Origin of the sequence: Streptomyces alboflavus, from assembly GCF_000716675.1 — a bacterium.
GTDB classification, from domain to species: domain Bacteria; phylum Actinomycetota; class Actinomycetes; order Streptomycetales; family Streptomycetaceae; genus Streptomyces; species Streptomyces alboflavus.
Genome location: NZ_JNXT01000019.1, coordinates 1 through 57147 on the forward strand (window position 1 = coordinate 1; position 57147 = coordinate 57147).

Genomic DNA, 57147 nt, shown 5'->3' on the forward strand with positions numbered 1-57147 from the left:
CTTCGGGGGTGGGTTCTAGGTCTTCTTCGGTGGGTCGGCGCGGGGGTGCGGGGGCGGGCCTCGGCGGTGGGTCCGGCGTGGCGGCGCGGGCCTCTTCGGTGGGTCGGCGCGGTGGCGCGACGCCGACTCGTCGGACTTGCCTAGGCCGCCACCGCGTCCGTCGCGTCCGTCGCATCCTTCGCGCCCGCCGCGACGAGCAGTGCCGCCGTCTCGGGGTGGGGCCCCTGGCGCGCCCAGCGCAGCGGGGACCAGCCCGTGCCGTGGCCCTCGCGGAGGTTCGGGTCGGCGCCGTGTGCGAGCAGCGCCCGTACGGTCTCGGTGTGCCCCCAGCAGGCGGCCGCGCAGAGCGGCGTGCCGTCCGCGCCGAGGTGGGCGCCGAGGCTCTCGGTGTCGGGGGCGGCCCCGGCGGCCAGGAGCAGCCGGACGATCCCGGCCCGGCCGTTCACGGACGCCTCGTACAGCGGGGTGATCCCGTCGCTGTCGGGGCGCCGCGGATCGGCTCCGGCCCGCAGCAGGGTCCGTACGACGGTGGGGGTGTCCTGCCAGATGGCCTCGAAGAGCCGCCGGGAGAGCTTCTTCTGCTGTCGCTGTTTCATCGGGGCCGAGGCTAACGGCCGGGTACGTGGCACAACCACTCATTTCCGCCGTGGGCGGTGTCAGTGCCCGGGCCTACGGTGGGCCCATGTCGAAGCTGAGTCACGGCCGCCTCGGCCACCCCCGCACCTGCGACCAGATCACCGTGCAGGCCGACCAGTTGGCCACCCACCTCAAGGACGCCGACCTGTCGACACCCGTCCCCTCCTGCCCGGGCTGGACGGTGAACCAACTGGTCCGGCACCTGGGCCACGGCTACCGCTGGGCGGAGACGACGATCCGCACCCGCGCCGCGGGACCGCCCCCGGACACCGAGATGCGCGACCTCTCGGCGTACGCCGGCGAGGACCCCGCCGTCCTCGCCCCCTGGCTGCGCGAGAGCGCCGCGGGCCTCACCGACGCCCTGCGCGCCGCGGGCCCGGACGCCCCGGTGTGGACCCCGGTGCCGGGCGAGACGTCCGGCTTCTTCGCCCGCCGCTTCGCGCACGAGTCCCTGGTGCACCGGGCCGACGCGGCGCTCGCCCTCGGCATCGACTTCACCGTCCTGGACGAGGCCGTGGCCGTGGACGCCGTAGACGAGTGGATGGAGCTCGGCACGCATCCGCTGCAGCTCCAGTTCTTCCCGGAGAAGCGCGAGCTGCTCGGGCGGGGGAGCACCCTGCGCTTCCGGGCGACGGACGCCGCCCCCGCGGCCGGGGCGGACTGGCTGGTCGACCTCAGGGGCGACGCGCTCGCCTGGCGCCGCACGGACGACGAGCCCGGCGCGCCCGACGTCACCGTCAGCGGCCCCCTCACCGAACTGATCCTGACCCTCTACCGCCGCCGCCCGCCCGGCACCCCCGCGACCGAGGTCACGGGCGACGCCGCCCTCCTCGCCTTCTGGCTGGACCGCAACGGCTTCGGCTGACCGCGCGTTCACGACGTCGACGACCGGGACGCCCGAGCTGGCGGGCCCTTCCGGCTTGACGTGCGAACGATTGAACGAGACGATACGTATCGTCATGTGATGGTCGGCGCGACGGCCCCCTGCGCCCGCCGACCCCGCACCACCCTTCCGGGAGGCCCCGATGTACCACCCCGCCACCGAGCAGTACATCGACGCGGCCCCCGGAGTGCGCCTGTGGACCGAGCGCCGCGGCGCGCCCGACGCCCCGCCCCTGCTCCTGGTCATGGGCGCCGCGGCCGCCGGCGTCGGCTGGCCGGAGGAGATGGTGGACGCCCTGGCCGAGCACCACCACGTGATCCGCTACGACCACCGCGACACGGGCCGCTCGACGACGGCGTACGACGAACAGCCGTACCGGGTCGTGGACTTGGCGCGGGACGCGGTCGCCGTCCTGGACGCCCTGGAGATCCCCCGGGCGCACATGGCCGGGCTCTCCCTCGGTGGCATGCTGACCCAGCTGGTCCTCGCCGACCACCCCGACCGCGTCCTGAGCGCGACGCTCATGGGCACGTGCGCGCTGAGCACGCGTCCGTACGTCGCCCCGGACGGCACGTCCACGCCCGCGGCCGAGCTGCCGCCGATCTTCCCCGCGGTCCTGGAGATGTGGGCGCGCCCGGTCGAGGACGAGGGTCTCGAGGCCGAGCTGGACCGCCGCGTGGAGCACTGGCGGGTGCTCGGGGGCGATCAACTGCCGTTCGACGAGGGGTACTTCCGCGACCTGGAGCGGCGCGTCGTCGTGCACGCGGGCACGTACAAGGCGTCGACGGCGCACGGCCGCGCGGACGACTCGGGGATGCTACGCACGGCGCAGCTCGCGCGGAACGAGGTCCCGGTCCTGGTGACCGTGGCCCCCGCCGAGCCGGTCTTCCCGCCGCCGCACCCGCAGCACCTCGCGCAGGTCGTGGGAGGCGCCCGCCTGGTGGAGATCCCCGGCATGGGGCACGCGCTGCCCCCGGCCGTGCAGGGCCCGCTGGTGGCGGCGATCCTGGAGCACACGTCGGCCGCGGCGGCGCGCCGGGCCGGGTGAGGGCGGCGGGGGCGCGCCGAGGCGTGGGCGGGCTCAGGCGGTCGGCGGTCTGAGTCCGGGCAGTTCCCAGCGGCCGGAGTGGCCGGGCGGCAGCCCCAAGTCCTCCCGCACGGCGGCGTAGTAGCCCTCGCGGGCCGTGCGCTGGCGGGTGAGGAGGTCCTGCCAGGCCTCCGGGTCGTCGTGGGCGCCCGTGCGCAGGAACCGCTCCATCTCGATCACGACGATCACCCACACCCGGGCCCGCTCCACCACCCGCGGCGCGCCGAGCAGCAGCAGGGCCTCGCCCGCCGGGTCACGGGCGTCCGCGGCCTCGGCGAGCTGCGGCTCGGCCTCCTCGGCGGGCAGCGGGTGCGGATGCGGGTCGTTGCCCTGGTGGGCGGCGATCCGGTAGGTGAGCGTCACGGTCTGCTTCAGCACGCGCGCGTACTCGGTGTAGACCGCGAGGCGCCGCTCTTCCCAGCGGGCCTCGCGCTCGCGCCGGAAGCGGACGCGCTCACCGCGCATCACGGCGACGTACGACCCCATGGCACCGATGACCACGCCTATGAGGGCGGGCAGTTGGGACAGGAACTCGGACACCGCCGAACGGTACCGTGCCGTCCCGTCCGGCGGTCCGGTGTCACGCGGCGTTCTTGATCGCCGAGATGTCGAAGTTGAGCTTGATCTTGTCGGAGACGAGCACACCGCCGGTCTCCAGGGCCGCGTTCCAGGTCAGGCCCCACTCGGAGCGCAGGATCTCGGCCTTGCCCTCGAAGCCGACGCGCTCGTTGCCGAACGGGTCCTTCGCGGCGCCGTTGAACTCCAGGTCGATGCTCAGCGGCCTGGTGGTACCGAGGATCGTGAGGTCGCCGGTGATGCGGTAGTCGTCGCCGCCGAGGGCCTCGGCCTTGGTGGAGCGGAAGGTCATCTGCGGGAACTCGTCGGTCTTGAAGAAGTCGGCGCTCTTCAGATGGCCGTCGCGGTCCGCGTTGCCGGTGTCGATGCTCTCCATCGTGACGTCGAGGGACGCCGTCGACGCGGCCGGGTCGGCGCCGTCCAGGTGCAGCGCACCGCTGAACTCCTTGAAGGAGCCCTTGACGTTGGTGACCATCGCGTGCCGGGCGACGAAGCCGATCGACGAGTGCGCAGGGTCGAGCGTGTAGTCACCCGTCAGCGCGCCCAGATCCGGGGCGGCCCCGGCGGTCGCGGGGGTGGCGCTGTCGTCCTTGCGGCTGAAGATTCCCATGACGTGCTCCTCGGGGGACGGGCCGGGCCCCGGGCCTTCGGGGGGTGCTGAGCCACGGCCGTGAGTAGTTGAGTGTTCAACGAGATTGACTGTAACGCTACTCGGTTCAATATTCAACATCAAGCGGAGCGTGTCGAGACGATTACGCGTCGAGTGTGAAGAGGCGGGGCCGAATGGCGGAGCTCGGACATAAGGGACGTCGATGGCAGTCTGCGTGGCGCCATGGCGGGCCGGGGAAGATGGCAGTTCTGGGGCGTCAAGAACTTGTCATGGCGCCATTGTGGTGCCAGACTGATGCCATGAATCTCACGCCGTATGTCGACCAACTCCGGCAGGAGCTCGCGGTCGCCGCAGAGGCCGGTGGTGAGGACGCTCGCGCGATCGCCGAGCGTCTGATCGCGCCGCTGGAGTCGGCCACCCGGCTCACCATGCTGAATGTGCTGTCCGCGGCCATGGACGAGATTACCCGAGACCTGGCCCCGGGCTCGGTCGACGTGCGTCTGCGTGGCGGCGACCCGGACTTCGTGGTGACGCCCGCCCCGGCGGGCGAGGGCTTCGACGCGATGCCCATGGACCTGCGCGCGGCCCGGTCCGGCACCGCCCCCGCCCCCGTGCCCGAGCCGGAGGAGGGCGGCACGGCCCGCATCAACCTCCGGCTGCCGATGCACCTCAAGGCCCAGGCCGAGGAGGCCGCCACCGCCGAGAGCCTGTCGGTCAACGCCTGGCTGGTCCGCACCGTCGCCGACGCGCTCAAGCAGGGCGCCCCGGCCCAGCGGTCCACACCCCGCGACCACCTGGGCGCGGGCAACAGCTATACGGGATGGGCGCGTTAGCGGCTCCGCCCCGCCAGCCGTCCGGCCCGGCCGGGACCGCATCACGGGACCGAGCGCGGACCGGACGACCCGTCAGGATCAGGATGAGGACAGCCCCATGCCAACCTTCGACACCGCCAAGCCCGTCTACGCCTCGGTGATCCTGGAGGTCGGGGCGGTGCGGATCACCGCCTCGGACCGCGCCGACACCGTCGTCGACGTGCGGCCGAGCACCGAGTCGCGCCCGGCCGACGTGCGCGCCGCCGAGCGCACCCTGGTCGAGTACGCGAACGGACGGCTCCTGGTGAAGGGCCCCAAGGAGCGCTCGCTGTTCGGCCGGGGCTCGTCCGTCGACGTGGAGATCGCGCTCCCGGAGGGCTCGCACATCGACGTCACCACGTCCGTGGCCGACTTCGGCGCGGCCGGGCGCGTCGGGGAGTGCGAGGTGAAGACCTCGGCCGGGGACGTCCGGGTCGAGTGGGCGGGCTCGGCGCGGCTGCACACCGGGCACGGCCAGGTCGTGGTCGACCGCGCGGAGGGTCCCGTCGACGTCACCACCGCGTCCGGCGGGGTCCAGCTCGGCGAGATCGGCGGCGCCGCCGTCATCAAGAACTCCAATGGCCCGACCGAGGTCGGCGAGGCCGTCGGCGACCTGCGCGTGAAGGCCTCGAACGGCACCATCACCGTCGGCCGCGCGCTCTCCGACGTCAGCATCAGGACGGCCAACGGCGCCGTCGAGGTCGGCGAGGTCGTGCGCGGCGGCGTCGTCCTGGAGACCGGCATCGGCCGCATCGACATCGGCGTCCGCGAGGGCACCGCCGCCTGGCTCGATGTCCGCACCAAGGTGGGCACCGTGCGGCAGGCGCTCGGCACCTCCGAGGGCCCCGGCGACTCCGGCGAGACGGTCCAGGTGCGTGCGCGCACGGGGGCCGGCGACATCGTGATCCACCGGGTCTGAGCGGGGCGCGGCCGAGGGGTGCGGGGCCCTCCGGGGCGCCTCGCGCCGGGTGCCGGCGGTCGCCCGCCGGTTGTCGGGCCCCGCCAACTCGGCGAGCTGTCGGTCCGGGCCGTTGTCCTCTGTCGGCCGCGCGGGTGGCGCGCACCCGTGCGGGCCTTTCCGTCGGCGTCCTGCGGCGACCGTCACGGGTGGTGACCCGCGACTGCGCGGCGCGTCCGGAGCGGCCCGCCCCGGCCCTGGGTGTGACTTGAGTCTCACTGGCGTCGGTTGTGGAATCCCTACAGCCCAATGGGCCTCTGAGCAGTCACTTCGGCTGCACCCCCGGGCGCTTCTGTTCGGGGGTGCCAGGAAAACGGTCCGGAGACTGTGCAGAGTCGACGGTCCGTTTTCCCCCGTGTCCTTCGTAAGGTCGAGAGCATGACCGTTTTGGACGAAGCTGGATCTTCCGCGGGGGAGCCCACCGACGCGCGGGGCCGAGTGGCCGAGTTGGCCGAGATCCGTGCGCAGGCGCTGGCGGGGCCCAGTGAGAAGGCGACCGAGGCGCAGCACGCCAAGGGCAAGCTGACGGCGCGGGAGCGGATCGGGCTCCTCCTCGACGAGGGGTCGTTCCAGGAGGTCGAGCAGCTGCGGCGGCACCGGGCCCAGGGCTTCGGCCTGGAGGCCAAGAAGCCGTACACCGACGGTGTCATCACCGGCTGGGGCACGGTCGAGGGCCGCACGGTCTTCGTGTACGCCCACGACTTCCGGATCTTCGGCGGTGCCCTCGGCGAGGCGCACGCCACCAAGATCCACAAGATCATGGACATGGCCATCGCGGCCGGCGCGCCCCTGGTCTCCCTGAACGACGGCGCGGGCGCCCGCATCCAGGAGGGCGTCTCCGCCCTCGCCGGGTACGGCGGCATCTTCCAGCGCAACACCAAGGCCTCGGGTGTCATCCCGCAGATCTCGGTGATGCTCGGCCCGTGCGCGGGCGGCGCGGCCTACAGCCCCGCCCTGACCGACTTCGTGTTCATGGTCCGCGACACCTCGCAGATGTTCATCACCGGCCCGGACGTGGTCCGCGCGGTGACCGGCGAGGAGATCTCCCAGAACGGCCTGGGCGGCGCGGACGTGCACGCCGAGACCTCGGGCGTCTGCCACTTCGCGTACGACGACGAGGAGACCTGCCTCGCCGAGGTCCGCTACCTGCTCGCGATGCTCCCGCAGAACAACCGCGAGAACCCGCCGGTGGCGCCCTCCGACGACCCCGTCGAGCGCCGCAGCGACGTGCTGCTCGACCTGGTCCCCGCCGACGGCAACCGGCCGTACGACATGGCGAAGGTCATCGAGGAACTCGTCGACGACGGCGACTACTTGGAGGTCCACGAGCGCTGGGCCCGCAACATCATCTGTGCCCTGGCCCGTCTCGACGGCCAGGTCGTCGGCATCGTCGCCAACCAGCCGCAGTCCCTCGCGGGCGTCCTGGACATCGAGGCCTCCGAGAAGGCGGCCCGCTTCGTCCAGATGTGCGACGCCTTCAACATCCCGATCGTCACGCTCCTCGACGTCCCCGGCTTCCTGCCCGGCGTCGACCAGGAGCACGGCGGCATCATCCGCCACGGCGCCAAGCTGCTCTACGCCTACTGCAACGCGACCGTGCCCCGGATCTCCCTGATCCTTCGCAAGGCCTACGGCGGCGCGTACATCGTCATGGACAGCCAGTCCATCGGCGCCGACCTGACCTACGCCTGGCCCACCAACGAGATCGCCGTCATGGGCGCCGAGGGCGCGGCCAACGTCATCTTCCGCCGTCAGATCGCCGCCGCCGAGGACCCCGAGGCCATGCGCGCCCGCATGGTCAAGGAGTACAAGGCCGAGCTGATGCACCCGTACTACGCCGCCGAGCGCGGACTCGTCGACGACGTGATCGACCCGGCCGAGACCCGCGCCGTGCTGATCAACTCCCTCGCGATGCTCCGCAACAAGCACGCCGACCTGCCCTCGCGCAAGCACGGCAACCCGCCGCAGTAGCGGCGCACCCCAGACCTTTTCCGTCCGCCGCAGTTCCCACAAGGAGCACACTGCAATGAGCACTCCCGACATCCGCGTCGAGAAGGGCCACGCCGAGCCCGAGGAGGTCGCGGCCCTCACCGCGATCCTGATCGCCCGCGCCGCCGCGCAGCCCGACGTGGCCCCCGCCCACCGCGGCCGCGACAAGGCCGGCTGGCGCCGCCTGGAGCGCACGCCGGGCTTCCGCGCCCCGCACAGCTGGCAGGGCTGAGCGCCCCTGACGTGAGCGACGGGCCCCGTCCCCGCCCCGGAATCCCCGGGGCGGGGACGGGGCCCGTCCTTGTCTGCGGGCCGCGCCGTCTCCCTAGGGCTCGTTCAGGGGGTGCGGTCGCCCGGCCTGGGTCACGCACCGCCAGGCCTCCAGACCCGGGCGGGGTTCAAGACCGGGCGGAAGGACGCACTCCACGACGGTCAGGGAGAGGTCCGCGACGCCCGCCCGCAGGGGCGCCCAGTCGCGGAGGTCGTAGCCGGTGAGCTCCAGCTCCCGCAGCTGGGCGAGGAGGGCGCCGTCGTCCAGACCGCGCGGGCTTCCCCTGCCCGCGAGGGTGAGGCGCCGGAGCCGGTCGTAGCCGGAGAGCGGCCCCACGTCGTAGTCGGCGGGCAGCTCGCCGAGGCGCAGATGCCGGAGCTTCGACGGCAGCGGCACGGCGGCGAGCGGGGGCAGGTCCCGGAAGCGCAGCGTCAGGATGCTGAGCCGGGCGAACTCCCGCAGCACCTCGATGCGGTGCAGCCGGCCACGCCCCGACAGGGACAGGATCGCCAGGTCGGGGTGGATGCCGAGCAGGGACAGATCGGCCTCGCCGCGCACGGCCGCGAGCCACAGGGCACGCAGCGGGGGCAGCTCGGCCATCCGGGTCAGGTCCGCGATCGGATACTCCACGGCGACCCAGCGGATCTGGTCGAGCCCGGTCGCGTACGCCCACTGCCCGGGATGGCTGAGATGCATGATCAGCTCGCCGAGGGGCAGCTTCGGCAGCACCGTGCGCGCGTACGCGGCCACGTCGAAGTACTCCCAGGAGTCGAGCAGATGCTGCCCCACTCCGACCTCCGCGGCCCCCGCGTACCGCTCCAGATGGGCCAGCGCCCCGTCCCCGCCGATCTGCGCCACCGTCGCCACGGTCGCCGCCGCGGCCGTGGCGCTCAGGCCCGCAAGCGTCTCGGGCAGCAGCCGCAACAACGGCGGCCCCACCGCCGCCAGGGACGCCACCTCCGACTGCCGCCGCGGCGGCACCAGCCGCGCCACGGCCTCGTCGAGCCGCGCCGCGAGGGCGTCGGGGACCGACGGCATCGTCTCCTGACAGGAGGCCGCGACCAGCCGCAGCGCCCGCGAATGCCGGGGCTCGCGCTCGGCCCGCTCCAGGACACCGCCGAGCAACTCCTCCTGCTGGGTGCGGTTGGCGTGGCCCGCCGCCATCACCACCGTCTCCCGCCACAGGTCCAGGTGCGCCCGCCCCACCAGATTCCCGATCCGGTCCTCCACGGCCGCCTCGTACGCCGCCAGATACTCCTGGAACGTCCGGTGCACGAAGTCCAGACGGCCCTCGGCGGGGGAGCGGAGCACCCCGGAGCGGTGCAGCAGATGGTCCAGGACGGCCGGTCCTTCGAGGCCGTCCAGGTGCCGCATCGCGGCGAGCTTCGCGGTGACGTGGCCCGCGGCCCGCTCCACCGCGATCTCCGTGCGGCTGTTGTCGGACAGACGCCAGGCCAGGTCGCGCAGCAGGCACAGCTTGTCGGTCAGCGTCAGCGGCACCGGCAGCTCGCTGAGCACGCCCCGGTCGCTGTCCCGCTGCTGCACCAGGACTTCGAGGGTCATGCGGTACAGCTCCATGCGGTTGCGGGGGAGCTGGCCCCTGCGCGCCAGGTGCAGCGCGCACAGCAGCGCCGCGAGCAGCGGGTTCGTCGCCAGGGACTGCAGGTGGGGGCGGTCCTGGAGGTTGGTCACCAGAGAGCGTTCGTAGCGCGGCAGGTCCTCCTCCGCGCACGACAGGCCGGAGCCGTCCCGCACCGCCTGGTGCCACTGGCGGATGAAGGAGGTCAGGTCGGCCGGGGTCATCCGCGCCAGGTGCAGGGCGGTGAACTCCTCGGCGCGCAGCCAGTCGCTCCGGGCCGCTGCGGGCCGGGACGTCACGACGACCCGGGAGTCCGGGTACTGGTGCAGCAGCCCGCGCAGCCACTCCCGCACGCCCCGCCGCTCACCCGCGAGCAGTTCGTCGACGCCGTCCACCAGGAGCAGCACCCGCCCGTCCGCGAACGCCCGGTGCATCCACCCGGCGGGCATCAGCCCCGTCAGCGGCCCCGCCACCCGGTCCAGCATCGCCTCCGGCGCGGGCGGCCTGCTCCCCGCGTACTGCCGCAGCTTGACCAGGACCGGGATCAGGCCGTTCCACTCGGCGAGGTCCCCGGTGAAGGCGCCGCGCGCCGCCGTCACCGCGAGCCACTGCAGGAGCGTCGTCTTTCCGGAACCGGCCTCGCCGCGCAGGAGCACCCGGGGCGCGTCCCGCAGCGCCGCCTCCACCCGCATGCTGGAGGACCGCTCGGCCTCGCGCGGCTCCCAGTCCTGGGCGCCGGACCGCAGCGCGGGCCGCGGCCGGTCCCGGCGACGGGCCCCGCCGTCCTCCGATGTGCGCAGGCTGACGTACGCCACGGACAGCTTGGTGCGCGGCGCGCGGTCGGACGGGCCGAGGCCGAACAGCTCGATCTCGTCCAGGGACTTGCTCACCAGGCTCAGATACTGGTTGCGGAACGCCTCGTCCTCGCCGGTGCCCTGCGGCGCGTACAGGGAGCGGGCCGGGAGGCGTTCCAGGACCTTCTGGAGCTCGTCCGCGAGCGAGGTCGACCGGGCCAGGAGGTCGGTGACGGCGCGCTCGGTGAACACCGGCAGCCTGCGCAGGACCCGGACGTAGCAGTCGCAGCACTCGGCGAGGACGATCTCGTGGAAGCGTGCCTCCACCTCCGAGAAGCCCTCCGGCACCGGCACCGCCGCGCGCACCCGTCGGGTCAGCTCGGCCGGGTCCGCGTCCGAGCCGAGCACGGCCTCGTCGGAGAGATCAGCGCGTACGAAGGCGTCGGTGACCGCCGCGAGGACCGCCTCGCGGCCGTTCTCCGTCAGCCCGCGGAACTCGTGTTCCAGGAGGGGTTGTACACGTCCGGCGACGGCGTCCGCGATCTGCTCGAACTGCCGCTCCACGCCCCGCCGCGCCCGCAGCCCCGGCACCCGCACCCGGATCAGCTCGCTCATGGACGCGTGGGCCTGCTGTTCGCGCTCCTTGGGGGCGAGCCACAGTCGCACCGCCCTCGTCGCCACCGTGCCGCCCAGCCGTAACGCCGCCGCCTCCGCACTCATGCACAGAATTGTGGGCGAACGGACACACCGGCGGGGCCCGTTCCGGCGAGTTCCGGCAACCGGGCCCCGCCTGGCGAGGTTTCGGCGGTGCTACCGCAGGCGGGCCATCAGCGCGTGCTCGACCAGAGTGATCAGCGCGCTCTTCGCGTCCGCGCGGTGGCGGGCGTCGGTGGTGATGATCGGGGTGTCCGGGCCGATCTGCAGGGCCTCGCGGACCTCGTCGGGGGTGTACGGCTGGTGGCCGTCGAAGCCGTTGAGGGCGATGACGAAGGGCAGACCGGAGTTCTCGAAGTAGTCGACGGCGGGGAAGCAGTCGGCGAGCCGCCTCGTGTCGACCAGGACGACCGCGCCGATGGCGCCACGGACCAAGTCGTCCCACATGAACCAGAAACGGTCCTGTCCGGGCGTGCCGAACAGGTACAGGATCAGGTCCTGGTCCAGGGTGATGCGACCGAAGTCCATGGCGACGGTGGTCGTCGTCTTGTCCCCGGTGTGGGTGAGGTCGTCGATGCCCGCGGACGCGGACGTCATGACGGCCTCGGTGCGCAGCGGGTTGATCTCAGAGACCGCCCCGACGAACGTGGTCTTGCCCACGCCGAAGCCGCCCGCCACCACGATTTTCGCGCTGGTGGTGGAGCGGGCTGTTGCTCCGCCGCTAGAGCTTGCGAAGTCCACTGAGCACCCTTTCGAGCAGTGTCACGTCTGGCTGGCCGCCGGCGGTCTCGTCGCCGCCGGGCTGATGGATGGCGACAAGTCCGGCCTCCGCCAGGTCGGCGACGAGGATCCGGGCAACGCCGAGGGGGATGGAGAGCAGGGCCGAGATCTCGGCCACCGATTTGATCTCGCGGCACAGGTTGCAGATGCGCTGGTGTTCAGGCAACTGTCCCTGCAGCTGATGCGGTTGTGCGGTGGTGTGCACCAGCGCCTCGATGGCGAGCTGGTAGCGGGGCCTGGTGCGGCCGCCCGTCATGGCGTACGGGCGCACCAGGGGGTTGGACGCGGCCGGTGCGGGCGCCGGCTCCGGGGAGCGGCGTTGCGGCTGCACCGGCTGGATCCGGGGTGCGTAGGGCTGGTCGTACGGGCTGGGTCCGGGCGCCTGGGGGCCCGGCTGCCGGTACGGCGGCTGACGGCGGTGGCTGGGCGCGGAGGGGAAGTTGTACCGGTTCTGCGAACCGTCACCCTGGCCCTGGCCGTGGCCGGAAGGCCAGTTGGCCGAAGACGAACCGTCTGGGGGTGTTGCAGCCACGTACTCCTCCTCCGAAACTGTGCCCGGCACCATCACTGTGGAGCCGCGTCCCGAAACCTTACGACCCCGGGACGCGAATACGCACCGTCTGTCTGTCAGTTGAGCAGGCTCCCCTGAAGCTCCGCGCGCAGGTCCGGAGTGAGGACCGTGCCCGCTCGGTCGACGAGAAGTGCCATCTCGTACCCAATGAGACCGATGTCCGCCTCTGGGTGGGCGAGTACGGCGAGGGACGATCCGTCGGAGATGGACATGATGAAGAGAAATCCTCGCTCCATCTCCACAACGGTCTGGGTCACAGAGCCGCCCTCGAAGATCCGGGAGGCCCCGGCCGTGAGGGAGGTCAGGCCCGACGCGACGGCCGCGAGCTGATCGGCTCGGTCGCGCGGGAAGCCTTCGGACATCGCCAGAAGGAGTCCGTCGGCGGAGACCACCACGGTGTGGGACACCCCGGGGGTGTTGTCCACGAAGTTGGTGATCAACCAGTTCAGGTTCTGCGCCGCCTGGCTCATCGGGCTCACACTAACGCTCCTGGTTGTAGGTGCTATCAGGGCTGAAGCCCTGGCCATTCGTGTCACTGCCCGCGCTGCGGCCTCGCTGGACGCCGCGGCGCAGGTTGCTCAGCCTGCCCCGTACTTCCTCGGGGTCGCGGGAGACCTGGGGGCCGCCCTGCGGGGTCTGCTCCGCGGTGCCCTCGACCAGGTTGGCCTTGGGCACCCGCCGCGGGAGTCCGGACGAGGTGACCCCGCCCGCCTTGGGCTCCCGCAGCTGCTCGGCGCGCTGCCAGCGGTCGTCGTTGGACGAACGCAAGGCGGAGCTCTGCTGCTCGTCCTGCTGGGCGTCGCCCCGCAGGACGCCGTCGTGGCTGTCGCCGCTGTGGCTCTCCGGGCGCTGCGCGGCGGGGGCGGCGCCGTTGCCGTTCGCCGTCGCGCTGCCGCGGCGCGGAAGGCCCGCGTCGGTGAGCTCGTGGGCGGCGGACGGAGCCGGCGGCATGGACGCGGCAGGTCCCGGACGGTCGAAGCCTACGCGCTCCCGCTCACCCGCGTCAGTCGCCGGTGCGGGTTCCGCTTCGGGAGCGTAGCCGTCCTGGTACTCGCCCTGGTATCCGTCCCGCAACGGCCAGTCATCCTGGTGGGAACGCTCCGGGTACGTGGCGAACGGCTCCTGGACACCGCCCGTACGAGCGTCGTGACCGCCCTGGCCGGACTCCGTATAGGCGGCTTCCTGATAGCCGTCCTGGGTCGTGTAGTACGACTCGTCGTACGCCTGCGCGCCCTGGTCGTAGCTCTGTCCCGCGTCGTAGCCGGACTGGTCCTGGTCGTATCCGGGCGTCTGCTGCCCGTCGTAGGAGGCCCCCGCGGGGTCGTACGCGGCGTGCTGGCCGTCGTACGCCGGGTGCGGCACCGCCCCGTCCGTCCCGCTTTCGTACCCGCCCCGCTGGTCCGGGTAGTCGTAGCCGGACGGCTGCTCGTACGCCTCCTGGCCGCCCTGGACCTCGTCGCGGAACAGCGGACGCTCGGCGCCGGTCTGGGCGCCCTGGCCCGAGTGGGCCTGCGCCTCGAGTGCGGCGCGGCGCTCCTCACGCATCAACGAGCGGCCCACGGGGTCGAGTTGATCCCCCGCACCGGCCGGGTCGGTGCCGTCGGCGTGGTAGCGGCTGTCGTCGAAGCCCAGCTCGGCGGCCGTGCGCAGCGGCTCGACCTCGGGGACCTGCTGCTCCGGAATGATCGAGGAGACGGTGAACTCGGAGTCCTGCCCCTGCAGTTCGCCACCGCCACCGTGGGTGATGTTGTCCGGCAGCATGACCAGGGAGGTGGTGCCGGCCTGCTCGCCCGAGGGGCGCAGCTGGACCCGGATGCCGTGCCGGTCGGAGAGGCGGCCGACCACGAACAGGCCCATGCGCTGGGAGATCGCGGCGTCCACGGTCGGCGGGTTCGCCAGGCGGTGGTTGATGTCCGCGAAGTCCTCGGCGGTCAGGCCGATGCCCTTGTCGTGGATCTCGACCATCACACGGCCGTCGGGGAGACGGGTCGCGGTGACCTTGACCTTGGTCTGCGGCGAGGAGAACGCCGTGGCGTTCTCAAGGAGCTCGGCGAGCAGGTGCACGAGGTCGGTCACGGCCAGGCCGTGGATCTCGGCCTCGGGGACGCCCGACAGCTCGATGCGCTCGTACTGCTCCACCTCGGAGGAGGCGGCGCGCAGCACGTCCACCAGCGGCACCGGCTGGTCCCAGCGGCGGCCGGGCTCCTCGCCGGAGAGCACCAGGAGGTTCTCGCCGTTGCGGCGCATACGGGTCGCGAGGTGGTCCAGGCGGAAGAGGGACTCCAGCTGGTCCGGGTCGGCCTCGTTGTTCTCCAGGTCCGTGATGAGGGTCAGCTGGCCCTCGATCAGGGACTGGTTGCGGCGCGACAGGTTGGTGAAGATCGCGTTGATGTTGCCGCGCAGCAGGGCCTGCTCGGCGGCGAGCCGGACGGCCTCGCGGTGCACCTGGTCGAAGGCGCGGGCGACCTCGCCGATCTCGTCGGTGGACGTGATCGGGATGGGCTGCACGCGGGTGTCGACCCGGCCCGGGTCGGTGCGCGAGAGCTGGTCGACGAGCATCGGCAGGCGCTGCTCGGCGATGCCGAAGGCGGCGGTGCGCAGGCTGCGCATCGAGCGGCTCATCTGGCGGGCCATGAGGCCGGCCAGGATGAAGGCGGCGAGCAGCGCGACCACGACGACGGCGCCGGTGATGAAGGCGTCGGTCTTGGCGTTGTCGGCGATGTCGGACGCCTCGTTCACGGCCTTGTCCGCGAGGTCCGCCTCGATGGTGCGGTACGCGTCGAACTTGGCGGTGTTGGTGGCCCACAGGGCGGGGGCGGTGATGCCCTTGCCCGCCAGCTCCACGCGGGCGCTCGGCTGGGTGGAGGGCAGGCCCGCGATGAGGGCGATGACCTTCTCACCGGGGAGCGGGACGTACTTCTCGCCCTTGGCGCGGGCGGCGGCCGCGGCCTCCGCGGCCCGCTTCTCGCCCTGGGCGGTGAGCTTCTTCCGTGCGTCCTCGAGCTTGCGGACGTCCTGAGGCGTGCCGCCGCCCGTGTACTCCTGGATGGCGATGCCTTCGAGGTACGCGTACGAGGAGAAGGCGACGCGCTGCTTGGACAGGTCGGACTGGGTCGGACCCGGCTTCGTCAGGAGGTGGGTGCCGATGGAGCGCTGCAGTGAGAGCGCGGCCTTGGCGAGCGACACCGCGTAGACGGTGCGGCCGTAGGAGGTGATGTTTCCGGTGCCGAGGCCCAGCTCGTTGGCGAACTCCATCAGCGGGTGCTGGATGCCGACGTAGGCCTCTTCGGTCTGCACGCCGGGGAGCTTGCTGGTGTACGCGGCCTCGCGCAGGCCCGCCAGCTTCGGTTCCACCTTGCGGAAGCCGTCCAGGCGGCGCTTGAGGCCCTCCTTGTCCGGCATGTCCTTCGCGGCGTCGTTGAACGCGGCGGCCGCGGCGTCGGTGGCCTTGCGGGCCTTGACGACGGCCGGGCTGTTCTTCTTGCCCTTGAGCAGCGGCGCGGCGGAGACGTCGCGCTCGTCGATGAGGCGGTTGCCGTAGTCCAGGGAAGCGCGCACCAGGCGGGCGGTGGCCTCGGCGTCGCGGGCCTCGTCCCAGGTGTCGATGGCGCCCTTCACCTGGAAGCCGCCCATGACCAGGCCGACGAGCACGGGTATGAGGAGGATCGCGTTCAGGCGGGTCGGCACGCGCCAGTTCCTGGGCGACATCCGACCGCCGGAGGCGGCCCCAGGCTCGTTGCCGGGCGCGTCCGCGGCGGGTGCCGCGGCGCGCGGCGGCGGGGTGAAGTTGCCCCGCGTGTCCCGGTCCGGGGATGCGGGGCTCGTCTTGCTTCGCCTCACTCGACCAACAACCTCTCGGCGGCGGCTCCCGCGCTGGTGTGCCGCTGTCGTCTCCAAAGGCCCGTGCTACTGGGCAGTTCAGCGCATTCCAGCACGTCAGGCAGTGCTCTTCCAAACAGTAGGAAAGAACAGTTCCGAGTGGTGTAAGCCTCAGATAAATCGGTCATAAAGAGCGAGCCCCGCCAAAAGGCGGGGCCCATGTGAGCACAGCGAGACCAGCCGACCGCGATGTGTGGCGGGGTCGGCACAATTCTCTGTCGAAACGTTATGAACACGGCAGCCGTCCGTGTCAAAGGACACAGATCGTTCCGTGTGCTCTACGGCAACTTCCGTATGCCCTCGCCTACTTGAGGCGTGCCATCAATGCGTGCTCAACCAGTGTGATCAGGCCACTCTTTGCGTCCGCACGGTGCCGGGCATCGGTGGTGATGATGGGCGTACCCGGTCCGATCTGCAGTGCTTCGCGCACTTCGTCGGGGGTGTACGGCTGGTGGCCGTCGAAGCCGTTGAGGGCGATGACGAAGGGCAGGCCCGAGTTCTCGAAGTAGTCCACGGCCGGGAAACAGTCGGCCAGACGCCGGGTGTCGACGAGCACGACGGCGCCGATCGCGCCGCGCACCAGGTCGTCCCACATGAACCAGAAGCGGTCCTGCCCGGGCGTGCCGAACAGGTACAGGATCAGATCCTGGTCGAGCGTGATGCGGCCGAAATCCATCGCCACCGTCGTGGTGGTCTTGTCACCGGTGTGCGTGAGGTCGTCGATGCCCGCGGACGCGGACGTCATCACGGCCTCGGTCCGCAGCGGGTTGATCTCCGAGACAGCGCCGACGAACGTGGTCTTGCCGACGCCGAAGCCGCCGGCCACCACGATCTTGGCGGACGTGGTGGACCGGCCACCGCCGGCGTCGGAGCCCGCGAAGCCGCCCCCGTTAGAGCTTGCGAAGTCCACTGAGCACCCTTTCGAGCAGTGTCACGTCGGGCTGGCCGCCGGCGTTCTCGTCGCCGCCGGGCTGGTGGATGGCGACGAGCCCGGCCTCGGCCAGGTCGGCGACGAGGATGCGGGCCACACCGAGCGGCATCGAGAGCAGCGCGGAGACCTCGGCCACCGACTTGACCTCACGGCACAGGTGGCAGATCCGCTGGTGCTCGGGGAGCAGCCCCATCAGCTGGGCCGGGTCGGCCGTGGTGCTGACCAGCGCCTCTATCGCGAGCTGGTAGCGGGGCCGGGTCCGGCCGCCGGTCATCGCGTACGGACGCACCAGCGGCTGGTCGCCCTCAACTCCGTACCCGGCATGGGCTGCGCCGTACGGGTCGTGAGAGGCGGTGGGCGGGTTCATGGATCCTCCGGGCGGGACAGCAGTTGTCTGCGTTCCGTCTGACAGAGCCGGGTGGGGGCATGACTGGCGGCCGGACGGTGAGTCGGTACGTTCGGTCGGCTCGCTCGGACGGTGGGGCGGCCGGGCGAGGGCGGGCGGTGCGGGCCGTGGGGGATGCCTAGTGGAGCAGGCTGCCCTGGAGTTCGGCGCGCAGGTCCGGGGTGAGGACGGTGCCCGCACGGTCGACGAGGAGGGCCATCTCGTAGCCGACGAGGCCGATGTCGCACTCGGGGTGTGCGAGGACGGCGAGGGAGGAACCGTCGGAGACGGACATGATGAACAGGAAGCCGCGCTCCATCTCCACCACGGTCTGCGTGACCGCGCCGCCCTCGAAGATCCGGGACGCCCCGGCGGTGAGGGAGGTCAGGCCGGAGGCGACGGCCGCGAGCTGGTCGGCGCGGTCGCGCGGAAAGCCCTCGGACATCGCGAGAAGCAGGCCGTCGGCGGAGACCACGACCGTGTGGGACACCCCGGGGGTGTTGTCCACGAAGTTGGTGATCAACCAGTTCAGGTTCTGTGCCGCCTGGCTCATCGGACTCAACTAACGCTCCTGCTGGTGAGTGGGGAAACTGCCGGTCTGGCCGGTACCGGCCTGGCGACCCTGCTGGATGCCCCGACGGAGATTGGTCAGCCGGCCGCGCACGTCGTCGGGCGCACGGGAGACCTGCGGTCCCGCGCTCTCCTGAGCCTGCTGTGCGGTGCCCGCCACGAGGTTCGCCCGTGGCACCCGGCGCGGCAGCCCGGAAGTGGTGACGCCGCCCGCGGAGGGCTGCCGGACGCGCTCGGCCTGGCGACCGAGCTCGTCGTTCGGCGATGTACGCCAAGCGGTGTTGCTGGTGTTGCCGGTGGTGCTGCTCGTGTTGCCGTTGCCCGCGGTCGGTGCCGCGGCCGGAGCCGGGGAGCCGCCGGGACGCTGGGGCAGCGGGGGCGTGCCGAGGCCGCCCGCGCGGCCCTGGTCGGGCGCCGGGCGCTGCGGCAGCTGCTGCTCGCGCTGCGGAAGCGGCTGCTGGGCCGGACCGGCCTCCGGACGGCGGACCGGCTCCGGGCGGTGCCCGGGCTCGGCGCCGTTGCCGCGCTGCGGGGCCTGCGGCTGCTGGTTGCGGCGCGGCTGCGGGCGCTGCGGAAGGCCCGGGTGGCGCTGCTCGGACTGCCGGTCGCGCTCGGCCTGCTGCTGTGCCTGCTGGGCCTGGGCCTGCGCCTGACGCTCTTCCTGCGCCTGACGCTCCTGCTCGGCCTGGTCCTGGGCCTGCTGCGAGAACCAGTTGGTCTCCAGCGTGTCGTACAGCGGCGTGCGGCCGTCCAGCGGTCCGGACGCGGGCGGCAGGGCCTCCGGCTCGGACTGCTGCGGCGCCTGCGGGGCCTCGGGCAACTGGGCCTGCGGGCGCTGCGGGGCGCCCTGACCGTCGCCGCGCTGGCCCTGGGGCTGCTGCGGGGCGCCCTGGCGGTCGCCCTGACCCTGGCCGCGGCGCGGCGCGGGCGGACGCGGCACGGAGAACTCGCCGGTGCTGTGCGGGGCCTGGCCGCCCTGACCACTCTGGCCGCCCTGCGGGGCACCCTGGGCGGGGCCGCCGAAGACGTCGGAGCGCACGAACTCGCCGGTGTTCTGCCCGCCGGGAGCCTGGACGGCGCCGTTCTGCCCCGACGTGCCCGGGGGCGGGCCGTCGAAGTCGGGGCGGTCGAACTGCGCGGTGGAGCCGGGGCCCTGGCGGTCGTCGAGGCCCGCGGGGACCGCGAACTGACCGGTGGACTCGGGCTCCTCGTGGCCGCGGGGGGTGTCGAACGGCTCGCGGGAGACCTGCGGCTGCGCGTTCTCGTCGCTCCAACTGGGCGTACGGGGCTGGGGGTTGCCGCCCGGCAGCTCGGCGCGCGGGGCGTTGCCGCGCTGGCCGGAGCCCGGCCGCGGCGGCAGCTGCGGCCGCCGGCCCTGCTCGCCGCCCGCGTCGTTCGTACGCTGCTGGGGCACCGGAGGCTGCGCCATGCCGGCACCGGGGCGGCTGCCCTGGGAGAAGCCGCTCCGGCCGCCCTGCGGGGCCTGGGGGCTCTGCGGCAGCTGCGGCGCCTGCGGACGCTGGGCGCCGCCGGGGCCGTTCGGCGCCGGAGGACCGGCGAGACCAGCGGGCCCGTTCGCACCGGCACCCCCGCCGGGCCCGGACGCACCGGCCCCCGCGAGACCGCCCGGCGCCACCGGGGACCCGGCCGACGGGCCCTGGTTGCCGCCGCGTGCGGGCAGTGCCGCGCGCGGTCCGGGACCGGAGGGCACCTGGCCGCGCTGCGCACTCGCGCCGGGGCCGACCTGGCCACGGGCGCGTGCGGCACCGCCGAGACCGGCCGCCACGCCACCGCCGCGCCGGGCGGCGGCGGCACCCGCGGCCGCCTGGGCCGCGGCGGGACCGCCGGTCGGTGCGGGCGCGCCCGCCTTGCTCGGGACCTTCTTGCCGCCCTGGGCGACGTCGACGGGCAGCATGACCAGCGCGGTCGTACCACCGGAGTCGGAGGGGCGCAGCTGGATGCGGATGCCGTGGCGCTGCGAGAGGCGGCCGACCACGAACAGACCCATGCGGCGGGAGACGGAGACGTCCACGGTGGGCGGCGACGCGAGCCGCTCGTTGATCGCGGCGAGGTCCTCGGGGGAGAGGCCGATGCCGGTGTCGTGGATCTCGATGAGCACGCGGCCGTCGGGCAGCGCGTGACCGGTCACCTTGACCTTGGTCTGCGGCGAGGAGAACGAGGTCGCGTTCTCGAGCAGCTCGGCGAGGAGGTGCACGAGGTCGTTGACGACGCGTCCGGCGACCTCGGTCGAGGGCACCGCGGACAGCTCGATGCGCTCGTACTGCTCCACCTCGGACGCGGCGGCGCGCAGCACGTCGACGAGGGGGACCGGGCGGGTCCAGCGGCGGCCCGGCTCCTCACCGGCGAGGACGAGGAGGTTCTCGCCGTTACGGCGCATGCGGGTCGCGAGGTGGTCGAGCTTGAACAGCGAGGACAGCTGGTCGGGGTCGGCCTCGCGGGACTCCAGCTCGGAGATGAGCGAGAGCTGGCGCTGGATGAGGCCCTGGGAGCGGCGCGAGAGGTTGGTGAACATCGCGTTGACGTTGCCCCGCAGGAGGGCCTGCTCGGCGGCGAGGCGGACGGCCTCGCGGTGCACGTCGTCGAAGGCCGCGGCCACCTGGCCGATCTCGTCCCGGGAGTGCACACCGACCGACTCCACGGACGTGTCGACGTCCTGCGGGTCGGACTCGGAGAGCTGCTTGACCAGCTCGGGCAGGCGGTCCTGGGCGACCTTGGTGGCGGTGTCCTGGAGCCGGCGAAGGGAGCGGATCATGGACCGGGCCACGACGAAGGCGCCGACGAGCGAGACGCCGAGGACGAGCAGGATGAGCGCACCGTTGAGGATCGCCTGCTGCTCGGACTCGTTCCTGAGCGAACGGGCCTTCTGCTCCATCTCGTCGAGCAGCGTCAGCTCGATCTTGGACATCTCCGAGATCTTGGTGGAGTCGGCGTCCACCCAGTCCTTGTAGGAGCGCTTGCCGCGGAGCTTGATGCCGCCCTCCTGCTCCAGGACGCGCTTGGCGTAGGAGTTGGCGGCCTGGATGGCGGAGTTGCCCTCGCTGATGGGCTTGAGGAGCTTCTCGCGGTCACCGGTGTAGATCCGGTTGAAGGACTGGAGCTCCGAGCCCTCCTTGTCCAGGGCGGAGAAGGCGTAGCGGCGGTCGGTCTCGGAGAGCTTGCCGAACTCGCGGTTGTTCGCGGGCAGGGCGGCCGCGATGATGGCGCGCTGCACGGACGCGTACTCCTTGGCGGAGGAGAACGCGGACAGCGCGCGGGTGCGCTGGATCATGTCCGGGTTGCTGGTCGCCTGCGCCATGTCCTGGGAGAGCTTCAGGAGCTGCTCGATGAGCTGGCTGTAGGCGTCGACCGTCTGCGAGAAGGACTTGTCGTCGGCGTACGCGTTGCGGCGCACCTCGTTGATCTTCTGCAGCTGCCGGGTGATCTGGATCGTGCTCTGGCGGACGCCGAGCAGACCCTTGTCGTTGTCGCTGTCCTCCAGCTGCTGGGTGCCGCGCAGGAAGGTGCGGTACGCGCGGTCCGTCTTGACCCGGGTGCCCTTGACGGCGAAGTCCGAGTCCTTCGCGCCGTGCGCGAGGGGGCCTGCCGACTGGTCGCGCTCCTCCTGGAGCGCGGCGGCCAGATCGGTGGCCTGCTTCGTCATGTCGGTCAGCAGCTTCATGTTGTCGAGCTGCTCGATCTCGTCGAGGGACGAGTTGATACGCAGCGCGCCCAGCGAGGTCGCGGCGATGACGGGGAGCGCGAGAAGCGAGACCAGACGGGTGGAGATGCGCCAGTTGCGCAGGGCTATTCGCGGGCCGGGACCCGGGGGTGTCTTGGATCCCTTCGGCAGGGCTCCGCCCGCGGCGGGCCCGGAAGCGCCCGTGCCGCCGTCACCGGACTGCACCTGTCCGGGGTTCTGGGCGTGCTGGGCCGAGGAGCCGCGGTCACTTCCGCCGCGCTCCGGCTCCGCCGAAGCATCCCCTCGGCCGCGACCGGCCTGGGGAGACCCCTTGCCATCCCTCTTGAAACGTCCCTGCACTAGCGTCGCAACCTCTGGACCAGGCGTCCTGCCGCGTGGACGGCGGGACGGTGTCGGCGTCTCGGGGCGCCAGGCACCCCTTGGTGGTCGTGAGACCGGCGCTGCTCTCCCCCTTCCCGCCGCCACTCGGCGCTGCGTTGCGCCCCTGTGCGCCGGTTCGATCCCGCGGCGGTCCCGGGAATTCCAGCACAGTGCAGGATCTCCAACAAGGCCCGTGGGTCAGCCCATGAACTCCGTGACACCACGTGATTGGCGCGTTACGAGACGTAGAAAGTGAAGTCTCCCATAACGGACTTTTCCATACGAGAACGCCGGGCGTAGCGGGTGTCCCAGTCTTCATGATCAGGAGCGGAATGAGCGCTTCAGGCGGGCAATGTCCGTTTTCAATGGTTGGACCGCGAGCCGGAATTGACCCTTTTGCCCACTACTAAGTGAGCAAACTCACATGAAGATCATGGCCTCTTCTGGACTTTGGTTGGGAATTGCATGTTTAGCCTGACGCTTTACAGGGATGGCGAAACCGACAACCGGCGTCCACCGAGCGACGCCCCAACCGACAGGGTCGAAACGGCAGATGAAGTCCACGTTGATGTTCCGCAACATAGCCAACCCGCGCCGCACCACCCTCGCGCACCTCAAGGACGCAGACGACGTGCAGCCCGTGGCCGAGCAGCCGGAGCACCCCGTAGAACTGCCGACCCAGACGGCGAACCCCCGCCGCACGGTCCTGATGGAAGCACCGTAGGACGAAGAGCGACGCCCGGCAGGGAAAGAGCCCGTCCGGCGATTGAGGGCGAGCCGCGAAGCGGCGATCAGGGGGAGAGGGGCGAAGCCCCATAGACTGGAGCGCACACCTCCACCACGAACGCAAGGGGCCCCGTTGCGCATCGCCAGATTCTCCATCGACGGCAATGTCGCCTTCGGCGCGGTCGAGGGCGAAGCTCCCCCCGGGAGCACCGAGGGGCTCGTCCTCGACATCATCAAAGGCATCCCGTTCGCCGACTTCGAGCTCTCCGGCACGAAGGTCCCGCTGAGCAAGGTGCGCCTGCTCCCGCCGGTGCTGCCCAACAAGATCGTGGGCATCGGCCGCAACTACGCGGACCACGCCCGGGAGCTCGGCAACGAGATCCCCGACACCCCGGTCGCCTTCTTCAAGCCGTCCACCTCCGTGTGCGGCCCCGGCGACCCCGTCGAGTACCCCTCGTTCTCAAGGGAAGTGCACTACGAGGCCGAGCTGGCCGTGGTCATCGGCCGGATGTGCCGCGAGGTGCCGCGCGAGCGCGTCGCCGACGTCATCCTCGGCTACACCTGTGCCAACGACGTCACCGCGCGGGACATCCAGCGCAGCGAGAACCAGTGGTCGCGCGCCAAGGGCTTCGACACCTCCTGCCCGCTCGGTCCCTGGGTGGAGACCGACATCGACCTGGCCCGCGCCGCCGACCTCACGCTCCAGTGCACGGTCAACGGCGAACAGCGCCAGCTGGGCCGCACCTCGGACATGATCCATCCCATCGAGGATCTCATCGTCCACATCACCGAGGCCATGACGCTGCTCCCCGGCGACGTCATCCTCACGGGCACCCCGGCAGGGGTCGGCCCCCTCAACGTCGGCGACGAGGTCGCCGTCACCATCGAAGGCATCGGCACTCTCACCAACAAGGTGATCAAGCGTGGCTAACGCGGTACGCGTACGTTTCTGTCCCTCCCCGACCGGCAACCCCCACGTGGGCCTGGTCCGCACCGCCCTGTTCAACTGGGCCTACGCCCGGCACAACGAGGGCACCCTGGTCTTCCGCATCGAGGACACCGACGCGGCCCGTGACTCCGAGGAGTCCTACGAGCAGCTGCTCGACTCGATGCGCTGGCTGGGCTTCGACTGGGACGAGGGCCCTGAGATCGGCGGCCCGCACGCGCCGTACCGGCAGTCGCAGCGCATGGACATCTACCGCGACATCGCGGCCAAGCTCCTCGACGGCGGCTACGCCTACCCCTGCTACTGCACCACCGAGGAGCTGGACGCCCGCCGCGAGGCGGCCCGCGCCGCCGGCAAGCCGTCGGGCTACGACGGCCACTGCCGCGACCTGACCGCCGAGCAGAAGCAGGCGTACGAGGCCGAGGGCCGCAGCCACATCGTGCGCTTCCGGATGCCCGACGAGGCCACCACCTTCACCGATCTGGTGCGCGGCGAGATCACCGTCCAGGCCGAGAACGTCACCGATTACGGCATCGTGCGTGCCAACGGCGCCCCGCTGTACACGCTGGTCAACCCGGTCGACGACGCCCTGATGGAGATCACCCACGTCCTTCGCGGCGAGGACCTGCTGTCCTCGACGCCGCGCCAGATCGCCCTCTACAAGGCGCTGATCGACCTGGGCGTCGCCAAGGCGATCCCCGAGTTCGGCCACCTCCCGTACGTGATGGGCGAGGGCAACAAGAAGCTGAGCAAGCGCGACCCCCAGGCGTCGCTCAACCTCTACCGCGAGCGCGGCTTCCTGCCCGAGGGACTGCTGAACTACCTGTCCCTCCTCGGCTGGTCGTTCTCCGCCGACCAGGACGTCTTCTCGATCCCCGACATGGTCGCGAAGTTCGACCTCGCGGACGTGAACGCCAACCCGGCCCGCTTCGACCTGAAGAAGGCCGAGGCGATCAACGCCGACCACATCCGGATGCTGGACGTGAAGGCCTTCGCCGAGGCCTGCGCCCCCTGGCTCAAGGCCCCGCACGCCCCCTGGGCGCCGGACGCCTTCGACCAGGAGAAGTGGGACGCGATCGCCCCGCACGCCCAGACCCGCATCAAGGTCCTCTCCGAGATCACGGACAACGTCGACTTCCTGTTCCTGCCGGAGCCGGTCTTCGACGAGGCGTCCTGGACGAAGGCGATGAAGGAGGGCAGCGACGCCCTGCTCCGCACGGCCCGCGAGAAGCTGGACGCGGCCGACTGGACCTCGGCGGAGTCCCTCAAGGAGGCCGTCCTCGCCGCCGGTGAGGCGCACGGCCTGAAGCTCGGCAAGGCGCAGGCCCCGGTCCGCGTCGCCGTCACCGGCCGCACGATCGGCCTGCCGCTCTTCGAGTCCCTGGAGATCCTGGGCAAGGAGAAGGCGCTGGCCCGCGTCGACGCGGCCCTGGCGAAGCTCGCCGGATAACCGCGCGGGTACGTCACGCGGGTACGCCGTACGGGAAGGGCCCGGAAGCCGACACGGCTTCCGGGCCCTTCCCGTACGTTCACAGCATGACGATCAAGCGCGGCACGACCATCAAGGCCGTCGTCTGGGACATCGACGACACGATCTTCGACTACGCCCACGCCGACACCGAGGGCATCCGCGCCCACCTCGTCGCCGAGGACCTCCTGGCCGGGTACGGGACCGCCGAGGACGCCCTCGCGCTGTGGAAGCGGACCACCGAGCGCCACTGGGCCCGCTTCGGCGCGGGTGAGGTGGACTTCGAGACGCAGCGCCGCGACCGCGTGCGCGACTTCGTGGGCGCTGCGCTCGACGACATCGAGGCCGACGCCTGGTTCGCCCGCTACCGCGCGCACTACGAGGCCGCCTGGACCCTCTTCCCGGACACCCTGCCGACCCTGGACGCCCTCGCCGACCGCTACCGGCACGCGGTCCTGTCCAACTCCGCCCACGCCGTGCAGGACCACAAGCTCCGCACCCTCGGCGTGCGCGACCGCTTCGAGGCCGTCCTGTGCGCCGCCGACCTGGGCGTCTCCAAGCCCGCGGCGGAGGCGTTCCACGCCGTGTGCGCGGAGCTCGGCCTCGCGCCCGCGGAGATCGCCTACGTCGGCGACCAGCCGGAGATCGACGCCCGCGGCGCCCGTGACGCGGGGCTGCTCGGCATCTGGCTCGACCGCAACGGCTCGGCCCAGGAAGGCCCGTCGGGCGTCCACCGCATCGCCGGCCTCGCCGAGCTGCCCGCGCTGTTGCTGGCCGATACCCGTTTTGGAGCGCCGTCCACCTTCGGGTAATGTTCTTCCTGCGCCGCCCGAGAGGGCCGAAAGGTCCGGCCCGGGAAGCGCAAGTCAAACAAAGCCCCCGTAGGGGGTTGCGCTTTGATGGCCTATGGTGTAATTGGCAGCACGACGGTTTCTGGTTCCGTTAGTCTAGGTTCGAGTCCTGGTAGGCCAGCTCGCAGAGCTCATCTGCAACCGCGGATCACGATCCGCAAAGCCCCCGTTGTGTAGCGGCCTAGCACGCTGCCCTCTCAAGGCAGTAGCGCCGGTTCGAATCCGGTCGGGGGTACAGATCCTTCCCGTGAGGACAGTTCGGGTCGCACCCACTGACCTCAATGCAGGATCGCTAGGGCCCCCGTTGTGTAGCGGCCTAGCACGCCGCCCTCTCAAGGCGGTAGCGCCGGTTCGAATCCGGTCGGGGGTACTGTGGTCTGGTATAGACCACCTGTGGGCTATGGTGTAATTGGCAACACGAAGGTTTCTGGTTCCTTTGTTCTAGGTTCGAGTCCTGGTAGCCCAGCGCAGTAACAGCAACACCAGCAAGCCCCCGTTGTGTAGCGGCCTAGCACGCCGCCCTCTCAAGGCGGTAGCGCCGGTTCGAATCCGGTCGGGGGTACGCGAAGAAGAAGCCCTTCCCGGTCGGGAAGGGCTTCTTTCGTGTGCGGACGTACGACACCCCTCATCTCCCGCCCGCCGCTGCGGCGTTGGAGCCGCGGGCCGGAGATGAGGGGTGGGGCGTCTCAGCTGGTGCGGCGCAGCGCCTCGGAGAGACGGCCGGCCGCGTCGATGACGGCCTGGGCGTGCATCCGGCCCGGGTGCCGCGTAAGACGCTCGATCGGCCCGGAGACCGAGACGGCCGCCACCACCCGGTTCGAAGGACCGCGCACCGGCGCCGACACCGACGCCACTCCCGGCTCCCGCTCGCCGATCGACTGCGCCCAGCCCCGGCGGCGCACACCCGACAGGGCCGTCGCCGTGAACCGCGCGCCCTGCAGGCCCCGGTGCAGCCGCTCCGGCTCCTCCCAGGCCATCAGGATCTGCGCCGACGAACCCGCCTTCATCGTGAGCGTCGAACCGACCGGGACCGTGTCCCGAAGGCCCGAGAGGCGCTCCGCCGCGGCCACGCAGATCCGCATGTCGCCCTGGCGTCGATACAGCTGCGCGCTCTCGCCCGTCACGTCCCGCAGATGCGTGAGCACCGGACCGGCCGTCGCGAGCAGCCGGTCCTCGCCAGCCGCCGCGGCCAGCTCGGCCAGGCGCGGGCCCAGGATGAAACGGCCCTGCATGTCCCGCGCCACCATCCGGTGGTGTTCCAAGGCCACGGCCAGACGATGGGCCGTGGGTCGTGCGAGCCCGGTGGCCGCGACCAACCCGGCAAGGGTGGCGGGACCGGACTCCAGGGCGCTCAGGACAAGGGCTGCCTTGTCGAGAACGCCTACGCCGCTAGAGTTGTCCATGCAACGATACTCGCGTCTCACTCTGTGAAACGCAAGTTCAAAAAATCCGGGAACCCGCCACTCTGTAGGAGCGGTCCGGCGACCAACGGATTCGCGGCCGGCGTCCAGCGCGCAGTCACGAGGGGTACGGCGTCGGCGAACTGATTCTCTAGTTGGGCCGGCGCACGACGCCGGTCGGAGGGAAAGCGATGGGTAGGACTCTCGCGGAGAAGGTCTGGGACGACCACGTCGTCCGGCGCGCCGAAGGCGAGCCCGACCTCCTCTTCATCGATCTGCACCTGCTGCACGAGGTGACCAGCCCGCAGGCGTTCGACGGCCTCCGGCAGGCCGGGCGCCAGGTGCGGCGCCTCGATCTCACCATCGCCACCGAGGACCACAACACCCCGACCCTCGACATCGACAAGCCGATCGCGGACCCCGTGTCCCGCGCCCAGCTGGAGACGCTGCGCAAGAACTGCGCCGAGTTCGGCGTCCGGCTGCACCCGCTCGGCGACGTCGAGCAGGGCGTCGTCCACGTAGTGGGACCGCAGCTGGGACTGACCCAGCCCGGCACCACGGTGGTCTGTGGCGACTCCCACACCTCCACGCACGGCGCCTTCGGCGCGCTGGCCTTCGGCATCGGCACCTCCCAGGTCGAGCACGTCCTCGCGACCCAGACGCTGCCGCTGGCCCGCCCGAAGACCATGGCCATCACCATCGACGGCGAACTGCCCGACGGTGTCACCGCCAAGGACCTGATCCTCGCCATCATCGCCCGGATCGGCACCGGCGGCGGCCAGGGCTACGTCCTGGAGTACCGCGGCCCGGCCATCGAGAAGCTCTCGATGGAGGCCCGCATGACCATCTGCAACATGTCCATCGAGGCCGGCGCCCGCGCGGGCATGATCGCCCCCGACGAGACGACCTTCGCGTACATCAAGGACCGCGCCCACGCCCCGCAGGGCGCCGACTGGGACGAGGCCGTCGCGTACTGGAAGACGCTGCGCACCGACGACGACGCCGTCTTCGACGCCGAGGTCTACATCGACGCCGCCGATCTCTCGCCGTTCGTCACCTGGGGCACCAACCCGGGCCAGGGCCTGCCCCTGTCGGGACACGTCCCCGACCCGGCTTCGTACGAAGACGCTTCGGAGCGGCTCGCCGCCGAAAAGGCCCTGGAGTACATGGGGTTGAGCGCCGGACAGCGGCTGCGGGACATCAAGGTGGACACCGTCTTCGTAGGCTCCTGCACCAACGGCCGTATCGAAGACCTCCGATCGGCCGCCGCCGTCCTCGACGGGCGCAAAGTCGCCGACGGCGTACGGATGCTGGTCGTGCCGGGCTCGGTGCGGGTCGCCCTGCAGGCGGTCGAGGAGGGCCTGGACAAGGTGTTCACCGCGGCCGGCGCCGAATGGCGGCACGCGGGCTGCTCGATGTGCCTGGGCATGAACCCCGACCAACTCGCCCCCGGCGAGCGCTCCGCGTCCACGTCCAACCGCAACTTCGAGGGCCGTCAGGGCAAGGGCGGACGCACCCACCTGGTGTCGCCGCAGGTCGCCGCCGCCACCGCGGTCACCGGCCACCTGGCATCGCCCGCCGACCTCGCCGACGCCCCCACGACCGCCGGAGTCTGATCAGCCATGGAAGCCTTCACCACCCACACCGGCCGGGCCGTGCCGCTGCGCCGCAGCAACGTCGACACCGACCAGATCATCCCCGCCCACTGGCTGAAGAAGGTCACCAGGGACGGGTTCGAGGACGGACTCTTCGAGGCCTGGCGCAAGGACGCCGACTTCGTGCTCAACAAGCAGGAGCGACAGGGCGCCACGGTCCTGGTCGCCGGGCCCGACTTCGGCACCGGATCCTCCCGCGAGCACGCCGTCTGGGCGCTGCAGAACTACGGCTTCAAGGCCGTCATCTCGTCCCGCTTCGCCGACATCTTCCGTGGGAACTCGCTCAAGAACGGCCTGCTCACGGTGGTTCTGGAGCAGTCGACCGTGGATGAGCTGTGGGCCCTGACGGAGGCCGACCCGACCGTCGAGATCACCGTCGACCTGCACGAACGCCAGGTCCGCGCCCCCGGCGTCACCGCCTCCTTCGAGCTGGACGAGAACGCCCGCTGGCGGCTCCTGAACGGCCTGGACGACATCAGCATCACCCTCCAGAACGAGCAGGACATCGCCGTCTACGAGTCCCGGCGCCCCGCGCACAAGCCGCGCACCGTGCAGGCCGCCTGACCCGCTTCCCCCGGGCGGCCCAGCGCGCCTTCGCGAGTTGCCCGGGAGTGCCCCGGCACCCGATGTACCCCCAATCGTGGACGGTTGGGGGTACATCTGTGTCCGGCCCCCGTATGCCCCCCGATGACCTGAACGGGTGGTCTCAACTGCCTTGATCTGAGGGGCAGAAGAGGCCGGAAATCCACTTGCACCCCGAGGTTGCGGTTATCCTCAGATGGGCGCCGGAGGAGGGTAGTTACCCCCTGCGGAGGCGACAACTCGCCCCAGATGGCACAATCGGTGCATGGGACGCGACGACCAACTCGAGCTCTACGGACTCGTGGCGGACCAGTTGAAGGAAGCGCACTCCCGAGTGCGCGCACTGCAAGTCCCGGAGGGCGTACGGATGGCGCTGACCCGGAAGCTGCTGGTCATTACGGCCGCGGCCAAACACGATCTCGCCGATGCGGCAAGGCGTCTGGAGCGGTTGATGGCGTACCTCGACGACGGCGACGAGGGCCGAATCCCTGAAGACGACTGAGTGGCAGGCCTGAACGGGCCTGCTGGGTCCCGACGGGCCTCAACGGACCTTCGAGGAACTCCTCGAGAGCCCAGGTCGTTGCGGCACAAGGGTGATTAGCCCGTTTCGTGTTTGATTTGCGGTATATATCTGCCTAACGTGCGAAAAAGCCTGGCACATTCGCTCAGGCAATGTCTCCGAAGGGGAAGACGTGAACAAGGCGCAGCTCGTAGAAGCGATTGCCGACAAGGTCGGTGGCCGTCAGCAGGCCGCCGACGCCGTGGACGCGGTTCTGGACGCCATCGTCCGTGCCGTCGTCAGTGGAGACCGTGTTTCGGTCACCGGCTTCGGCTCGTTCGAGAAGGTCGACCGCCCGGCTCGGTACGCCCGCAACCCGCAGACCGGGGAGCGCGTTCGGGTCAAGAAGACCTCGGTGCCGCGCTTCCGCGCGGGCCAGGGCTTCAAGGACCTGGTGAGCGGCTCGAAGAAGCTCCCGAAGAACGACGTTGCGGTCAAGAAGGCGCCCAAGGGCAGCCTTTCGGGCGGCACCAAGACCACCGCCAAGGCGGCCACCAAGAAGGCCACCGCCAAGAAGGCCACCGCCAAGAAGACGACGGCGAAGAAGACCACCGCCGCCAAGAAGGCCACCACCGCCAAGAAGGCGACGACGGCCAAGAAGGCCACCACCGCCAAGAAGGCGGCGAAGACGGCCACGGCCAAGAAGACCACGGCCAAGAAGACGGCCAAGGCGGCCACGGCGAAGAAGACCACCGCCAAGAAGGCCGCCGCCAAGAAGGCGCCCGCCAAGAAGGCCACGGCCAAGAAGGCGCCCGCCAAGAAGTCCACGGCGCGCAAGACCACCGCCAAGAAGGCCACCGCCCGCAAGAAGTAAGGGCTGAGGGCACTCACGCGCCGGGCCGGGCTCCCTTGGGGGAGCCCGGCCCGCGGCGTGTTCGGGGGCTGTTCGCGGGCCAGGGGGGCCAGGGGGACCAGAGGGGACCAGCCCGTCCGGAAACGGCTGCGGCGTCCTCAGAACGTCTGCAGCGTCACCAGCGTGATCCGGCGGCCCTCGCCCTCCCCGGTCACCTCGATGCGCACCCGCTGGCCGGGCCTGAGCAGCCGCAGGCCGCCGGCGTCGAACGCGGGGGCGTCGAAGGGCACCGGGGTGCCGTCGTCGAGGAGCACGCTGCCGGTGCGGGTGTCGGAGTCGTAGGTGTACGCGGTGGCCTGCATGGGGGAAGCGTACTCAGTCCGGGATCAGCAGCCCCGCCGCGGCCGCCGCCGTGTGCGGGCCCACGCCGAGGGCGAGCGCGGCCCGCAGGTCGTCGCCGGTGTCCACGTCCTGGCGCACGGAACCGGCGTACCCGATGCCGTCGGCGGCTCCGGCGGTCGCGTCGGCGTCGGCGGGCCCGGTCGTCCCGGCCCGTCCGCCGCCGAGTTCCACCGCTCCCGAGTCCCGGTGCCGGGCCCGGGACGGCCCGCCGAATCGAGGGCGCAATTCCGTGCCGGGCCCCGCGGTGAGCAGCGTCGTGCCGATTCCCGCCGCGTCCGGCAGGAAAGCGCGCGGGAATGGCACCGCGGCATCGAGGACGCGGGCCAATTCGCCGGGGCGCAGCGCGGGCAGATCGGCGTTGAGGGCCGCCACGGGTGCCTCGGGGTGCCGGGAGCGCACCTGCCGGGCCGCGTGCGCCAGCGCGGCGTTGAGGCCGTCCCCCGGGGTGTCGGGGACGACGTGGGCGCCGAGCGCGGCCAGTTCGCGGCCCGCGCGGACGTCGTCCGTGACGACCACCACATCCCGCACCGACGGGCAGGCCACCGTCGCGGCCACGGTGTCCTGCGCGAACGCGAGGGCGAGTGCGGGCCGCAGACCGTCCCCGGCGGCGGGCGCGAGACGGCTCTTGGCCCGCTCCAGGGGCTTGAGCGGTATCACCACGGTCCACTGCACGCCCGGCTCCGTCCTTCGCGTGAGCCCATTGTGACCTGGGGGAAGGGGGCGGAAGGGAGGTGGGGTGCGGGGGTGGCCGCCGGTGCGGCGGGCCGGTGCCCGGCGCGCGCGGGCCAGGCGGGGCGTGACGGGGAGGTGGCGGACGGGTGGGCGTACGGTGTTCTCGACAGGACGGCAGCCTGGGGCGACACTTGTGCGGCCGACCAGGCTCATGGAGGAAGGTGTCCGAGTGTCCCGCCGCAGAATCGGCTTCTGGTACCGCTTGGCGGCGGTCATCGCTAAACCGCCGCTGTTGGTTCTGATCAAGCGGGACTGGCGGGGAATGGAGAACATTCCGGCCGACGGCGGTTTTATCACCGCCGTGAACCACAATTCCCATCTCGACCCGTTCGCGTACGCCCACTTTCAGTACAACACCGGGCGGGTCCCGCGTTTCCTCGCCAAGCACGGGCTCTTCAAGAAGGGCTTCGTCGGGGCGTTCATGCGGGGCACGGGACAGATCCCGGTCTACCGCGAGACCACCAACGCGCTGAGCGCCTTCCGGGCCGCCATCGAGGCCGTCGAGCGCGGCGAATGCGTGGCGTTCTACCCCGAGGGCACCCTCACCCGCGACCCCGACCTGTGGCCCATGACGGCCAAGACGGGCGTCGCGCGCGTGGCCCTGCAGACCAAGTGCCCGGTCATTCCGGTGGCCCAGTGGGGCGCCAACCACGTCCTGCCGCCGTACGCGAAGAAGCCCGACGTGCTGCCCCGCAAGACGCACCACGTGCTCGCCGGTGAGCCGGTCGACCTGGCGCGCTTCTACGACAAGGAGATGACCCCGGACCTCCTGAAGGAGGCCACCGAGGCCATCATGGCGGCCATCACCGAGCTGCTTCAGGAGCTGCGCGGCGAGCAGGCCCCGCAGAAGCGCTACGACCCGCGTGAGGTTCGTCTCGCGCAGCGCCGCAAGGCCAAGGAGATCTCCGCCGACGCGGACTCCGCCGCCAGCGGCCGTACAGAGCAAGGCAGTTCGGAGGAGAGCAAGTGACCCGATCCCTGAAGGCCGCCGTCTTCGGAACCGGCTCGTGGGGGACGGCCTTCGGGATGGTCCTCGCCGACGCCGGCTGCGACGTCACCCTGTGGGCCCGCCGCGAAGAACTCGCCGACGCGGTCAACTCCACCCACACCAACCCCGACTACCTGCCGGGCGTCGAGCTGCCGCGGAACCTGACCGCCACCACCGACCCGGCCGCCGCCGCGGCCGACGCCGACTTCACCGTGCTCGCCGTGCCCTCGCAGACCCTGCGCGGCAACCTCGCCGCCTGGACCCCGCTGCTCGCCCCCGACACGGTGCTCGTCTCGCTGATGAAGGGCGTCGAGCTGGGCTCCGCCATGCGCATGAGCGAGGTCATCGAGGACGTCACCAAGGCCCCCGCCGAGCGGATCGCCGTCGTCACCGGACCCAACCTGGCCCGGGAGATCGCCGCCCGCCAGCCCGCCGCGTCCGTGGTCGCCTGCACCGACGAGACGGTCGCCCAGCGCCTCCAGGCCGCCTGCCACACCCCGTACTTCCGGCCGTACACCAACACCGACGTGGTCGGCTGCGAGCTGGGCGGCGCCGTGAAGAACGTCATCGGGCTCGCCGTCGGCATCGCGGACGGCATGGGGCTCGGCGACAACACCAAGGGCTCGCTCATCACCCGCGGGCTCGCCGAGACCACCCGGCTCGGCCTCGCCATGGGCGCCGACCCGCTGACGTTCTCAGGGCTCGCGGGCCTCGGCGACCTGGTGGCCACCTGCTCCTCGCCGCTCTCGCGCAACCACACCTTCGGCACCAACCTCGGCAAGGGCATGACCCTGCAGGAGACCATCGCGGTCACCAAGCAGACCGCGGAGGGCGTCAAGTCCTGCGAGTCCGTCCTCGACCTGGCCCGCAGGCACGGCGTCGACATGCCGATCACCGAGACGGTCGTCGGCATCGTGCACGAGGGCACACCGCCGCTGGTGGCGCTCAAGGAGCTGATGTCCCGCAGCGCCAAGCCGGAACGCCGCTGACCCCAGGTCACGGGCGGCACACAGACTCCGCCGGGGGCAAAGGGTACGCTCGACGCGATATGAGCAGCGAGAACCTCCCCCAGAGCCCCCGCAAGCCGCGTGTGGCCGTCGTGTTCGGCGGCCGCAGCTCGGAGCACGGCATCTCCGTCGTCACCGCCGGTGCCGTACTGCGCGCCATCGACCGGACCAAGTACGACGTGCTGCCGATCGGCATCACCACGGACGGGCGCTGGGCGCTGACCGCGGACGACCCCGACCGGATGGCCATCGCCGACCGCAAGGTGCCGAGCGTCGCCGAGCTCGCCGACTCCGACGGCGGCGGCGTCGTCCTGCCCGTCGACCCGGGCAACCGCGAGGTCGTCTACAGCGAGCCCGGCGCGGTGCCCAAGGCGCTCGGCGAGGTCGACGTGGTCTTCCCGATGCTGCACGGCCCCTACGGCGAGGACGGCACCCTCCAGGGCCTCCTGGAGCTGTCCGGCGTGCCGTACGTGGGCGCGGGCGTGCTCGCCTCGGCCGTCGGCCAGGACAAGGAGTACATGAAGCGGGTCTTCACCTCCTTCGGGCTGCCCGTCGGCCCGTACCTGGTGATCCGGCCCCGCGAGTGGCAGCGCGAGGAGAAGAAGGCCCGGCAGCGCGTCGCGGACTTCGCGGGCGAGCACGGCTGGCCGCTGTTCATCAAGCCCGCGCGCGCGGGCTCCTCGATCGGCATCACCAAGGTCGACTCCTTCGACGGCCTCGACGAGGCCATCGCGGAGGCACAGCGCCACGACCCGAAGATCATCGTGGAAGCGCTGCTCCGCGGCCGCGAGATCGAGTGCGGCGTCCTGGAGTTCGAGGACGGCCCGCGCGCCAGCGTGCCCGCCGAGATCCCGCCGGTGCAGGCGCACGACTACTACGACTTCGAGGCGAAGTACATCGACTCGACGCCCGGCCTGGTCCCCGCCCCGCTGACGCCGGAGGAGACCGCCGAGGTGCAGCGGCTCGCCGTCGAGGCCTTCGAGGCGGCGTCCTGCGAGGGCCTGGTGCGCGCGGACTTCTTCCTCACCGAGGACGGCCGGTTCGTCATCAACGAGATCAACACGATGCCGGGCTTCACGCCGATCTCCATGTATCCGCAGATGTGGGAGAAGAGCGGCGTCGGGTACGCGGAGCTGGTGGACCGCCTCATCCAGGCGGCGCTCTCCCGGTCCACGGGCCTGCGGTAGGCCGCGGGCCCCGGAGGCTGTGTTCCGTTGCCGGGCGGGGGCTTTTGGGTGCGGCGGCTCTGTGGCTGGGCGCGCAGTTCCCGGCGCCCCTTACGGGGCGCGGCGTTCCCTGTGCCCCTTTCGGGGCGTGCTGTTCCCTGTGCCCCTTTCGGGGCGTGGCTAGGCCACTCCCTTGGGGATTGTCTTCTTGATGGGGGTGGCGAAGTCCGTGAGCGGGCCGAGGCCGTTCCCCGTCCGCTCCTTCGGCAGCGTCACCTCGACGTAGGCGAGACGCAGCGCGGTGGTGAAGACGTAGCTGCCGTCGTCGCGCTTCTGCAGCAGCCAGGCGACGCCGTTCACCGTCACCCCGTCCGACTTGGCGATCTTGGGATCGAGCATCTCCGGGGGCCGCTCCACACCGCAGCGCAGTATGATCGCCGGGTCTCCCCACCCGGCGGTCAACTCCGACTTCGGTCCGGGGTCGGTGCGCTCGAGACCGTCGACCTTCTTCGGGAGCCGCGCGTGCAGATCCCGACAGAGCCCCGCGGCCTTCGCGGCCGGGGACGGAACCACCACCGACGCTGTGTCGTCCGTTGATGAGCAGGCCGTTGACGCGATCAGCGTCGCGCAAGCGGCCGCACTTATGAGGCAGCGGCGCCGGAGACGGGGGATGTTCACCGGGCCAGGGTAGACGGGGGCTACAAGTGCACGACCGGGCAGGTCAGCGTTCTGGTGATGCCGTCCACCTGCTGGACCTTGGCAACCACCATGCGGCCGAGTTCGTCGACCGTGTCCGCTTGCGCGCGCACGATGACATCGTAGGGACCGGTCACGTCCTCGGCCTGGATCACTCCCGGGATCTTGCCGATCAGCTCGGCGACGGTCGACGCCTTGCCGACCTCGGTCTGGATCAGGATGTACGCCTGTACCACGGAACCTCCAGGGCGGCCACGAGGATCATGTGGGGAGAAGGGACGCCACGGTACCGCGTCGCCGCTCGCCACGGGGAGACCCGGGGGAGCTGTGGCGCGCACATCGCGGCGGACGGACAACACAGGTTGACGGCTCCGTCGACCGTACCGACGACAGGGACGGCTCGCGACCGCAAGCGGACCGCGGCGACCGTGGCAGAAGGAGCAGCACGCGCATGAAGGGCACCGTCGGCGAGTTGGGCGAGTTCGGGCTCATCAAGGAGCTCACCTCGCGGCTCACCTCCACCCCGGCCGTACGCCTCGGCCCCGGCGACGACGCCGCCGTCGTGGCCGCCCCGGACCGCAGGGTCGTGGCCAGCACCGACATCCTCCTGGAGGGCAGGCACTTCCGCCGCGACTGGTCCACCGCCTACGACGTCGGCCGCAAGGCCGCCGCCCAGAACCTCGCCGACATCGCCGCCATGGGCGCCGTGCCCACCGCGATCCTGCTCGGCCTCGTGGTGCCCGCCGAGCTGCCCGCGAGCTGGCCCATCGAGCTGATGGACGGACTGCGCGACGAGTGCCAGGTCGCGGGCGCGGCCGTGGTCGGCGGCGATGTCGTACGCGGTGACACGATCACCGTCTCGATCACCGCGCTCGGCGACCTGCGCAACCACGAACCCGTCACGCGCGCGGGCGCCCAGCCCGGCGACGCCGTCGCCGTCACCGGCTGGCTCGGCTGGTCCGCCGCCGGGCACGCGGTGCTCTCCCGCGGCTTCCGCTCGCCGCGCGCCTTCGTGGAGGCCCACCGCAGGCCCGAGCCGCCCTACCACGCGGGCCCCGCGGCCGCCGGGCTCGGCGCGACCGCCATGACGGACGTGAGCGACGGCCTGATCGCCGACCTCGGCCACATCGCCGAGGCCAGCAAGGTGCGCATCGACATCCGCTCCGGAGACGTCGACGTCCCCTCGCAGATGAACGACATCGGGCAGGCCGTCGGCGTCGACCCGCTGCAGTGGGTGCTCAACGGCGGCGAGGACCACGCGATCGTGGCGACGTTCCCGTCGGACGTGAAGCTGCCCGCCCGCTGGAAGGTCATCGGCGAGGTCCTCAACCCCTCGGCGCAGCCGCAGGTCACGGTCGACGGCGCGCCCTGGACCAGCAAGGGCTGGGACCACTTCGGGGAGAACGGCGGCGACGCGTGAGCGCGGCGGGCACGGCCCGGGCGGCCGGGACGGCGCCGCCGCGAGTGCTCACCGTCGCGGGCTCCGACTCCGGGGGCGGGGCCGGGATCCAGGCCGACCTGAAGACGATGCTCGCCCTCGGCACCCACGGCATGAGCGTCGTCACGGCCGTCACCGCGCAGAACTCCCTCGGCGTGCAGGGCGCTTGGGAGCTGCCGGTGGCGGCGGTGCGGGCGCAGTACCGCAGCGTCGTCGACGACATCGGCGTCCAGGCCGTCAAGACGGGGATGCTGGCCTCCGCCGAACTGGTCGAGGCGGTCGCGGAGTTGATCGCAGCCACGGACGCCCCCGCCGTCGTCGACCCGGTCGGCGTCTCCAAGCACGGGGACGCCCTGCTCGCGGCGTCCGCCCTGGACTCGGTGCGTACGAGGCTGCTTCCGGTCGCCACGGTCGCGACGCCCAACCTCGACGAGGTCGCCCAACTCACCGGCGTCGAGGTCGCATCGGAGGACGACATGCGGCGCGCGGCGGCCGCCGTCCTCGGGTACGGGCCGCGGTGGGCGCTCATCAAGGGCGGCCACCTCAGCGGCGACGCCGTGGACCTGCTCACCGACGGCTCCGAGGAGCACTGGCTGCGCGCCCCGCGCCACGACAACCGCCATACGCACGGCACGGGCTGCACCCTCGCCAGTGCCGTCGCGGCGCAGCTCGCCAAGGGGCAGCCCGTCCCGGAGGCCGTGGCGGCCGCCAAGGAGTACGTCACCGGGGCCATCGCCGCCGGGTTCGCACTCGGCGGCGGGATCGGGCCTGTGGATCACGGCTGGCGGTTCGGGGAGGCGTAGTCCTTGAGCGTGAGGTCGCTCGCGGCCCGCTCCGTCAGCCTCTTGAAGAAGCCCGCCAGGAAGCGGGAGCTGAGCATGCGGTACGCCCGGTCGCGGCTGCGGATCTTCCTCTCGGACGGCGGCGCGAGGAAGGGCCCCGCGTTGCCCGACGTCTTCTGGCACCCCTTGGCGTAGTCACGGATCTCCGCTTCGTACGCGGCGAAGCCGACCCGGTGATCGCCCCGCGCGGCCGCGAGTTCACCGGCCAGGACGTACGCGGACACCAGCGCGGTGCCCGTCCCGATGCCGCCCATCGTGGCGCCGTACCCGGCATCCCCGAGCAGGACCACACGCCCCTGTGAGAGCCGGTCGACGTGGATCTGCGCGATGGCGTCGAAGTACAGGTCCTCGGCCCGCTCCAGGCCTTCCAGCGCCTTCGGGGCGTGCTTCCAGCCCAGGCCCGCGAACCGCTCGGCGAGGATCTTCTTCTGCTGTGCGAGGTCGTGCCGGTCGAAGTCGAGCCGCTCGGAGCGGAAGACCAGGCCGACGCCCGCTGCCTCCGGGGCTCCGTCATAGTTGCTGATCATGACGGTGCGGCCGGGTTCGCTGTAGATGCGGGCGGTGCGGTCGAGGCCGAGGTGGTTGGGGACGTCGAAGCCCGCCACGTAGTAGCCGAGGAACCGCAGGTAGCGCGACTCGTCGCCGAAGACCAGACGGCGGGTGTGGGAGTGCAGTCCGTCGGCGCCGACCACGAGGTCGAAGCAGCGAGGAGCGCCGTGGTCGAAGGTCACGTCGACGCCTTCGGAGTCCTCGGTCAGCGTGGCGACGGAGTCCCCGAAGACGTACTCCACCCGGTCCCGGGTGCGCTCGTGGAGGATCCTGGAGAGGTCGCCGCGGAAGATCTCCACGTCGCCGCTCATCAGGAACGCGGGCAGGTCCACCCGCTCCGTGTCGTCGGCCTCGACGATGGTCTGGCGCCCCATGTGCGTCTGGTGCCGGTGGACCTCGTCCCAGATGCCCATGCGCCGCAGCACGGTGCGGTGCACCTTGCCCCGGAAGTCGACCGCGAAGCCGCCCTCGCGCAGGGCGGGCGCCTTCTCCACGACGGTGACCCGGGCGCCGTACCGGGACAGCCACAGGGCGAGCGAGGGCCCGGCGACGCTGGCGCCGGAGATGAGGACGTCGAGGTGGGCGAGCGGGCCCGCGGGCCACGGGGTGTGCGTCGTGTTCGTCATGCCCCCGAGACTCGGTGGGGGCGCTTACCGGGGGCGTACCGTCGGCTGACGGGGGCTGACAGCGGCGCCACTCAGCCGCGTCCGACCGCCCTCGCCCCCTCCCCGCGGCCCGCCGCGAACGCCTCCCCGTACGCCGCCGGGCCGAGGCGCGTGCGAGCCGCCTCCTGGACCGGTACGACGTCGGGGTGGCCCTCGATCAACGTGCCCCGGATGCCGGCGGCGGCGCCCAGGAGCCGGGCGGCGTCCCGGGGGAGTGACGCGGCCGCCGCCAACGCCTCCGCCACCTCGGCGAGTTCGCCCACCCCGGGGGCGTCGACGGCCAGCACGCGGGCCTGCTCGAACCAGTCGGCGGCCTCCTCCGGGCGGGACTCGGCGAGCGCGACGCGGCCGAGACCGGTGAAGACCCGCGCGGTCTCCGCCACGCTGAACCAGTTGGCGGCGCACGCCTGGAGGGCGTCTTCGTAGTACGCACGCGCGCGTGCCGTGTCGCCGCGCAGCCGGGCCACGTCCCCCAGGCCGCGCCGCGCCGTCGCCACCTTGTCGCGTACGCCGACGGTGCGGGCCCGCTCCTCCGCCCGCCGGAAGTGGTCCGCCGCGTCCTCCAGGGCGCCGCCGTGCAGCAGGACCGTGGCGCGCTGGTGCAACAGGTCGCCGGTCTCCTCGGGGGCGCCGAGCTCGACGACGTGGGCGAGGCCCTCGTCCAGGAGCTCCAGGGCGCGCGCCCGCTCCCCGCGCCAGTCGGCGAACATCGCGAGCGGGTCCAGGCAGTTGGCCATGCCCCAGCGGTCGCCGTTCTCGCGGAAGGCCGCGAGCGCCCGCGCGAAGGCTGCCTCGGAGTCCCGCGGCCGCCCCGCGAACAGCTCCTGGAAGCCTCGCCCGAGGTCCAGCAGGGCGCGCCCCCAGGGGTGGTCGCCGACCTGGTCGCGCACGCGCTCCTCCATGGCCCGCCCCGGCCCGCCCACCAGCGACCAGAGCACGATCAGGAACGGCAGCCGCAACGGCCCCTCCAGGGACGTCAGGAGGGCGTCGGCGCGTGCGAGGCGCCCCGGCTCGGCGGGGTCGTCTCCGTCGCCCACGATCGTGTTGACCAGACACAGGACGTACTCCTCGGCGAGCCCCTCCGGAGGGCGTGGCCCGACGGCCGACAGGAGGCCCGAGGCGAGCGAGGCGCGCTCTCCGTAGTGGCCGCGCAGCCGCCAGTACCAGGACAGCGCGGCCAGCATGCGCAGGCCCGCGTGCGGGTCGGTGCGCGCCAGGTGGCGCAGGGCGGCCTCCAGGTTGCCGTGGTCGGCGGCGAGCCGGTCCAGCCAGGGGAGCTGCCCGGCGCCGTGCAGCAGCGGCGCGCCCCGCTCGGCGAGGCGCAGGAAGTACGCGGCGTGCGCGGCGCGCAGCCTGTCCTCGTCGCCCGCCTCGGCGAGCCGAAGGGCACAGAAGGCGCGAATGGTCTCCAGCATCCGGTAGCGGCCGCCCACCGCCTCGACGAACGACTTCTCCACGAGCGAGGCAAGGAGGTCCTCGGGGCAGGGGAGCTCACAGACCGCCTCGACGGCGTCCAGCGTGGCCCCGGCGGGGAACACGGTGAGCCGCGCGGCCAGCTCCCGCTCCTCCTCGTCGAGCAGGTCCCAGCTCCACTCGACGACGGCGCGCAGGGTGCGGTGGCGCGGCGCCTTCGTGCGGTCGCCGCGCGACAGGAGCCGGAACCGGTCGTCGAGGCGCGCGGCCAGCTCGTCGAGAGTGAGGGTGCGAAGGCGTGCGGCGGCCAGCTCGATGGCCAGCGGAAGCCCGTCGAGCGCGGCGCACAGGGAGCGCACGAGGTCGGCCCGCCCCTCCGCTGTGCCCGCTCGGCCCGCGAGGTCCGGGCGCACGGCCGCCGCGCGCTCCAGGAAGAGCCGGTCGGCGGGCCCTGCGGCCAGCGGCGGCACCGGGCACAGCGCCTCCCCGGTGATGCCGAGCGCCTCCCGGCTGGTGGCGAGGACACGGACACCGGGGCAGGCGCCGAGCAGCAGCCCCGCGACCCGTGCCGCGTCGTCGACCACGTGCTCGCAGTTGTCGAGCACGAGCAGCAGCTCACGCCCCTCAAGGGCGGCGAGCAGCCGCTCGGTGGCGTCACCCCCGCGCGCGTGGAACCCGTCACGCACACCGAGGGCGCCGAGGACCGCGTACGTCACCCGCTCCCCGTCGGCCAGCGGCGCGAGCTCCACGAAGCACACGCTCCCCGGCCCGCCTCCCCGCGCCCCCTCGGTCCCGCTCTCCCGCTCCCGCGCGGCCTCCAGAGCGAGCCGGGTCTTGCCGGTGCCGCCCGGTCCTGTGACCGTCACGAGGCGGGTGTCGTCGAGGAGGGCGTGGACGCGTGCCAGCTCCGCCGTGCGGCCGACGAGCGGGGTGAGCGGCGCGGGCACCGCCGGCGCGCGGGCCGGCTCGGCGCCGCGCAGCAGCTCCAGGTGGAGCGCGGCGAGCTCCGCCGACGGGTCGGCGCCCAGCTGCCGCGCGAGGACGCCACGCGCCTCGTCGAACACCGCGAGGGCCTCCGCGGACCGCCCGGTGGCGTGCAGCGCCCGCATGAGCTGCCCGTAGAGCCGCTCGCTCAGCGGATGGGCGGCGACCAGCTCCCGCAGTTCCGGTACGAGGCCGGGGGCGCCGCCGGTCGCCAGATCCGCGTCCACCCGGTCCTGTACGGCGGCGAGCCTGAGCTCGTCGAGGCGGGTGCGGGGGGCGTGCGCCCCGGGCAGGTCGGCGAGCGCGGGCCCGCGCCACAGGCCGAGCGCCTCGGTGAGGAGGGCGGCGGCCCGGGGGTGGTCTCCCGAGGACAGGGCTCGGCGTCCTTCGCGGGCCAGGCGTTCGAAGAGGTGGGCGTCGACGTCGTCGGGGGAGATGGCCAGGCGGTAGCCCGTGGCGGTGGACTCGATGCCGACGCCGAGGCGCCCCCGCAGCCGGGACACCTGGGACTGGAGCGCGTTCGCGGCACCGGCGGGCGGCCGCTCCCCGTAGAGCCCGTCGGTCAGGCGCTCGGCGGACACGCTTCGGCCGGCGTCGAGCAGGAGCAGGGTGAGCAGGGCCCGGGGGCGGGGGCCGCCGGGGGCGACGGGGGAGCCGTCGGGGGTGCGGATGTCGAGGGGCCCGAGGATGCCGAAGCGCATCCGCCAGATTCTGGCAGGCGGCCGCGCGGGCAAACGAAAGTGCCCGGGCACACGAAAGCGCCCGGGCATACGAAAAACCGGCCCTCCCGAAGGAGGACCGGCCCTTCAGCAACCGGCTAGGTGGCCGCGCAATGGGATGTCCCTTGCTCAAAGAGCGTGGGAAAGCGTCAGCGCGAGACCTTGCCGGCCTTGATGCACGAGGTGCAGGCGTTGAGGCGCTTCGGCGTCCCGCCGACCACGGCACGCACGCGCTGGATGTTCGGGTTCCAGCGACGGGGCGTACGGCGGTGCGAGTGCGAGATGTTGTTGCCGAAGCCCGGCCCCTTGCCGCAGACGTCGCAGTTGGCAGCCACGGGTCACTCCAAAGACTTCAGATGCACTTACGGTTAAACCCGGCATGCCGGGATCAGTGCAATGATCGGAGTGGCGTTGCCAGGAGGAATGGCCCGATGCGTATCGGGCAACCGGAGCAGCATACAACGACTGCTTCGGTACAACGAAACTACCATGTCTCGCCCCGGCCCCGCCCCGGCCTCCCCTCCGTCCCAGGTCTACGCTGCGTCCCAGCCGAGACGCACGACGGAGGCGTCCCGCACGCAGGACGAGGCGTTCCGTACGCGAGACACACGCGTCGCGTGACGCTCCTAGGAGGCGACAGTTGCCGCAGAACCTCGACGCTGTCGCAGTCCGCGCCTGGAGCGCACTCGCTCTGGACGCGCTGGGGCAGGCCCGCGAGGAGATCGACGCGATCAACGTCTATCCGGTCGCGGACGGGGACACCGGGACCAACCTCTATCTGACGATGGAGTCGGCCTCCCAGGCGGTCGACGCGGTCTTCACCGGCCTGGAGCCGGCCAGGCCCGCGCTCGCGGAGGCGGTGCGCGCGATGGCGCACGGCGCGCTGATCGGGGCCCGCGGCAACTCCGGGACGATTCTGGCGCAGTTGCTGCGGGGGATGGCGCAGGTGCTCGCGGAGGACGGCGCCGGGGCCGGCGAGCCCGACAAGGACAGTGACGCGCATCACGCGGACGCGGACGCGGACGCCGACGCTGGTGCCGATGCCGATGCCGATGCCGATGCCGTGCGCCTCGCGCTCGCGCTGGGCCGCGCGTCCCGGTCCGCGTACCGTGCCGTCGCGCACCCCGTGGAGGGCACGGTCCTGACCGTCGCCAAGGCCGCGGCCGAGGCGGCCGACGCCGCCGCGACGGACTCGCGGGACTGCGCCGCGGTGGCACGAGCGGCGTACGAAGGGGCCTGTGCGGCCCTGGACGCGACTCCGGGACAGCTCGCGGTGCTGGGGCGCGCGGGCGTGGTGGACGCGGGCGGACGGGGCCTCGTCGCGGTTCTCGGCGCGCTGGTGGGGGCGCTGTCGGGGGAGACCGTGCGGCCGCGGGCGGCGGCTGGCGGCCACGCGCGCGTGGGCATGGAGGCCGCCGAGCCCGCCCCGGCCGCCGAGCCCGCCACGTGCGTCGACGCCGCCGCCGACGGGGCCGGCCCCGCTTTCGAGGTGATCTACCTCCTGGAAGCCGACGACGCGGCGGTCGACCGGCTGCGGGTCAGGCTGGACGCGCTCGGCGACTCGCTCGTGGTCGTCGGCGGCGACGGCCTGTGGAACGTCCACGTCCATGTCGACGACGCGGGCGCGGCTGTCGAGGCGGGCGTGGAGGCGGGCCGTCCGTACCGCATCCGGATCACGCACTTCGGTGCCGGTGACGCCCACACCGTACGGACGCAGCCGCCCAGGGAGCGCGTCCAGCGGGGCATCGTCGCCGTCGTCCCGGGCGACGGCCTCGCCGCCCTGTACGCCGAGGCCGGGGCGACCACGGTGCCGGCGCGCGCGGGGGAGCCGCCCGGCAGCGGCGAGCTGGTCGAGGCGATCCGGCGCGCCCACGCGCGCGAGGTGGTGCTGCTGCCCAACGACGCCGGGCTGCGCCACACCGCGGCGGCGGCCGCCGAACAGGCCCGCTCCGAAGGCGTACGCGTCGCCCTGATCCCCACCCGCTCCGCCGTGCAGGGCATCGCGGCGCTCGCCGTGCACGAGCCGGACCGCCGGTTCGATGAGGACGTCGTCGCGATGACCTCGGCGGCCGGGGCGACCCGGTACGCCGAACTGGCCGTCGCTGAGCGGCAGTCCTGGACGACGGCGGGCATCTGCCAGGCCGGGGACGTGCTCGGCCTCATCGACGGCGACGTGGCGGTGATCGGCCCGGAGGTCGCGCGGACCGCGGCGGCCGTGCTCGACCGGATGCTGGCGGCGGGCGGCGAGATGGTGACGCTCGTCCTCGGGGACGCGGTGTCCGACGCGGTCGCCGAGTTCCTGGAGAAGCACGTACGCGACGGCCACCTGGCCGTGGACACGGTGCTGTACCGGGGCGGGCCCCAGTCGGCCCTGCTCCTCATCGGCGTGGAGTGACCCCTCGGCCGGGGGCACCCCCGATCGCGCTGCGCGCTCGTCCTCAATCGCCGGACGGGCTCTCTCCCACCCACCCGCCCCCACTCGCACGACCGCGCGCGGTCGGCACTGCCAGCCCGTCCGGCGTTTGAGGACGAGGCGCGAAGCGCCGATACGGGGTCCGGGGCGGAGCCCCGGTTTCGGGAAGGGGTGGGGTTGGGGAGCCCCCGGCAAGGCCCCCTGCCCCCCAATTGTCAGTCCCGTGGTGTGCAATGGATCTCGTGCACGCGCTCCAGGAACCATTGAAGAACGCGCTCGGCCAGGCCACCGCGAAGGTGATGGCCGAGCACCTCGGCCTGCACACGGTCGGCGACCTCCTGCACCACTACCCACGGAGGTACGCGGAGCGGGGCGAGCTGACCCGCCTCTCCGACCTCCCGCTGGACGAGCACGTCACGGTCGTGGCCCAAGTGGCGACGGCCCGCGTGCTGCGGTTCAACGGCGGCAGCGGCCAGCGCCTGGAAGTGACCATCACGGACGGCAGCGGCCAGCTCCAGCTGGTCTTCTTCGGCCGCGGCATCCACAAGCCGCACAAGGACCTCCTCCCGGGCACACGCGCGATGTTCGCGGGCAAGGTCTCCGTCTTCAACCGCAAGATGCAGCTGGCCCACCCGGCGTACGAACTGCTGCGGGGCGACGGCGAATCGGCCGCGGACGCGGTGGACTCCTGGGCCGGGGCGCTCATCCCGATCTACCCGGCCACCGCCAAGCTGGAGTCCTGGAAGATCGCCAAGTCCGTGGACGCGGTGCTGCCCAGCGCCCAGGAGGCCCTGGACCCGCTGCCGCCCGCCCTGCGCGAGGGCCGGGGCCTGATCCCGCTCCCCGAAGCCCTCCTGAAGATCCACCGCCCGCACGCGAAGGCGGACATCGCCACCGCCAGGGACCGGCTGAAGTGGGACGAGGCGTTCGTGCTCCAGGTAGCCCTGGCCCGCCGCCGCTTCGCCGACGCCCAGCTCCCCGCGGTGGCCCGCAGACCGCGCCCGGACGGCCTCCTCGACGCCTTCGACGCCAAGCTCCCCTTCACCCTCACGGACGGCCAGCGCGCGGTCTCCAAGGAGATCTTCGACGACCTCGCCACCGAACACCCGATGCACCGCCTCCTCCAGGGGGAAGTCGGTTCCGGTAAGACGATGGTGGCCCTGCGCGCCATGCTCGCCGTCGTCGACGCGGGCGGGCAGGCCGCGATGCTCGCGCCCACCGAGGTCCTGGCCCAGCAGCACCACCGCTCGATCACCGAGATGATGGGCGAGCTCGCGGAAGGCGGCATGCTCGGGGGCGCCGAGCACGCGACGAAGGTCACGCTGCTCACCGGCTCCATGGGCACGGCCGCCCGCCGTCAGGCCCTGCTCGACCTGGTCACGGGCGAGGCGGGCATCGTCATCGGGACGCACGCCCTGATCGAGGACAAGGTGCAGTTCCACGACCTCGGCCTGGTCGTGGTCGACGAGCAGCACCGCTTCGGCGTGGAGCAGCGCGACGCCCTGCGCGGCAAGGGCAAGCAGCCGCCCCACCTCCTCGTGATGACGGCGACCCCCATCCCGCGCACGGTCGCGATGACGGTCTTCGGCGACCTGGAGACCTCCGTCCTCGACCAGCTCCCGGCCGGCCGCTCGCCGATCTCCACGCACGTCGTCCCGTCCCAGGACAAGCCGCACTTCCTCGCCCGCGCGTGGGAGCGCGTGCGCGAGGAGGTGGAGAACGGCCACCAGGCGTACGTGGTCTGCCCCCGCATCGGTGACCTGGACGACGAAGGCGCGGAGGAGCCCAAGAAGACCAAGAAGGGCAAGAAGGCCCAGGGAGCCAAGGGGGCCGGCGAGAACGCGGAGGAGCCCCCGGCGGACGACGCCGACAAGCGCCCCCCGCTCGCCGTCCTCGACGTCGCCGAGGAGCTCGCCCATGGCCCCCTGCGCGGCCTCGGCGTCGAGGTCCTGCACGGCCGCATGCAGCCCGACGACAAGGACGCCGTGATGCGCCGCTTCGCCGCGGGCGAGACGCACGTCCTGGTCGCCACGACGGTGATCGAGGTCGGGGTGAACGTCCCGAACGCCACCGCCATGGTGATCATGGACGCCGACCGCTTCGGCGTCTCGCAGCTGCACCAGCTCCGCGGCCGCGTCGGCCGCGGCTCCGCGCCCGGCCTGTGCCTCCTGGTCACCGACATGCCCGAGGCGAGCCCCGCCCGCGCCCGCCTGAACGCCGTCGCGGCCACCCTCGACGGCTTCGAGCTCTCCCGCGTCGACCTGGAGCAGCGCCGCGAGGGCGACGTCCTCGGCCAGGCCCAGTCCGGGGTCCGCTCCTCGCTGCGCATGCTCGCCGTCATCGACGACGAGGAGATCATCGCCGCGGCCCGCGAGGAGGCGACCGCCGTGGTCTCCCGCGACCCCGACCTGGAGCACCTGCCGGAGCTGCGCACCGCCCTGGACGCCCTCCTGGACGCGGAACGCGAGCAGTACCTCGACAAGGGCTGACAAGGCCTGACAACGGCTGAAGCGCCCGCACGGCATATCGTGAGGACAAGCCCCACCCCCGAGGGCGAGCCCCACCCCCAGCCGAAGGACGCAGAGACCCCATGACCCGCGTGATCGCCGGTGTGGCCGGCGGACGCCGCCTCGCCGTCCCGCCGGGGAACGGCACCCGGCCCACATCGGACCGCGCCCGCGAGGGCCTGTTCTCCACCTGGCAGGCCTTCCAGGGCACCCTCGACGGCGCCCGCGTCCTCGACCTGTACGCGGGCTCCGGCGCCGTCGGCCTGGAGGCCCTGTCCCGCGGCGCCGCGCACGCCCTGCTCGTCGAGGCCGACGCCCGCGCCGCGCGCACCATCCGCGAGAACATCAAGGCGCTCGGGCTGCCCGGCGCCGAGGCCAGGGCGGGCAAAGCGGCCCAGGTCATCCGCGAGTCAACCCCTGCCACCCCCTATGACCTGGTGTTTCTCGACCCCCCTTATGCCGTCGGTGACGACGATCTTCGGGAGATCCTGCTCACACTCCGCTCGGGAGGGTGGCTCACGGACGACGCGCTCGTCACCGTTGAACGCAGTACGAGAGGCGGAGAATTCGCCTGGCCGGACGGCTTCGAGGCCTTGAGGTCCCGTCGCTACGGCGAGGGAACGTTTTGGTACGGTCGCGCCGCCTCTTCGTTCGAAGAGTCTGAGATCGCGCCATGACCCGACCGGAGAGCGAGGGACTTCCGTTGCGCCGCGCCGTCTGTCCGGGGTCGTTCGACCCCATCACCAATGGCCACCTCGACATCATCGCCCGCGCCTCCAAGCTGTACGACGTGGTGCACGTCGCGGTGATGATCAACAAGTCCAAGAAGGGCCTGTTCGAGATCGACGAGCGGATCGAGCTGATCCGCCAGGTCACCGCCGAGTTCGGCAACGTGGAAGTCGAGTCGTTCCAGGGCCTGTTGGTCGACTTCTGCAAGGAACGCGATATTCCGGCCATCGTCAAGGGCCTGCGCGCGGTCAGCGACTTCGACTACGAACTCCAGATGGCCCAGATGAACAACGGCCTCACGGGTGTCGAGACGCTGTTCGTGCCCACCAACCCCGCCTACAGCTTCCTGTCCTCCTCGCTGGTCAAGGAGGTCGCGTCCTGGGGTGGCGACATCGCGCACCTGGTTCCCCCGGTCGTGCTCGAAGGCCTCAACAAGCGCCTCGCCAAGGGCTGATCAGGGGCTACAGTCGTCCCGTCCGTCTCCCAACCAGCTGTAGAGAGTGGCGAGCCCGCGGTGGACGTGCAGAAGAAGATCGACCAGATCGTCGAGACGGTCGGCAGCGCCAAGTCCATGCCGATGTCCGCCTCGTGCGTGGTCAACCGCGCCGAGCTCCTGGCGCTGCTCGAAGAAGTGCGCCAGGCCCTGCCCGGCTCCCTCGCCCAGGCCCAGGAGCTGATCGGTGGCCGGGAGCAGCTGGTCGAGCAGGCCCGCCAGGAGGCCGAGCGGATCATCGAGGGCGCGCACGCCGAGCGCGGCTCGCTGATCTCCGACACGGAGGTCGCGCGCCGCTCCCAGGCGGAGGCCGACCGCATCCTGGCCGAGGCCCGCCAGGAGGCCACCGAGGTCCGCCAGGAGGCGGACGACTACGTGGACAGCAAGCTCGCCAACTTCGAGGTCGTCCTCACCAAGACCCTCGGCTCCGTGGGCCGCGGCCGCGAGAAGCTCCTCGGCACCGGACCCGGCGTCGACGAGCAGGGCTACGAGGACGAGGACGCCCCCGAGCGCAGCCACGACCCGGACACCCTGCGCCGCAACGCCGACGTGTACGTGGACGTGAAGCTCGGCGCCTTCGAGGCGGTCCTCGCCAAGACCCTGGAGGCCGTCGGCCGCGGCCGCCAGACCCTGCACGGCCGCGCCCCGGCGGACGAGCTCAGCGAGCTCGGCGAGGCCGGCGCCAAGAAGCACAGCTCCGACGCGGACTACCTGGCGGACCTGGCCGAGACCCCCGACGGCCCCGCCCGCCCGGCCGCCCCGCAGACCCCGCCCCAGAGCCCGCCGCCGATCCCGGCACAGCAGCCCTACGCGCCCGCCCCGCCCCAGCACGAGCCGGACCCGTACGCGTACCGGCAGGACCAGTACGGACAGCCGGTCCAGGCCCCGTACGCACAGGCCGCCCAGGACCCCTACGCCCAGGGCGGGGACCAGTACGGCGGCCAGGCCCCGTACGCGGGCCAGGATCCGTACGCCTACCAGCAGGGGTACGGCCAGCCGGATCCGTACGTGTACCAGCAGGACCCCTACGCGTACCAGCAGCAGGGGTACGACCAGAACCAGCAGCAGGCCCCGCAGCAGCAGGACTACGGGCAGCAGAGCCCCGCGCCCGCCGTGCTCGACGAGACCAGCCTCTTCGACACCACCATGATCAGCGCGGAGCAGCTGCGCCAGTACGAGCAGGGGCGCTAGGCGCGGCAGGGCGCGGGCACCGGGGCCGGGCGCCGGCCGATTGGGCCGAGAGCGAAAGGTCCAGTATCCTGGCTCTTCGGTCGCGCGTATGTCCGCGGTCCGAGCTGCCCGCTCACACCGCGTTCTCGCGGCCTCGGCGCGGTGGCCTCCTTGCCAAGCCCCCAGGATTCGAAAGCAGGAAACCCCCTGAGCACGCGCCTCGACCACCGAAACCCGCTTGTGTTCGACACACACGAGCTGGGTCGGCGTCCCGGTGCCATGCAGCGGGTGACCCGCACCATCGAAGCCCCCGGTTCACCGGCTCCGTTCGGTGTCGAAGGGGTCATCGGAGTGCCGGACGGCGCCCCGGTGGAGCTGGACATCCGCCTGGAGTCGGTCATGGAAGGGGTGCTTGTCACAGGCACCGCCCGTGCATCGGCCAAGGGGGAGTGCGTAAGGTGTCTGGAGCCGGTCGAGCTCGCGCTCGACGCGGACTTCCAGGAGATGTTCTCGTACCCTGACGCCGACGACCGGGGCCGCACCGCGGAACCGGCCGACGACGCCGAGGACGACGAGGACAGGCTTTTCCTCGAGGACGGCATGTTCGACCTCGAGCCCGTGCTGCGGGACGCGGTGGTGCTCGCACTGCCGATGCAGCCGGTGTGCCAGGACGACTGTGAGGGCCTGTGCTCCGAGTGCGGAGTGCGGCTCGCGGACGACCCGGACCACCACCACGACGCCGTCGACATCCGTTGGGCGGCTTTGCAAGGACTCGCTGGCACCATCCAGGACGGCGAGAAGGACGAGATGAGCGGCGACGCGCCTCGAACGGCGCACGTCGACGAGAAGCAGGAGAAGTAGCCGTGGCTGTTCCGAAGCGGAAGATGTCGCGCAGCAACACGCGCCACCGCCGGTCGCAGTGGAAGGCTGCGGTCCCCACCCTGGTTTCGTGTGAGCGTTGCCAGGAGCCCAAGCTGCAGCACATCGCGTGCCCCGCTTGCGGCACCTACAACAAGCGCCAGGTCCTCGAGGTCTGAGCGGCTGGTGAGAGGCGCTGTGTCTAGCCCGAAGAAGGCGGAAGACGCCAAGATGGCAGACAGCAACAACGCGGCCTCGTCCCACACGCTTCTGGAAGGGCGGCTCGGGTATCAGCTCGAGTCCGCCCTTCTGGTGCGTGCGCTCACCCACCGTTCGTACGCGTACGAGAACGGCGGTCTGCCCACCAACGAGCGTCTGGAGTTCCTCGGGGACTCCGTGCTCGGCCTCGTGGTCACGGACACGCTGTATCGCACCCACCCCGACCTGCCCGAAGGCCAGCTGGCCAAGTTGCGGGCCGCGGTGGTCAACTCGCGTGCGCTGGCGGAGGTGGGTCGCGGGCTCGAACTCGGCTCCTTCATCCGGCTCGGCCGGGGCGAAGAGGGCACGGGCGGCCGGGACAAGGCCTCCATCCTCGCCGACACCCTGGAAGCGGTGATCGGCGCGGTCTATCTGGACCGGGGTCTGGAAGCGGCGAGCGAGCTGGTGCACCGGCTCTTCGACCCGCTGATCGAGAAGTCCTCGAACCTCGGCGCGGGCCTGGACTGGAAGACCAGCCTCCAGGAGCTCACCGCGACGGAGAACCTCGGCGTGCCCGAGTACCTCGTCTCGGAGAGCGGCCCGGACCACGAGAAGACCTTTACTGCTGCCGCCCGCGTCGGAGGCGTCTCGTACGGCACCGGCACCGGCCGCAGCAAAAAGGAAGCGGAGCAGCAGGCCGCGGAATCCGCCTGGCGCGCCATTCGCGCGGCGGCGGACGAGCGAGCCAAGGCGGCGGAAGCGGCACAAGCCGAATCGACGCCACCGGATTCGCCGTTCGGCGAAGCCGAATCCGCTTGATCCCCCCAGCAAGTCGAACGCCCGCCCGTAACCGGCCCTCCGGCCGACGGGCGGGCGTTCTGCTGTCGGGGCGGCTCTGGGGTCGAGGGGCTGTCCATAGCCCGTCCGGCGCTTGAGGACGAGGCGCGGAGCGCCGACAGGACCTCAACCCCGGCGGACGCCGAGCGATAAGCTACCGGCGCCCCCACCCCGCACCCGTCCGGAGGACCCCCGTGCCTGAACTGCCCGAGGTAGAGGTGGTCCGACGCGGCCTCGAACGCTGGGTAGGCGGCCGGACCGTCTCCGACGTGGAGGTCCTGCACCCGCGCGCCGTCCGACGGCACCTCGCGGGCGCCGAGGACTTCGCGCTCGGCCTCAAGGGCCACCGCTTCGGCGCCCCCATGCGCCGCGGCAAGTACCTGTGGCTGCCCCTCGCGGACAGCGGCACCTCCGTCCTCGCGCACCTGGGCATGAGCGGCCAGCTCCTGGTCAAGACCGAACAGACCCCGGACGAGAAGCACTTGCGGATCCGGGTGCGCTTCACGGACGAGCTGGGCGCCGCCGCCCCGGACGCGGCAGGCACCGAGCTGCGCTTCGTCGACCAGCGGACCTTCGGCGGCCTCTCCCTGCACGAGAACACCCCGGACGGCCTGCCGGACGTCATCGCGCACATCGCCCGCGACCCGCTCGACCCGCTCTTCGACGACGAGGCCTTCCACCAGGCCCTGCGCCGCAGCCGCAGCACGATCAAGCGCGCCCTGCTCAACCAGTCCCTGATCAGCGGCGTCGGCAACATCTACGCCGACGAGGCGCTGTGGCGCACCCGGCTGCACTACGAACGCCCGACGGCCACCTTCACCCGGCCCCGCACCGCCGAACTCCTCGGCCACGTACGGGACGTGATGAACGAGGCCCTCGCCGTCGGCGGCACCAGCTTCGACAGTCTCTACGTCAACGTGAACGGCGAGTCGGGCTACTTCGACCGCTCCCTGGACGCGTACGGCCGCGAGGACGAGCCCTGCCGGCGCTGCGGGACGCCGATGCGGCGGCGGCCCTGGATGAACAGGTCCAGCTACTTCTGCCCGCGCTGCCAGCGCCCGCCGAGGCTCCCGTAGCGTTCACGCCCGCCGAGACTCCCGTAGTGTTCACGCCCGCCGAGGCCGCGGGCACGGCTCAGCGCCCGGCCTGGCTCTCGTCGTAGCGCCGCTGGGCCGCCAGTACGTCGTCCTGGTTGCCCTCCACGAAGTGGATCAAGGTCAGCAGGCGCTCGGCGATCTGCTCGCCCAGCGGGGTGAGGCGGTAGTCCACGCGCGGCGGGTTCGTCGGCTGCGCGTCGCGGTGCACCAGACCATCGCGCTCCAGGGCGTGCAGCGTCTGCGACAGCATCTTCTCGCTCACGCCGTCGACCCGGCGGCGCAGCTCGTTGAACCGGAACGTCCCGTCGTGCAGCGCGCCCAGCGTGAGCGCGCCCCAGCGACCCGTGACGTGCTCCAGCGTGGTCCGCGACGGGCAGGCACGCGCGAACACGTTGTAGGCGAGGTCCGCGTCGGCGTCGGAGGCGCTCTCGGGGCGTACGAGGGGGTCCATACCGGCAGCATACTCTCCCGCAGCGCTAACCATGAGGTTGCGCTAACGAAAAGTTAGTGCTTTCCTTTCGTTTGTCGGCCGGTCCACGGGCCGCCGCCTCCCCACCCCCGTCCCCGTCGAGGAGTACTCCGCCATGTCAAGCCCCGTTGTCGCCATCGCCTACCACTCCGGATTCGGGCACACCGCCGTCGTCGCGGAGGCCGTCCGCGCCGGTGCCGAGGACGCCGGTGCCGACACGCACCTGATCAAGGTCGACGAGATCACCGAGGCCGAGTGGGAGCTCCTGGACGCGGCGGACGCCATCGTCTTCGGCTCGCCCACCTACATGGGCACCGCCTCGGGCGCCTTCCACGTCTTCGCGGAGGCCTCGTCGAAGCGCTGGTTCACCCGTGCCTGGCAGGACAAGATCGCCGCGGGCTTCACCAACTCCGCGTCCAAGAGCGGCGACAAGCTGCACACCCTGCAGTACTTCCAGACGCTCGCCGCCCAGCAGGGCATGCACTGGGTGAGCCTCGGCCTGCTCCCCGGCTGGAACTCCACCGAGGGCTCCGAGACCGACCTCAACCGCCTCGGCTTCTTCTCCGGCGCCGCCGCCCAGACCAACTCCGACGAGGGCCCGGAGGCCGTGCACAAGGCGGACATCGCCACGGCCGAGCACCTCGGCCGCCGCGTCACCGAGACCGCGCGGATCGTCCTCGCGGGCCGCGCGGCCGTGGCGGCCTGACGCGGCCCGGGGCGCCCGGGCTGTCGGGGCGCCGCGCGCGCAGCGGTCCGCGCGCGGCGGAGCCGTGGCTCAGAAGCCGAAGTCCTGCGTCCACCACGGGCCGCCCGGCGCGAAGTGCGCGCCGACGCCCAGGGTCTTGTAGTCGCAGTTGAGGATGTTGGCGCGGTGGCCGGGGCTGTTCATCCAGGCGTCCATGACGGACTGGGCGTTGGCCTGGCCCCGGGCGATGTTCTCGCCGCCCAGGTCCTGGATGCCGGCCTTCTCGGCGCGGTCCCACGGGGTCGCGCCGTCCGGGTCGGTGTGGGCGAAGAAGTCCCGCTCGGCCATGTCGGCACTGAAGTCCCCGGCCAGCGTGGCGAGCCCGGGGTCGGCGGTCACCGGTCGGCAGCCCACGTTGGCCCGCTCCTGGTTGACCAGGGCGAGCACCTCGGCCTCGGCCGCGGTCTCGTCGGCCGACGGCTTCGCGGGCGCGGGCGGGGCGGTGGGCTTCTGGGGCGTCGTGCGGCTCGGGGCGGGCGTCCGGTCCGGCTTGTCCGCGCCGATGTCCTTGCCCGGGTCCTCGCGGTCCTTGTCCGCGCCCTTGCCCTTCTCGGCCTTGCCGCCCTCGCCGGGCTTGTCGGCCTCGTCGCGTCCGGCGCCCTTGTCGCCGCTGTCGTGCTGCGGCTTGGACGGCGTGGTCGAGGGCTTGCCGGACGGCTTCTGCGAGGGCTCGGCGCTCGACTCCGACGGGGGTGGGGTGTCGGAGGCGGGGCCCGGGGTGGTGCGGTTGCCCTCGGCGGTGCCGTTGGCGCCGCCCTGGGGGTCGATTCCGGAGGGGGAGCCCGCGGTCCTGACCGCGCCGGGGGTGTCGCCACCGCCCAGCGAGTAGGTGTCGCCGCCGGGCACCAGGCCGGAGGCGACCGCTACGGCGCCCATCGCGACCGCGGCGGAGACGCCGAGCAGTCCGGTGCGCACGGGTGTGGAGGCGCGGCGCCTGCGCCGGTGCTGCGACGGACCGCGCCGACGGCCCTCCCCGCCGGGCAGGGCGCTCGCGGCCGTCTCGGCGGTCGAGGTGCCGAAGAGATAGGCGTCGGAGGAGGACGCGTCGAATCCCCCGTTTCCCCCGCGTGCCGCGTATCCCTCGTATCCCTCGTATTCCGCGTGCCCCCGGTAAAAGCCGTACGCGCCGGAAGCGTTCTCATAAGAGCCCGCACCGGCGGTGCCCGAAGCGTCCCCGGAACCCGTGAGGTCAGCGGATCCGGCGGAATGATCGGGAAGTTCGGAGTGATCGGAACGGGGGGAATGATCGGCGCGGCCGGTGGCGGCGCGGCCGGCGGCGGAGCGTCGGTGGCGTCCCATCTCCTGGCCTTTCGTCCTGACGCCCGGCACGTGCCCGGGGCGTCGTTCTGACCGTCGACGTGACTCACCCATACGGGTGAGGCTCGTCGAGTCGCGACTGTACGCGATGGCGCAAGGGGGCGAAGTGCTCCCTGAGCAATTGGCCGGTTAGCGTGCACCTTATGAACGAAGAAGTCCGGCTCACCGCCTGGGTGCGCGGCCGTGTACAGGGAGTGGGTTTCCGCTGGTTCACGCGGGCCAAGGCGCTCGAGATCGGAGCCGTGAGTGGTTTTGCTCTCAATCTCGACGACGGCCGCGTGCAAGTGGTCGCCGAAGGTTCACGCGAGCGTTGCCAACGGCTCCTCGACTGGCTCCGCGCGGGCGACACTCCCGGCCGCGTCGACGGTGTGACTGAGATCTGGGACACGCCACGGGGCGGCTACGAGTCGTTCGCCATTCGCTGACGCGGGTCCGCTCGGCGCGCTCCGGCGTGCCCCGGCGGATGTGGCCGTGGCACCTGTCTGGGGCAGGAAAGACCTGGTGATTGCCAAGAGGGGCTTGCCGTGGCAGGCTCCGAGGGTAAGGATGATCTCGACGCCCCCAGGGCCCCGCCGCAGAGGCAGCGCCGTAGTTCCACGGCCGCGCGCCCCCGGGTCGCCCGTCAATACGGGGCGTGATCGTGTTGACCGTCAAACTTTTTGGTGAGACTCTGGAAGCCCCGCGCACCTTAGCTGTTTGGCATGTGAGAACGGCCAAGTAACACCCAGCAAGAACAGAAGAGTGCCAGGCACCGCGGGTGCGATTCCCTCACGACCCACACCGATTCGGTCGGTCACTCAGTGTGGAGGACCATCCATCATGGCAAAGGCGCTTCTCGGTTACGTCGGCGGCAGCGACCCGCGACTCCTCGCCGAGATGCGACGGCTTCAGCAGCGCGTCCAGGACCTGGAATCCGAGCTCGTCAGGATCCAGGCGGAGAACGACACGCTGGCGGCTGCCGCTTCTCACGACGCGCTCCTGGAGAGCATCGACGTACCCCAGGCGGAGCCTGCGCTCACCTGACCCACGCCACTTCGAGCCCACGGCAACGGACTTTCCTGCCACGCGTGGTCGGGCCGCCCGTCATAAGCCGCTGAACAAGAGAGATCTGCTTGATCGAATAGATCCAGGAGATCCGCGATAGATCCGAGAGATCTGCAAGGGACGCTTCGGCGTCCCTTCTTTCTTTGTGGCTCCCGTCCCCGGGCTTTGCGTCCCCCGGGCTTTGCCGCTCCCGCTGCCCCGGGCCCTGCCCGTCGCCGTGCCCCGTGGGGCCTTACACCTGATGTGCCCTGCACCTTCCGCCGTGAAACTGCTCGCACGTTCCTCGGTGAACTCACGGAGAAAGGTAGAGTCACGCGGCGTGCACCTCAAGGCCATGACACTGCGCGGTTTCAAGTCCTTCGCGTCGGCGACGACGCTGAAATTCGAACCGGGCATCACCTGCGTCGTCGGACCGAACGGATCCGGCAAGTCCAACGTCGTGGACGCGCTGAGCTGGGTCATGGGCGAACAGGGCGCCAAATCGCTGCGCGGCGGCAAGATGGAGGACGTCATCTTCGCCGGGACGACCGGCAGGCCCCCGCTCGGCCGCGCCGAGGTGTCCCTCACCATCGACAATTCCGACGGCGCCCTGCCGATCGAGTACGCCGAGGTCACCATCACGCGG

Annotated in this window: 54 protein-coding genes and 5 tRNA genes (1 of these 59 only partly in view); 37 read left to right on the forward strand and 22 right to left on the reverse strand. The window is 71.9% G+C overall.

The window, feature by feature from the left end; translation table 11 throughout:
- Positions 1-140: 140 nt before the first annotated feature.
- Entirely contained in the window at positions 141-596 is a 456-nt protein-coding gene (locus OO63_RS16060; protein ID WP_030361913.1) for an ankyrin repeat domain-containing protein, read from the reverse strand.
- Positions 597-682: 86 nt separating this feature from the next.
- Between OO63_RS16060 and OO63_RS16065 the strand changes: the two genes are divergently transcribed.
- Positions 683-1501, forward strand: a complete 819-nt coding sequence (locus OO63_RS16065) for a maleylpyruvate isomerase N-terminal domain-containing protein (protein ID WP_030361914.1) — start codon at positions 683-685, stop codon at positions 1499-1501.
- Positions 1502-1661: 160 nt separating this feature from the next.
- Positions 1662-2567 carry an alpha/beta fold hydrolase gene (locus tag OO63_RS16070; protein ID WP_030361915.1) on the forward strand — a complete coding sequence of 302 codons (906 nt, stop codon included), beginning with the start codon at positions 1662-1664 and terminating at the stop codon, positions 2565-2567.
- Between the two features lie 33 nt (positions 2568-2600).
- Here OO63_RS16070 and OO63_RS16075 read toward each other — a convergent pair whose 3' ends face one another.
- Both OO63_RS16075 and OO63_RS16080 read right to left on the reverse strand, forming a co-directional pair.
- A complete protein-coding gene (locus OO63_RS16075) occupies positions 2601-3146 on the reverse strand; it encodes a hypothetical protein (RefSeq protein ID WP_030361916.1) in 546 nt (181 codons plus the stop codon).
- Positions 3147-3186: 40 nt separating this feature from the next.
- Positions 3187-3792: a YceI family protein gene (locus OO63_RS16080; RefSeq protein ID WP_030361917.1), complete on the reverse strand. Its 606-nt coding sequence runs from the start codon at positions 3790-3792 to the stop codon at positions 3187-3189.
- 299 nt (positions 3793-4091) lie between these two features.
- On the opposite strand from OO63_RS16080, the gene OO63_RS16085 reads away from it, so the two are divergent.
- From OO63_RS16085 to OO63_RS16100, 4 genes are all read left to right on the forward strand, one after another.
- On the forward strand, positions 4092-4625 hold the full coding sequence (locus tag OO63_RS16085; protein ID WP_030361918.1) for a toxin-antitoxin system HicB family antitoxin: 534 nt from the start codon (positions 4092-4094) through the stop codon (positions 4623-4625).
- A gap of 97 nt (positions 4626-4722) precedes the next feature.
- Positions 4723-5562: a DUF4097 family beta strand repeat-containing protein gene (locus OO63_RS16090; RefSeq protein WP_030361919.1), complete on the forward strand. Its 840-nt coding sequence runs from the start codon at positions 4723-4725 to the stop codon at positions 5560-5562.
- 417 nt (positions 5563-5979) lie between these two features.
- Positions 5980-7572 (forward strand): acyl-CoA carboxylase subunit beta, encoded by a 1593-nt coding sequence (locus tag OO63_RS16095; RefSeq protein ID WP_030361920.1) that lies wholly within the window; start codon positions 5980-5982, stop codon positions 7570-7572.
- Between the two features lie 55 nt (positions 7573-7627).
- On the forward strand, positions 7628-7822 hold the full coding sequence (locus OO63_RS16100) for an acyl-CoA carboxylase subunit epsilon (RefSeq protein WP_030361921.1): 195 nt from the start codon (positions 7628-7630) through the stop codon (positions 7820-7822).
- A gap of 93 nt (positions 7823-7915) precedes the next feature.
- Here the strand turns inward: OO63_RS16100 and OO63_RS16105 are convergent, their stop codons facing one another.
- From OO63_RS16105 to OO63_RS16145, 9 genes are all read right to left on the reverse strand, one after another.
- Positions 7916-10954 (reverse strand): NACHT domain-containing protein, encoded by a 3039-nt coding sequence (locus OO63_RS16105; protein WP_078619168.1) that lies wholly within the window; start codon positions 10952-10954, stop codon positions 7916-7918.
- A 90-nt stretch (positions 10955-11044) separates the two neighbouring features.
- Positions 11045-11629, reverse strand: a complete 585-nt coding sequence (locus OO63_RS16110) for a GTP-binding protein (protein ID WP_030361923.1) — start codon at positions 11627-11629, stop codon at positions 11045-11047.
- Entirely contained in the window at positions 11610-12233 is a 624-nt protein-coding gene (locus tag OO63_RS16115) for a DUF742 domain-containing protein (RefSeq protein WP_051810932.1), read from the reverse strand. Before OO63_RS16115 ends, OO63_RS16110 begins: the two co-directional genes overlap by 20 nt.
- 62 nt (positions 12234-12295) lie before the next feature.
- Positions 12296-12709: a roadblock/LC7 domain-containing protein gene (locus OO63_RS16120; protein WP_030361925.1), complete on the reverse strand. Its 414-nt coding sequence runs from the start codon at positions 12707-12709 to the stop codon at positions 12296-12298.
- Between the two features lie 10 nt (positions 12710-12719).
- A complete protein-coding gene (locus tag OO63_RS16125; protein ID WP_063750415.1) occupies positions 12720-16079 on the reverse strand; it encodes a sensor histidine kinase in 3360 nt (1119 codons plus the stop codon).
- 343 nt (positions 16080-16422) lie between these two features.
- Positions 16423-17028, reverse strand: coding sequence for a GTP-binding protein (locus tag OO63_RS16130; protein WP_030361927.1), 606 nt, complete (start codon positions 17026-17028; stop codon positions 16423-16425).
- On the reverse strand, positions 17009-17416 hold the full coding sequence (locus OO63_RS16135; RefSeq protein ID WP_030361928.1) for a DUF742 domain-containing protein: 408 nt from the start codon (positions 17414-17416) through the stop codon (positions 17009-17011). Before OO63_RS16135 ends, OO63_RS16130 begins: the two co-directional genes overlap by 20 nt.
- Before the next feature lie 157 nt (positions 17417-17573).
- Positions 17574-17987, reverse strand: a complete 414-nt coding sequence (locus OO63_RS16140) for a roadblock/LC7 domain-containing protein (protein ID WP_030361929.1) — start codon at positions 17985-17987, stop codon at positions 17574-17576.
- A gap of 9 nt (positions 17988-17996) precedes the next feature.
- The gene (locus OO63_RS16145) at positions 17997-22043 is read right to left on the reverse strand and encodes a sensor histidine kinase (RefSeq protein WP_030361930.1); all 4047 of its coding nucleotides are present in this window, start codon (positions 22041-22043) and stop codon (positions 17997-17999) included.
- Between the two features lie 574 nt (positions 22044-22617).
- On the opposite strand from OO63_RS16145, the gene OO63_RS45990 reads away from it, so the two are divergent.
- From OO63_RS45990 to OO63_RS16185, 9 genes are all read left to right on the forward strand, one after another.
- Positions 22618-22788, forward strand: a complete 171-nt coding sequence (locus OO63_RS45990; protein ID WP_087885997.1) for a hypothetical protein — start codon at positions 22618-22620, stop codon at positions 22786-22788.
- Between the two features lie 135 nt (positions 22789-22923).
- Positions 22924-23721, forward strand: coding sequence for a fumarylacetoacetate hydrolase family protein (locus OO63_RS16150; protein WP_030361931.1), 798 nt, complete (start codon positions 22924-22926; stop codon positions 23719-23721).
- Positions 23714-25186, forward strand: a complete 1473-nt coding sequence (gene gltX / locus OO63_RS16155; RefSeq protein WP_078619169.1) for a glutamate--tRNA ligase — start codon at positions 23714-23716, stop codon at positions 25184-25186. Before OO63_RS16150 ends, gltX begins: the two co-directional genes overlap by 8 nt.
- A gap of 86 nt (positions 25187-25272) precedes the next feature.
- Positions 25273-26016, forward strand: coding sequence for an HAD family hydrolase (locus OO63_RS16160; RefSeq protein WP_030361933.1), 744 nt, complete (start codon positions 25273-25275; stop codon positions 26014-26016).
- An 88-nt stretch (positions 26017-26104) separates the two neighbouring features.
- Positions 26105-26176: transfer RNA gene (locus OO63_RS16165), tRNA-Gln, on the forward strand.
- A gap of 41 nt (positions 26177-26217) precedes the next feature.
- Positions 26218-26290, forward strand: a tRNA-Glu gene (locus OO63_RS16170).
- A 62-nt stretch (positions 26291-26352) separates the two neighbouring features.
- Positions 26353-26425 (forward strand) — tRNA-Glu (locus OO63_RS16175).
- A 24-nt stretch (positions 26426-26449) separates the two neighbouring features.
- A tRNA-Gln gene (locus OO63_RS16180) sits at positions 26450-26521 on the forward strand.
- 23 nt (positions 26522-26544) lie between these two features.
- Positions 26545-26617, forward strand: a tRNA-Glu gene (locus OO63_RS16185).
- Between the two features lie 124 nt (positions 26618-26741).
- Here OO63_RS16185 and ndgR read toward each other — a convergent pair.
- Positions 26742-27458, reverse strand: a complete 717-nt coding sequence (gene ndgR / locus OO63_RS16190; protein WP_030361934.1) for an IclR family transcriptional regulator NdgR — start codon at positions 27456-27458, stop codon at positions 26742-26744.
- A gap of 188 nt (positions 27459-27646) precedes the next feature.
- On the opposite strand from ndgR, the gene leuC reads away from it, so the two are divergent.
- The 4 genes from leuC to OO63_RS16210 all read left to right on the forward strand — a co-directional run bounded on the left by leuC (position 27647) and on the right by OO63_RS16210 (position 31065).
- Complete coding sequence (gene leuC, locus OO63_RS16195; RefSeq protein WP_030361935.1) at positions 27647-29071, forward strand: 3-isopropylmalate dehydratase large subunit; 1425 nt, start codon at positions 27647-27649, stop codon at positions 29069-29071.
- A 6-nt stretch (positions 29072-29077) separates the two neighbouring features.
- Positions 29078-29674 (forward strand): 3-isopropylmalate dehydratase small subunit, encoded by a 597-nt coding sequence (leuD, locus tag OO63_RS16200; protein WP_030361936.1) that lies wholly within the window; start codon positions 29078-29080, stop codon positions 29672-29674.
- Between the two features lie 283 nt (positions 29675-29957).
- Positions 29958-30194 (forward strand): SCO5555 family protein, encoded by a 237-nt coding sequence (locus tag OO63_RS16205; RefSeq protein ID WP_030361937.1) that lies wholly within the window; start codon positions 29958-29960, stop codon positions 30192-30194.
- Positions 30195-30384: 190 nt separating this feature from the next.
- Positions 30385-31065: an HU family DNA-binding protein gene (locus OO63_RS16210; RefSeq protein ID WP_030361938.1), complete on the forward strand. Its 681-nt coding sequence runs from the start codon at positions 30385-30387 to the stop codon at positions 31063-31065.
- Between the two features lie 137 nt (positions 31066-31202).
- Here the strand turns inward: OO63_RS16210 and OO63_RS46345 are convergent, their stop codons facing one another.
- The gene (locus OO63_RS46345; protein WP_030361939.1) at positions 31203-31406 is read right to left on the reverse strand and encodes a hypothetical protein; all 204 of its coding nucleotides are present in this window, start codon (positions 31404-31406) and stop codon (positions 31203-31205) included.
- Between the two features lie 13 nt (positions 31407-31419).
- On the reverse strand, positions 31420-32118 hold the full coding sequence (cofC, locus tag OO63_RS16220; protein WP_030361940.1) for a 2-phospho-L-lactate guanylyltransferase: 699 nt from the start codon (positions 32116-32118) through the stop codon (positions 31420-31422).
- A gap of 229 nt (positions 32119-32347) precedes the next feature.
- Here cofC and OO63_RS16225 point away from each other — a divergent pair, with 229 nt between their 5' ends.
- From OO63_RS16225 to OO63_RS16235, 3 genes are read left to right on the forward strand one after another with little or no spacing between them, the layout of a single operon-like run.
- Entirely contained in the window at positions 32348-33148 is an 801-nt protein-coding gene (locus OO63_RS16225; protein ID WP_030361941.1) for a lysophospholipid acyltransferase family protein, read from the forward strand.
- On the forward strand, positions 33145-34155 hold the full coding sequence (locus tag OO63_RS16230; RefSeq protein WP_030361942.1) for an NAD(P)H-dependent glycerol-3-phosphate dehydrogenase: 1011 nt from the start codon (positions 33145-33147) through the stop codon (positions 34153-34155). The genes OO63_RS16225 and OO63_RS16230 overlap by 4 nt, the downstream gene beginning before the upstream one ends.
- Before the next feature lie 59 nt (positions 34156-34214).
- The gene (locus tag OO63_RS16235) at positions 34215-35360 is read left to right on the forward strand and encodes a D-alanine--D-alanine ligase family protein (protein WP_030361943.1); all 1146 of its coding nucleotides are present in this window, start codon (positions 34215-34217) and stop codon (positions 35358-35360) included.
- Between the two features lie 159 nt (positions 35361-35519).
- Here the strand turns inward: OO63_RS16235 and OO63_RS16240 are convergent, their stop codons facing one another.
- Entirely contained in the window at positions 35520-36017 is a 498-nt protein-coding gene (locus OO63_RS16240; protein WP_030361944.1) for a DUF3515 domain-containing protein, read from the reverse strand.
- Positions 36018-36037: 20 nt separating this feature from the next.
- Positions 36038-36271: an Lrp/AsnC family transcriptional regulator gene (locus OO63_RS16245; protein ID WP_016642988.1), complete on the reverse strand. Its 234-nt coding sequence runs from the start codon at positions 36269-36271 to the stop codon at positions 36038-36040.
- Positions 36272-36486: 215 nt separating this feature from the next.
- Here OO63_RS16245 and OO63_RS16250 point away from each other — a divergent pair, with 215 nt between their 5' ends.
- Together OO63_RS16250 and thiD are read left to right on the forward strand one after the other, a co-directional pair.
- Positions 36487-37455, forward strand: coding sequence for a thiamine-phosphate kinase (locus tag OO63_RS16250; protein ID WP_030361945.1), 969 nt, complete (start codon positions 36487-36489; stop codon positions 37453-37455).
- A complete protein-coding gene (gene thiD, locus OO63_RS16255; RefSeq protein WP_051810933.1) occupies positions 37452-38276 on the forward strand; it encodes a bifunctional hydroxymethylpyrimidine kinase/phosphomethylpyrimidine kinase in 825 nt (274 codons plus the stop codon). The genes OO63_RS16250 and thiD overlap by 4 nt, the downstream gene beginning before the upstream one ends.
- Here thiD and OO63_RS16260 read toward each other — a convergent pair.
- The 3 genes from OO63_RS16260 to rpmB all read right to left on the reverse strand — a co-directional run bounded on the left by OO63_RS16260 (position 38249) and on the right by rpmB (position 42980).
- The gene (locus tag OO63_RS16260) at positions 38249-39490 is read right to left on the reverse strand and encodes an FAD-dependent monooxygenase (RefSeq protein ID WP_030361947.1); all 1242 of its coding nucleotides are present in this window, start codon (positions 39488-39490) and stop codon (positions 38249-38251) included. The two genes, thiD and OO63_RS16260, sit on opposite strands and share 28 nt — an antisense overlap.
- Positions 39491-39561: 71 nt before the next feature.
- The gene (locus tag OO63_RS16265; protein ID WP_030361948.1) at positions 39562-42627 is read right to left on the reverse strand and encodes an ATP-binding protein; all 3066 of its coding nucleotides are present in this window, start codon (positions 42625-42627) and stop codon (positions 39562-39564) included.
- Positions 42628-42794: 167 nt separating this feature from the next.
- A complete protein-coding gene (rpmB, locus tag OO63_RS16270; protein WP_030195073.1) occupies positions 42795-42980 on the reverse strand; it encodes a 50S ribosomal protein L28 in 186 nt (61 codons plus the stop codon).
- 305 nt (positions 42981-43285) lie between these two features.
- Between rpmB and OO63_RS16275 the strand changes: the two genes are divergently transcribed.
- The 9 genes from OO63_RS16275 to mutM all read left to right on the forward strand — a co-directional run bounded on the left by OO63_RS16275 (position 43286) and on the right by mutM (position 52926).
- A complete protein-coding gene (locus OO63_RS16275; protein WP_030361949.1) occupies positions 43286-45040 on the forward strand; it encodes a DAK2 domain-containing protein in 1755 nt (584 codons plus the stop codon).
- Between the two features lie 251 nt (positions 45041-45291).
- Positions 45292-47547 (forward strand): ATP-dependent DNA helicase RecG, encoded by a 2256-nt coding sequence (gene recG, locus OO63_RS16280; protein WP_030361950.1) that lies wholly within the window; start codon positions 45292-45294, stop codon positions 47545-47547.
- 101 nt (positions 47548-47648) lie between these two features.
- Positions 47649-48242 carry a 16S rRNA (guanine(966)-N(2))-methyltransferase RsmD gene (rsmD, locus tag OO63_RS16285; protein WP_030361951.1) on the forward strand — a complete coding sequence of 198 codons (594 nt, stop codon included), beginning with the start codon at positions 47649-47651 and terminating at the stop codon, positions 48240-48242.
- A gap of 26 nt (positions 48243-48268) precedes the next feature.
- On the forward strand, positions 48269-48748 hold the full coding sequence (gene coaD, locus OO63_RS16290) for a pantetheine-phosphate adenylyltransferase (RefSeq protein WP_193560590.1): 480 nt from the start codon (positions 48269-48271) through the stop codon (positions 48746-48748).
- 60 nt (positions 48749-48808) lie between these two features.
- Positions 48809-49978, forward strand: coding sequence for a F0F1 ATP synthase subunit B (locus OO63_RS16295; RefSeq protein WP_030361953.1), 1170 nt, complete (start codon positions 48809-48811; stop codon positions 49976-49978).
- A gap of 186 nt (positions 49979-50164) precedes the next feature.
- The gene (locus OO63_RS16300; protein ID WP_030361954.1) at positions 50165-50818 is read left to right on the forward strand and encodes a YceD family protein; all 654 of its coding nucleotides are present in this window, start codon (positions 50165-50167) and stop codon (positions 50816-50818) included.
- 2 nt (positions 50819-50820) lie between these two features.
- Positions 50821-50994 (forward strand): 50S ribosomal protein L32, encoded by a 174-nt coding sequence (gene rpmF, locus OO63_RS16305; RefSeq protein WP_030361955.1) that lies wholly within the window; start codon positions 50821-50823, stop codon positions 50992-50994.
- A gap of 7 nt (positions 50995-51001) precedes the next feature.
- A complete protein-coding gene (gene rnc / locus OO63_RS16310) occupies positions 51002-51832 on the forward strand; it encodes a ribonuclease III (RefSeq protein ID WP_078619170.1) in 831 nt (276 codons plus the stop codon).
- Positions 51833-52044: 212 nt separating this feature from the next.
- Complete coding sequence (gene mutM, locus OO63_RS16315; protein WP_030361957.1) at positions 52045-52926, forward strand: bifunctional DNA-formamidopyrimidine glycosylase/DNA-(apurinic or apyrimidinic site) lyase; 882 nt, start codon at positions 52045-52047, stop codon at positions 52924-52926.
- 58 nt (positions 52927-52984) lie between these two features.
- Here mutM and OO63_RS16320 read toward each other — a convergent pair whose 3' ends face one another.
- Positions 52985-53398: a winged helix-turn-helix transcriptional regulator gene (locus OO63_RS16320; RefSeq protein ID WP_030361958.1), complete on the reverse strand. Its 414-nt coding sequence runs from the start codon at positions 53396-53398 to the stop codon at positions 52985-52987.
- 133 nt (positions 53399-53531) lie between these two features.
- On the opposite strand from OO63_RS16320, the gene OO63_RS16325 reads away from it, so the two are divergent.
- Positions 53532-54122, forward strand: coding sequence for a flavodoxin family protein (locus OO63_RS16325; protein WP_030361959.1), 591 nt, complete (start codon positions 53532-53534; stop codon positions 54120-54122).
- A gap of 69 nt (positions 54123-54191) precedes the next feature.
- Here the strand turns inward: OO63_RS16325 and OO63_RS16330 are convergent, their stop codons facing one another.
- Positions 54192-55076, reverse strand: a complete 885-nt coding sequence (locus OO63_RS16330) for a CAP domain-containing protein (protein ID WP_346009328.1) — start codon at positions 55074-55076, stop codon at positions 54192-54194.
- A 545-nt stretch (positions 55077-55621) separates the two neighbouring features.
- Between OO63_RS16330 and OO63_RS16335 the strand changes: the two genes are divergently transcribed.
- From OO63_RS16335 to smc, 3 genes are all read left to right on the forward strand, one after another.
- The gene (locus OO63_RS16335; RefSeq protein ID WP_030361961.1) at positions 55622-55903 is read left to right on the forward strand and encodes an acylphosphatase; all 282 of its coding nucleotides are present in this window, start codon (positions 55622-55624) and stop codon (positions 55901-55903) included.
- A 394-nt stretch (positions 55904-56297) separates the two neighbouring features.
- A complete protein-coding gene (locus OO63_RS16340) occupies positions 56298-56501 on the forward strand; it encodes a hypothetical protein (protein WP_030361962.1) in 204 nt (67 codons plus the stop codon).
- A 340-nt stretch (positions 56502-56841) separates the two neighbouring features.
- Positions 56842-57147, forward strand: partial view of a chromosome segregation protein SMC gene (gene smc, locus OO63_RS16345; protein ID WP_030361963.1) — the 5' portion only. 3309 nt of this gene lie beyond the right edge of the window; the window shows 306 of its 3615 coding nt (coding positions 1-306); its start codon is at positions 56842-56844; its stop codon lies off the right edge, out of view.

Coding starts and splice junctions, on each gene's coding strand:
- OO63_RS16105 (WP_078619168.1), bottom strand. CDS start 10,954: ATGAGTGCGGAGGCGGCGGCGTTACGGCTGGGCGGCACGGTGGCGACG.
- OO63_RS16120 (WP_030361925.1), bottom strand. CDS start 12,709: ATGAGCCAGGCGGCGCAGAACCTGAACTGGTTGATCACCAACTTCGTG.
- OO63_RS16320 (WP_030361958.1), bottom strand. CDS start 53,398: ATGGACCCCCTCGTACGCCCCGAGAGCGCCTCCGACGCCGACGCGGAC.
- OO63_RS16135 (WP_030361928.1), bottom strand. CDS start 17,416: ATGAACCCGCCCACCGCCTCTCACGACCCGTACGGCGCAGCCCATGCC.
- OO63_RS16335 (WP_030361961.1), top strand. CDS start 55,622: ATGAACGAAGAAGTCCGGCTCACCGCCTGGGTGCGCGGCCGTGTACAG.
- OO63_RS16160 (WP_030361933.1), top strand. CDS start 25,273: ATGACGATCAAGCGCGGCACGACCATCAAGGCCGTCGTCTGGGACATC.
- ndgR (WP_030361934.1), bottom strand. CDS start 27,458: ATGGACAACTCTAGCGGCGTAGGCGTTCTCGACAAGGCAGCCCTTGTC.
- OO63_RS16140 (WP_030361929.1), bottom strand. CDS start 17,987: ATGAGCCAGGCGGCACAGAACCTGAACTGGTTGATCACCAACTTCGTG.
- OO63_RS16095 (WP_030361920.1), top strand. CDS start 5,980: ATGACCGTTTTGGACGAAGCTGGATCTTCCGCGGGGGAGCCCACCGAC.
- OO63_RS45990 (WP_087885997.1), top strand. CDS start 22,618: ATGAAGTCCACGTTGATGTTCCGCAACATAGCCAACCCGCGCCGCACC.
- OO63_RS16065 (WP_030361914.1), top strand. CDS start 683: ATGTCGAAGCTGAGTCACGGCCGCCTCGGCCACCCCCGCACCTGCGAC.
- OO63_RS16100 (WP_030361921.1), top strand. CDS start 7,628: ATGAGCACTCCCGACATCCGCGTCGAGAAGGGCCACGCCGAGCCCGAG.
- leuC (WP_030361935.1), top strand. CDS start 27,647: ATGGGTAGGACTCTCGCGGAGAAGGTCTGGGACGACCACGTCGTCCGG.
- OO63_RS16115 (WP_051810932.1), bottom strand. CDS start 12,233: ATGGTGCCGGGCACAGTTTCGGAGGAGGAGTACGTGGCTGCAACACCC.
- OO63_RS16340 (WP_030361962.1), top strand. CDS start 56,298: ATGGCAAAGGCGCTTCTCGGTTACGTCGGCGGCAGCGACCCGCGACTC.
- OO63_RS16060 (WP_030361913.1), bottom strand. CDS start 596: ATGAAACAGCGACAGCAGAAGAAGCTCTCCCGGCGGCTCTTCGAGGCC.
- recG (WP_030361950.1), top strand. CDS start 45,292: ATGGATCTCGTGCACGCGCTCCAGGAACCATTGAAGAACGCGCTCGGC.
- OO63_RS46345 (WP_030361939.1), bottom strand. CDS start 31,406: ATGCAGGCCACCGCGTACACCTACGACTCCGACACCCGCACCGGCAGC.
- OO63_RS16260 (WP_030361947.1), bottom strand. CDS start 39,490: ATGACGAACACGACGCACACCCCGTGGCCCGCGGGCCCGCTCGCCCAC.
- OO63_RS16235 (WP_030361943.1), top strand. CDS start 34,215: ATGAGCAGCGAGAACCTCCCCCAGAGCCCCCGCAAGCCGCGTGTGGCC.
- OO63_RS16070 (WP_030361915.1), top strand. CDS start 1,662: ATGTACCACCCCGCCACCGAGCAGTACATCGACGCGGCCCCCGGAGTG.
- OO63_RS16080 (WP_030361917.1), bottom strand. CDS start 3,792: ATGGGAATCTTCAGCCGCAAGGACGACAGCGCCACCCCCGCGACCGCC.
- OO63_RS16325 (WP_030361959.1), top strand. CDS start 53,532: ATGTCAAGCCCCGTTGTCGCCATCGCCTACCACTCCGGATTCGGGCAC.
- leuD (WP_030361936.1), top strand. CDS start 29,078: ATGGAAGCCTTCACCACCCACACCGGCCGGGCCGTGCCGCTGCGCCGC.
- OO63_RS16265 (WP_030361948.1), bottom strand. CDS start 42,627: ATGCGCTTCGGCATCCTCGGGCCCCTCGACATCCGCACCCCCGACGGC.
- OO63_RS16205 (WP_030361937.1), top strand. CDS start 29,958: ATGGGACGCGACGACCAACTCGAGCTCTACGGACTCGTGGCGGACCAG.
- OO63_RS16085 (WP_030361918.1), top strand. CDS start 4,092: ATGAATCTCACGCCGTATGTCGACCAACTCCGGCAGGAGCTCGCGGTC.
- OO63_RS16090 (WP_030361919.1), top strand. CDS start 4,723: ATGCCAACCTTCGACACCGCCAAGCCCGTCTACGCCTCGGTGATCCTG.
- OO63_RS16250 (WP_030361945.1), top strand. CDS start 36,487: ATGAAGGGCACCGTCGGCGAGTTGGGCGAGTTCGGGCTCATCAAGGAG.
- rsmD (WP_030361951.1), top strand. CDS start 47,649: ATGACCCGCGTGATCGCCGGTGTGGCCGGCGGACGCCGCCTCGCCGTC.